Raw genomic sequence first — 50,581 nt, 5'->3', positions numbered from 1 at the left:
TTTGTGTAGCATACAGCGAACATCTGAATCTACACGGAAGGTGTCGTCGGCAGCTTCAAATGTGGATAAGAGACAGGATCCCCATCCCGCGAACTATCCAAAATCAAAGTCCTGGCATTAGTAACAAGCGAATCAAACATCTTGACATCACCAGACTCAATCCAGACATAGCTGCGCCCAGCCCCAGCAGGCGGCCTGGCAACCACAGCCCCGCTCTCGCGCCGAAACTTCAGCACCAGCCCGTCATCCGTCACAGTCGCGCTCGCCAGATGCCCCTGCAAAACCGGTGGCGGAAACACTGTGTACTGATCGAACACAAGTTCATTGCCCTGCAACGCAACCCCTTTCCGCACGAAGGGCGTCAGCGACGCCAACGGTATGTTCAGCGCCCTCAACATCCCCGCCTGCGGCACACCCAACACCTTGACAGACGTCGGCGCATACACCAGGTGCCGCTCATCCCGCGCGACGATCGTTCCGCTCATCGTCGTCGGCAACCATACGCCCGGGAAATGATTCCACAGCTTGATCCCGCCCGTCACCTGCAGCGCGCCGTTCTCCGGCGTCAACGTCAGGTCGTTCAGCGAACGCGGCTCGTAGTCCAGCAGATAATCGTTGAACAACGCCGCCATCGCAGGCCACGGTTCCACCACCTCGCCGCCAATGATGTGAATGTCGTACTGGTCCGGGTCGTCCAGATCGACGGGCTGGCCCGGCTTCTTCGGCACCATCTGCGCATCGAGCGAACGCACGTGAAAACCGATCCGCCCCGAAACGAAGAAATCCACGTTCTGCATATGGATCAGCGGCGCCGGTCCCGATGAGTGTCGTTCGTCCGTGATCGCCGAGCCCGGCGTCAACGCGTTTGCACCGGAAAATGCGGTTCGCGTGCCGACTGGAATCGCCCGCGCTTCCTGCGTACGGAGTTCGGGCGGAACACTCTGCCATTGCGTTCGCGCCGCTGCGAGCGAAGCCTGCTGGGCGCGAATAAAGCTGTCGTTAAAGCGCACGCTCGCGCTGCCGGTCTCCTGCGTGGGGTCGTGCGCTGGGTCGTGCCATCCGCTCGCCAGCTTGTCGAAGGACGGCAGATGCACATCGAGTGCACCGGCTTCGTCGAACGTGAGATAGCCCGCGGCCATCTGCTCGCGGTAGTGGTACAGGTCCAGCACGAACGGCGCGTTGGCATCCAGCGGTGTTATCGCCATATCGATGTTCATCGGCATCGAGCGCATGAACTTCACGTCGCCGCCTTCCACCAGCATGCCGCGCGGCGGCATCGTCGCGGGCCACGCGATGGCCGGCAATGTCTGGTCGTCAAGCGTAAAGCGCACGCCCGCAGCCGATGTGTCGATGTGCGTAATCGTCATGCGTAGCGCCGGCGGCGGTGTCAGTTTCGCAACCTGCATGACCACGTCGTCACCCTCGAGGCGCGCAATCGGTGTATCCACTTTCAGCAGGTCGGCCATCCTCACATGTGCGGCCTGCATCAGTCTGTCGGCGGCGACGCCGGCCACCTCCACGTGGTCCGCGTGGAACACGAGTTCCTTCGGGTTGCGCATCGACAGCGTGCCGTTCAGTACGATCGGCACCCAGCCGTCGCGGTGCATTTCGCCGGTAATGCGCAGCGTGCCGCCGTCCTGCGGCACCACTCGCATGTCCCGCAGCGGCGAGCCTTCATACTGGAACAGATAGCGGTTGAAAATCGCCGTGAGCCTGGCGCTGTCGAGCGTGACATCGCCACGGTGCACGGCGATCACGACGCTGGTCGGATCGTCGAACACGATCGGGGCGCCGGGATGCGTCGGTGTCAGCGTCGCCGCCATGTTGTGGATCATGAAGCCGATGTCGCCGGTCACGCGGAAATCCACGTCGCGCGCAAACATCATCGACCCGTCGATGCCGGAATCGCGCAGCGTCAGCGGCCGCACGCGCTGTTCCGCGAGACCGCCAGCCGTAGGCACGCGTGCGGCAATGCTTTGCTCTTGGGCAAGCTGGCGTTGCTTGGCGAGTTCGAGCGCCGGACGTGCAGCGGCGGCGTTGCCGGAGGCCAGCGTTGAGGAGGTGTTCGCGGCGGAAGCCGCTTTCGCCTCAGGCGGCGCGATGACGGGTGCACCAGACTGCTGTGCCTGCTGTGCCTGCTGCGCCTGCTGCGCCTGCTGCGCTTGCTGCGCTTGCGTCGCGCGCGGCTGCACGGGCAACCCGTCTGTGTCCGTCGCGGCAACGTTGGGGGCAGCGCTGCCCGACCCCGACGTCCTCGCGGCGTCGTTGGCCGACGAGCTCGCATCCGCGCAGGCCGAAACAAGCAACGTCATCGTCACCAACACAGCGCCTGGTCCAAACCGCGTGGACCTCGCTCGCCGCGAACGCCGCCCGGATAACGCGTCCAAGGCGGCGTACCAGCCGCCCCGCCTATCCACGCCCGTCGCCCACGCATCGATTGCCGCGACCGGCCTGACCAGTCGCTGAAACAGGCGTGGCAAGCAGCCCCTTAACATCACGGGCACACTGCACTGGCCCCTGGCTTCAGTCTTTGCTAATCGCATGATGTCTCCTCCCTCCTGAGGCCGCGGCTCGTCTTCGCGAGCGCGGCGCGGGGTCGTATATGGCGTGACGGGAACCGCTTGTAAAGCATTGCGGCCCGCTCGCGCCTATCACCCGATTGTCTGCATTTGAAGCCTCCTTGCCGACAAGATTTCTGGAGGACGCTCACCAAACGATCAAGCGTTTGAATCGCTCGTCCACTTTCCCGCTGGGCCTTGCTCAGACTGGCGCTGCGCGATTTTCAGAATCGGGATTCAAACAGGAATAAAACAGGAAGAAGTGCGCCGGCGACCGCCGCACAGGCATCAAGACCGGGCGTGCGCCTGAAGCAGAGCAGAAATGACACAAAGAAAGCACACAGAGGCGACACAGCGATAGCGGGTAAGCCCTGCAGAAAAAACAGCAAAACGACCTATGCCGCGATGCAATACGCCGAAAGCCGGGGGCGCACGCCACGCTACCCGACGCCCAGCCATTCCTGCATCACGTCGTGCCGTTCATAAAACGCCTCAGGCGAGCCGTCGAATACGATTTCGCCGTGCCCCATTACCGCAATCCGGTTTGCCAGTTGATGGGCGATAGCAAGCCGCTGCTCGATCAGCAGCATCGCCACGCCGCGCTCGCGCAGCAGGTGCAGGCATTGCGCAACCTGGGCGACGACCTGTCCCGCGAGCCCTTCGGCAGGTTCGTCGATCACCAGCAGATCCGGATCACCCAGCAGCGCCCGCGCCAGCGACAGCATCTGCTGTTCGCCCCCGGACAGGGCGCCGGCCCGGGTGCGGCGGCGCTCACGCAGCACCGGAAACAGCGTGTAGGCATCATCGAACGTGAAGTGCGGCGCCCGTCCTCGCGTTTGCGGCGCAAGTCCCAGTTGCAGATTCTCGTCCACGCTCAACGCCGCGAAGATGTCGCGATGCTCGGGCACATAGCCGATTCCAAGGCGGGCAATAGCGAAGGTCGGCAGATCGATCAGCGAGCGGCCCGCGAAACGCAGCGTGCCCTCGGCACGCACCATGCCCATGATCGTGCGCGCCAGCGTCGAGCGCCCGGAACCGTTGCGTCCCGCGAGCGCCACCACCTCCCCTGCTTCCACGCGCAGGTCGACGCCGTGCAGCGCCTTGCTCGCGCCATGCCATGCGCACAACCCCGCGATCTCCAGCAGCGCGCTCATCGGGGCACTCCGTCGCCGAGGTAGGCCGCAAGCACTGCTTCGTCGGCGCGGATCGCGGCGGGCGTCCCGGTCGCGATCACGCGCCCCTGCACCAGCACGGAGATGCGGTCAGCAAGGCTGAAGACCGCGTCCATATCGTGCTCGACCATCAGCAAGGTGCGCCCCGCCGTAGTCTCGCGAATCAGTTCGATCGCACGTGCGGCTTCGGCGCGGTTCATGCCGGCAGTCGGCTCGTCGAGCAGCAAGGTGTGCGCACCGCTCGCCAGCGCAATGCCGAGATCGAGCGCACGCTGCTCCGCGTAGCTGAGCGTGCCGGCCTGCACGGCGCGGCGCGCGCTCAGGCCAACGGCTTCCAGCACCGCATCGGCGCGCGCATCGGCTTCGCGCGAGCCGCTCCAGCGATGCCACCAGCGCGAGCGGTCGCGCTCGGCGATCGACGCCGCGCAGCGCAGGTTGTCGAGCACGCTCAGGCGGGCAAACACGCTGGTCGTCTGGAAGCTGCGCGCCAGCCCGCGCCGGCTGATCGCCGGTGGCGTCATGCGGCTCAAGTCGACTCCATAGAGCTCGATGCGGCCGGCGTCGGCTCGCGCGTTGCCTGCGATCAGATTGAAGAGCGTCGATTTGCCCGCGCCGTTCGGACCGATCAGCGCGTGCCGCTCTCCCGGCTCCACCACCAGATCGACACCGCGCAGAATCTGCGTGGCGCCGTAGCGTTTTTCGACGCCGCGCAGCGAAAGCGCCAAGGTCATCGCGCGTCTCCGTGACGGATGGTCTCGCCGCTCAGGCTCGTCCATGCCTGGCGGGCGCGGCGCGCGGCCAGCCAGCCGAGTCCCGCGAGCAGGCAAAGCGCCGGCAAGAGCCACTTGCCGGTCCGCATCGCATCGATCTGGACTCCTGTTGATTCCATCCACGGCAACCACTGCAAACTCTCGCCATTGTCCGCGCCGAACTGGACCGCATATGCCCACTGCACCGCCAGCACGCCCGCGAGCGTCCACAGCAGGAGCGCAAACGCGCCCAACAGATAAGGCCGCACGCAGCGCCTCCAGCCATGCGCTGCGAGCCGTGCCGCCTGGGCCCGCCCCCAGCCGCTCAGGCCATCAGGCGAGGCAATCACCACGACAATGAAGAACAGCCCCAGATACAGTAACCAGGCGCGCGTCGCGCTGGCGACCACCACGCTGAAGAACGTCAGCACGATGGCTCCCGCCACCGGTCCGAAAAACGATGCGGTGCCGCCGATCACCGTGGCAATCAGCACCGAACCCGAGCGCAGCATGCCGACGCTTTCAGTCGAAACGAGCTCGAGATTGATGAGCCCGAGCGTCCCCGCGACACCCGCAAAAAACGCCGCCAGCACGACGACGCCGTAGCGGATACGCCACGGGTAGCAGCCGATCGCCGCCGCCCGCACCGGGTTGTCGCGCACTGCGTTGGCAAGCCGCATGAACGGCGTGCGCGACAACGCGAATAGCGCCGCACAGGCGAGCAGGCACCAGAGCGCAATCAGGCCATACGCCGCGCGCGCCGGGCCGAAATTCCACGCGGAGAACCACCAACCGCTCGCACGATCGATCGGCACGCCGGCCTCGCCGCCGAACCAGTCGGGCAGAGTCCATGCCGCCGCAGCCACCAGTTCGCCGATGCCGAGCGTGATCATCGCGAATGTGGTTCCGGCGCGCCGCGTCGAGATAGCCCCGAGCAGCACGCCACAGAACGCGCCCCCAAGGCCCCCGACGAGCGGCAGCAACGGCAACGGCACGCCAAACTGGTTGAAGACCCGCGCCGCGATGAGCGCGCCAAGCCCCGCATAGGCGGCGTGGCCGAACGACAGCAGCCCGGTTTCGCCAAGCAGCAGGTTATAGGAGAGCGCGAAGACGATCATGGTTGCGGTCTGCGCCAGATACGCCAGCAGCCAGCTTTGCGACCCGGCGAAGACGGGGATCGCCAGAAATGCAATCAATGCAAGCCAGGGCAGCCGGTTGCGTAAGGCGTGCGGGCGCTGCGCTTTGCCTAGCTCATGCAGATCACGCAGATCATGCATTGCTGTCACGCTGTCCGAAGAGGCCGCGCGGGCGCAGCGCCAGCATCGCGACCAGCAGCAGGTACGGCAACAGGGGCGCGAGTTGCGCCAGCGTGAGACCGTCCCAGGCGGGCGGCAGCGACTGTCCGAAGGTGGATGTGATCTCGCCCAGCGACAGGTCGCTGGCGACCGCGAAGGTTTGCACGCAGCCGACCATCAGCGACGCCACCAGCGCCCCACCCAGCGACCCGAGACCGCCGATCACCACGACCACGAAAACGATCGAGCCGACCGACTCCGCCATCGCCGGCTCAATCACGAAGAGCGGCGCGCCGATCACGCCGGCCAGCGCGGCGAGCGCCGTGCCCACGGCAAATACCGCGGTAAATACACGCGGCACGTTATGCCCGAGCGCCTCGACGGCCTGCGCATGCGTCAACGCCGCTCGCACGATCAGGCCGGCTTTCGATACGCGCAGCACCGCGTACAACACAGCGAGCATGGCGACGGACACCACCATCATGAACGCGCGGTAACGCGGAAACGCCGCGCCATACAACTTGAAGAGCGGCCCGTCGAGCACCGCCGGCACGTTCGCGGTAAGTGCGGGCAGACCCCAGGCGAGCTTGACCGCCTCGCCGATCAGATAGGCGGCGCCGAAGGTCAGCAACAGTTCGGCGAGGTGTCCGTGCGGCCGCACCCGGCGCAACAGCCAGCGCTCCATGGCCGCGCCGGCCAGCCCGACGACTAGCGGCGCGATCACCAGCGCACTCCAGAAACCGGTGCGCGCCGCCACCGAAAAACCGACATACGCCCCGAGCATATAGAAACTGGCGTGCGCGAAGTTCAGCACACCAAGCATGCTGAAAATCAGCGTCAGGCCTGCCGACAGCATGAACAGCAGCAGCCCGTAGCTGACGCCGTTGAGCAGATTGATGACGAATGACTGCACGCGCCTGCCGTCCGTTACTGCGGCTGGACGACGAGCGGTTCGAGCGCGGCCCGCAACGCATCGGGCAGCGCGACGGGCCGGCGCGTCGCGCGGTCGACGTAGACGTGCACGAAATGGCCTTGCGCCGCCGGTTGTGCCTCGCCCTCCTTGAATAGGCCCACCTCATAGCGCACGCTAGTCGAGCCGAGCCGCACCACCCGCAGACCAGCGTCGACCCGCTCCGGAAACACCAGCGGCGCGAAGTAGTTGCACTGCGTTTCGACGACGAGGCCAATGGTCGTACCGTGCTCGAAATCCAGCACGCCGGTGCGGATCAGATACTCGTTCACGACCGTGTCGAAATAGCTGTAGTACACGACGTTGTTCACGTGGCCGTAGACATCGTTGTCCATCCAGCGGGTCGTGATCGGCAGGAAGTGCGCGTAGGCGCTACGCGGCGCGGGTGCGGGTTTGCTCATGCCGTTACTGCCCAGGCCGCTCGACAAACTCGAACGGCAGGCCGCGCCGCCGCATGAACTCACCCAGCGCCTGGCCTGTGCCCGCGCGCCACGGCCGCAGCTTGGCCGGCTCGACCAGCCGGTATTCGAGCAGTTCCGGCGACAAGGCGATCGTGCCGTAAGCCCGCACGTGATACGCGATGATCAGCTCGTTCTTGCGAATGAACTCATAGACGCCAACCAGTTCAACCGTTTCGGTGTGCAGCGAAGTCTCTTCCCGGACTTCGCGCGCAATGCCCTCCTCCGGTGTCTCGCCATTCTCCAGAAAACCGGTGATCAGCGCGAACATGCCTTCGGGCCAGGCGGCGTTGCGCGCCAGCAGAATCTTGCCTTCGTACTCGACAATCGCGGCAACCACCGGCAGCGGATTGTTCCAGTGGACGTAGCCGCAGGTTTCGTCAGGGCAGGCCTGGCGGATACGGCCGCCTTCGTGTTCAGGGTCGCTGCGCTCGACGAGAGGCGTAGCGCAGCGGGGACAGAATCGGTAATCGCTCATGGTGGGCGGGGAATCGTCTCTTGGTGTGTCGTTGTATTGGGATGTGCGGGGTTGCGTGTCATCACGGCTCAGGCCGCGCACAGCTCTCGCACCTGGGCGGCAAAGCGCTCGACTGTCTCGGGCTGGGTGTCCCACGCGCACATCAGCCGGCAACCGCCCGCGCCGATAAATTCGTAGAATTTCCAGCCATGCGAGCGCATCGCCTTGGCCACGTGAGCGGGCAACTGTGCGAACACCGCATTCGACTCGGTCGGGAACATGATGCTGACGCCGGGAATCTCTGCGAGACGCGATTCGAGCAGTTTCGCCATCGCGTTGGCGTGGCGCGCGTTGCGCAGCCATACGTCGCCGTCGAGCAGGCCGAGCCACGGCGCGGAAATGAAGCGCATCTTCGATGCGAGCTGCCCGGCTTGCTTGAGGCGATAGGCGAAGTCGTCCGCCAGCGCGCGGTCGAAGAACACCACCACCTCGCCAACCGGCAAGCCGTTCTTGGTGCCGCCGAAGCACAGCACGTCGACGCCCGCGCGCCAGGTGATCTCGGAAGATGCACGTCGAGTGCAGCCACGGCGTTGGCGAAGCGTGCGCCGTCCATGTGGACTTTCAGGTGGCGGCGCTTCGCAATGGCGGCAATCGCGCGCACTTCTTCGACGCTATAGACAGTGCCCACTTCGGTGGACTGCGTGAGCGTCACAACCTTGGGCTTTGGGTAGTGGATGTCGGCGCGGCGGGTGACGACGGCTTCGATCGCATCGGGTGTCAGCTTGCCGGCGACGCCCGGCGCGGTCAGCAGTTTCGAACCGTTCGAGAAGAACTCCGGGCCGCCGCACTCGTCGGTTTCGATATGGGCCAGCTCGTGGCAGATCACCGAATGGTACGACTGACACAGCGACGCGAGGGCTAGCGAATTGGCCGCGGTGCCGTTGAACACGAAAAAGACTTCGCAGTCGGTCTGGAACAGGTCACGCAAGCGGTCGCAGACCTGCTGGGTCCAGGAGTCGTCGCCATACGCGGGTTCGTGGCCACTGTTGTTGGCGGCGATCAGCGCATTGAGCGCTTCGGGACAGATGCCCGCGTAGTTATCGGACGCGAAATGTTGCATGGCTGGCAAAGCGCCCGGCGACGGGCACTGAAGAAATGACCGGAAAGCGGTCATTTTAGTGCGCTAGCCGATAAATTGTTTTTGCCCGGTGGGATTTAAGGCGGCCGGATCGAGGCGAGCGACGCCAGCGACGCGACCGATGCGATCAACGCTGCCGATGAGCAACCCACGTCAGCCCAAGCGCGCCGAGCAGCAAGGCGCCCGCAGCCAGCCACAGCGCCGGCGAGAACGAACCGGTGTGGACCGCAATTGGCGCGGCCACCAGCGGCCCCACGATCTGCCCCACGCCGTAGGCCGCGGTCGCATAGCCCATCAGCCCGGCCGCGTGATCGCCGCGCAGGCGGCGCGCCTCGCGCATCGCGAACAGGGTGATGGCGGTGAACGGCAGTCCGATCAGCATGCTGCCGAGCGCGAAGCCGCCGGTTGTCGGCCACACGATGCCCAACGCCACACCCGCTGCCTGCAGGACGTAGCAGGCTGCCAGCAGGGTGCGGTTGTCCCAATGATGCGGCAACCGCGCCGCCCCAAGCGCGCCGGCGATCAGCGCGAGGCCGAACATCGGCCAGAACAGGTCCGGCCACGCGGAACCCGGCAGCGCATGGCGCGCGATCACCGGGAGGAAAGTCGCCGTGATGATGTAGCCGAAGCCCGGCACGCCGTACAGCACGACGAGCCAGAAGGCATCGGCGCGGTGCGGGCTGCTCTCGTGGGAAGCCTTTGCAGGAGCGGCAATCGAGGTTGGCTGAGTTGAGCTACCGGTTGCGCGGCCAGTTGCGTTATCGCCGCCTGCAGATACCGCCGCGGACAGTCCTGCGGGCGCGGCGGCAAACGCCCGCCAGACCAGTGCGGACAGCACCGCCGAGGCCAGCGCGAAGCCCAGCCAGCCCGCCGCCGCACCGAGACGCCCCGCGACGCTCACGAACAGCCCGGTCGCGACGATCCCCACACCCGGTCCGGTGTAGATCACCCCGCCCCACTCGTGCGAGCCCAGTTCGGCGAGCCGCCGCAAGCCCCATTGCGAGGCGAACACGAAGGTCCACGCGCTGACCACACCGGCGACGAAACGCACGCTTGCCCAGATCCAGAAGTGGCTGGTCAGGCCCATCGCGAGGGTCAGCAGCACGGTCAGCACCAGCCCCACGCGCACCATCCGCGCCGCTTCAACGCGCAAGGCCGCGCAGCTCACCGCGCCGGCAAAGTAGCCGGCGTAGTTGCACGACGCCAGCCAGCCGCCATGCCGGATGTCGAGCCCGCCGCCGTGCAGCATCAACGGCAGGAGCGGCGTGAACGCGAAGCGGCCGACTCCAAGCACCACCGCCAGCACGATCATGCAGGCAAGCGCCGCCTGGCGCGCGGGATGAGGTCCGGCGGGCGCGGCGAAGGAGCCAGTTGGGGCGAGATTGTTCATACGGCTTTGAGAGAGTCGAATGCGGCGGGAAGCCGGCACGGGCGTGGCGGGCGCGGCATGCGGAGCGGGCGCAGCCATCCTTTCAACTCATCATAGCTTGACGGTTAAATCACGAAAAATGAATAATATAGATACAAAGGATCACGTGGAGAGAATCATGGATCTGGCTGCACTGACGATTTTTCGCGCCGTGGTACGCGAGAACGGCGTCACGCGCGCCGCCGCCAAGCTCAACCGGGTGCAGTCGAACGTCACGACGCGCATCAAGCAGCTCGAAGAGCAGCTCGGCACCGAGCTGTTCATCCGCGACGGCCGCCGGCTGGTGCTCACCCCTGCCGGCGAAACCTTGCTCCCTTACGCCGAACGGCTGCTCGCGCTCGCCGACGAGGCGCGCCATGCGCTGCGCGAAGACCGTCCGAGCGGCCGGCTACGCCTGGGCACCATGGAAAGCGCGGCGGCGAGCCGCCTGCCGGGGTTGCTCGCGCAGTATCACCAGAGTTGGCCCGAGGTCGGGCTCGAACTGGAAACCGGCACGACCGGCCGCCTGATCGAACGGGTGCGGGCGTTCGAAGCGGATGCGGCGCTGATCGCCACCCCACTCGACCCGGACTGGGCTGGCGATCTGTTCGAAGCCGTGCCTGTGTTTCGCGAAGAACTGGTGATGCTGACGCCGCGCGGCCATCGGCCGATTCGCGAGGGGCGCGACATCGCACTGTCGACGCTGATTGCGTTCGAGCGCGGCTGCACGTATCGCGCCTACATCGAGAAGTGGTACATGGAAAACGGCATCCGCCCGGCGCGGGTGCTGGAGCTCGGCTCGTATCACGCGATCGTCGCGTGCGTGGCCGCGGGGGCGGGCGTGGCGGTCGCGCCGCGCTCGGTGCTCGATTTGCAGCACGATATGAACAACATCGCAGTTCACTCGCTCGGCGATGCGGGGATGATCGACACGCTGCTGATCTGGCGGCGCGGGCATTTTTCGTCGGCGCTCAAGGCGCTGCGCGAGACTCTGCTGGCCAACAGCAATTTAACGCCGGCGGTGAGCGGGCGAGCCGAAGCGGGATTGCAGACGGCCTGAAGCTTGATGCGCCGCTGAAGGCGCAACGGCCGCGAGTCGAGCGCGTGTGGCAGTTACCGGCGCCGCCGCGCCGACGCAAATGCAAATGCAAATGCAAATGCAAACGCAAACGCGAGCGGCCGGTCCTGCACCTCGCCGAAAACAAAAGAGCCGCGAGTTTTTACGCTCGCGGCTCTTTTGCTTCCGGCGTCCCGCTACCTGAACGGGACACCACGCATGGCTCGAAACTGTGCGCTTACAGCAGCCCTTCGACCCAGCCCTTCACACCAGCCAGCGCCGCCGGCAGATTGGCGGGTTCGGTGCCGCCGGCCTGAGCCATATCGGGACGGCCGCCGCCCTTGCCGCCTACCTGCTGCGCGACAAAGTTGACCAGTTCGCCAGCCTTCACCTTCTTGCTCGCATCCGGCGTCACGCCGGCAATCAGGCTGACCTTGCCGCCTTCAACCGAAGCCAGCACGATGGCGGCGTTCTTCAGCTTGTCCTTCAGCTTGTCGACCGTTTCGCGCAGCGTCTTCACGTCCGCACCGTCGAGCGTAGCCGCGAGCACATGCACGCCGGCCACTTCGATGGCCTGGCCGGCCAGTTCGTCGCCCTGGCTCGAAGCCAGCTTCGACTTGAGTGCGCCGAGTTCCTTCTCGAGCGCCTTCACCTGGTCCTGCACCTGGACGATGCGCTGCGTCAGCTCCGCCGGCTGTGCCTTCAGGGCCGCAGCGGCCGCGTTGATGCGGCTGTCGAGGTCCTGCACATAGCGCACGGCCGTGTCGCCCGTGATCGCTTCCACGCGGCGGATACCGGCTGCAACGCCGCCTTCCATCACAATCTTGAAGAAGCCGATATCACCGGTGCGGCGCACGTGCGTCCCGCCGCACAGTTCGCGCGAAAAGCCCAGGTCGAGCACGCGCACTTCGTCGCCGTACTTTTCGCCGAACAGCGCCATGGCGCCGCCCTTCACCGCTTCGTCGAACGGCATCACGCGCACGATGCCCGGCGCGTTCGCCAGCACTTCCGCGTTCACGATGGCTTCGACCTGACGGATCTGCTCGTCGGTCATCGGCGCGTTGTGCGCGAAGTCGAAGCGGGTCTTCTCCGGATCGACGAGCGAGCCCTTCTGCTGCACGTGCGAGCCGAGAACTTCACGCAACGCCTTGTGCATCAGGTGGGTAGCCGAGTGGTTGCGCTCGGTGCGGGCACGGCGCACCGCGTCGATTTCCGCCTTCACGACGTCGCCCACTTTCAGCGTGCCCTGTTCGAGCGTGCCGTGATGGCCGACCACGTCCGCCTGCACCTTCAGTGTGTCCGCCACCGCAAAGCGCACGCTCGCGTTGGCGAGCACGCCGGCGTCGCCGACCTGGCCGCCGGATTCCGCATAGAACGGCGTGTGATCGAGCACGACCACGGCCTGCTGGCCATGCGTCGCTTCCTTGACCGAGGCGCCGTCCACATATAGCGCGATCACCTTCGCGTCGTCGAAGACGATTTCTTCGTAGCCGTGGAACGTGGTCTTCGCGCCCGAGTACTCGAGGCCCTGCGCCATCTTGAACTTGCCGGCGGCGCGCGCCTGTTCGCGCTGGCGCGCCATGGCCTCGTCGAACGCGGCTTCGTCGACGGTCACTTCGCGCTCACGGCACACGTCCGCCGTCAGGTCCAGCGGGAACCCGTAGGTGTCGTGCAGCTTGAATGCCAGCTCGCCGTCGAGCGTCTTGCCGCCCTTTGCTTCCAGGTCGGCCAGTGCGCCTTCGAGAATCGACATGCCATGCTCGATGGTCTCGAAGAAGCGCTCTTCTTCCTGACGCAGCACGTCGGTCACGCGTTGTTCCGCATCCTTCAGTTCCGGGTAAGCCTCGCCCATCTGTGCGACCAGATCGGCCACCAGACGGTGAAAGAACGAGCCCTTCTTGCCCAGCTTGTAGCCGTGGCGGATCGCCCGGCGCACGATGCGGCGCAGCACATAGCCGCGGCCCTCGTTGCCCGGAATCACGCCGTCGACGATCAGGAACGAGCAGGCGCGGATGTGGTCGGCAATCACCTTCAGCGAGTTGTTGCCCAGGTCCGTCACACCGGTTTCGCGGCCCGCGGCCTTGATCAGCGCCTGGAACAGGTCGATCTCGTAGTTGCTGTGCACGTGCTGCAGCACGGCGGCAATGCGCTCCAGACCCATGCCGGTATCCACGCACTGCTTGGGCAGCGGCGTCAGGTTGCCCTGCGCGTCGCGGCTGAACTGCATGAACACGAGATTCCAGATCTCGATGTAGCGGTCGCCGTCTTCCTCAGGCGACCCCGGGGGGCCACCCCAGACTTCCGGACCGTGGTCGTAGAAAATTTCCGAGCACGGGCCGCACGGGCCGACATCGGCCATCTGCCAGAAGTTGTCCGAGGCGTAGCGCGCGCCCTTGTTGTCGCCAATGCGGATGATGCGCTCGACCGGCACGCCGACTTCCTTCGCCCAGATGTCGTACGCTTCGTCGTCTTCCTGGTAGACCGTGACCCACAGCTTGTCTTTGGGCAACTGGTAGACGCCCGTCAGCAGTTCCCACGCGTAGTGGATCGCGTCGCGCTTGAAGTAGTCGCCAAACGAGAAGTTGCCGAGCATCTCGAAGAACGTGTGGTGACGTGCGGTGTAGCCGACGTTTTCGAGGTCGTTGTGCTTGCCGCCCGCGCGCACGCTGCGCTGCGCAGTGGTGGCGCGCGCGTACGGACGCGATTCCGCGCCGAGGAACACATCTTTGAACTGCACCATCCCCGAATTGGTGAAGAGCAGCGTCGGGTCGTTGCCGGGCACAAGGCTCGACGAGCGAACGATCGTATGGCCCTTCGATTCGAAGAACTTGAGGAATTTCTCGCGGATTTCGGCGGCTTTCATAGCGTACTGGGGGACGGTCCTGGCTGGATCTGGCGACAGCCGCGGGTGACTTGCGGGATGCGCCAACCGGAGGTTGCTTAAACGACTGATTATACGGGATCGGCGCTCTTGCGAGGCGGCGCGGAACGCCGTGCACACAGGATTAGCCATCCGGCCGGGTTTTCGCTTCATTTGCCGGTTGGCGGACGCGTCATTCGTCCTATGCGGTTCAGCCGAATATGGTCGGGCGCAGGAATCGCTTAAGATTCTGCACATCGGCGCCACCACGGCGTCCGCACCCCGACCCGCGCGCGCCCGAGCCGGCGCACCGGCCTCGCGCCCGGGGCAACAAGGAGACATCGAAAGACTATGGGCGCTCTCAGTCATATCCGCGTGCTGGACCTTACCCGCGTGCTCGCCGGCCCCTGGTGCGCACAGACGCTCGCCGACTTCGGCGCGGACGTCATCAAGATCGAACGCCCGGAGGTCGGCGACGACACGCGCCACTGGGGGCCCCCGTACCTGAAGACACCGGACGGCGCGGATACCCATGAGGCCGCCTACTACCTCGCCGCGAACCGCAACAAACGTTCGGTCACCGTGGATATCGCCACGCCCGAGGGGCAGCGCATCATCCGCGAGCTGGCCGCCCAGAGCGACGTGGTGCTGGAGAACTACAAGGTCGGCCAGTTGCGCAAATACGGCCTCGACTACGCCTCGCTGAAAGAAATCAAGCCGGATCTCGTCTACTGCTCGGTGACCGGCTTCGGCCAGACCGGGCCGTACGCGCAGCGCGCCGGCTACGACTTTATCGTGCAGGGCATCGGCGGCTTCATGAGCATTACCGGCGAACGCGACGGCCTGCCCGGCGGCGGCCCGCAAAAGGCCGGCGTGGCGATCGCGGACCTGATGACCGGCATGTATTCGACCATTGCCGTGCTCACCGCCCTCACGCACCGCGACCGCACGGGCGAAGGCCAGTACATCGACATGGCGCTGCTCGACGTGCAGGTGGCCATGCTGGCGAACATGAACTCGAACTTCCTTGCGAGCGGCCAGCCGCCGGTACGCTGGGGCAACGCCCACCCGAACATCGTGCCCTACCAGACCTTCCAGACCCGCGACGGCTGGATCATCGTCGCGGTCGGCAACGACGGCCAGTTCCGCAAGTTCGTCGAGGCCGGCAGCCGGCCGGAGCTGGCCGACGACGAGCGCTTCGCCACCAATCCGGCGCGGGTGCGCAATCGCGACACGCTGGTGCCGATCCTCGCGGAAATGGTCCGCACGCTCGGCAAGCAGCAGTGGATTGCCGCGCTCGAAGCGGCCGGCGTGCCTTGCGGGCCAATCAACGATCTGGCCGAGGTGTTCGAGAACGAGCAGGTGGTGGCGCGCGGCATGCAGGTGGATCTGCCGCATCCGTCCGGCGGCACCGTCAAGCTGGTGCGCAATCCGATCAATATGACCGGCACGCCGCCACAGGCTCTCGCGCACCCGCCCACCCTCGGCGAGCATACGGACAGCATTCTGCGCGAGGTGCTGGGCTACGACGAGGCGCGCATTGCGGCGCTGCGCGCGCAAGCGGTGATCTGAAGCCCTCGCTCATTCGCCCTGCAGCGCCTGCGCCAGCCAGCGCCGCCCCTCGTCCCAGTCGCCGAGGCCGCTGTCGGCATTGATATGGCCGCGTGCGCCGATGCCGCGCCAGCGGCTGCCCCACGCGGCCGCGCATGCCTGCGAAAACGGCACGCCGCCATACGGATCATCGGTGCTCGCCACCACCACGGCCGGAAACGGCAGCGGCTCGAGCGGCACCGGCGCGAAGCCAATGGCATCCTGCGGAAACTCTTTGCCCGCCGGGTCCGGCACCGCCACCAGCAACGCGCCGGCCACCTTCGCCCGGCTCGCGGCGCTCGCGTACTGCGACGCCCAGAAGGCCACCGTGAGACATCCGAGGCTATGCGCGGCCAGCGCCACCGGCCCATCCGACGCAGCCACCGCCGCCTCCAGCGCCCGGCACCAGGCATCGCGCACCGGATGATCCCAATCCGGCATGCGGACGCGCTCAAACCCCGCGTGCAAGCTTTCCCAGCGCGTTTGCCAATGCCCTTCGCCCGAGTTCATATAACCCGGCAACACCAACACTTTCTGGCTGATCTGCTCGATCATCGCCCCTCCTCCTGGCCATGTGGTTCCCGTTAAACCCGCAATTTACCCCCGCGGACGGCATGCAAGCGTGTGCAAAAGCCCCCAACCGTTGGCTGGAAGCCGCACTCGGTCTGCCGGAAGAGTGGTCGTCAGGTAGAATCGACAGATAAGCGAGCGCACTGCGCGCCCACGACCGACCTTCTCCATCTCGCATGAATACCGAACGCAACGACGCGCCAGCGGCATCCAATTTCATCCGCAACATCATTGACGAAGACAACCGCTCAGGAAAGTGGGGCCAGCGCGTGGAAACGCGCTTCCCGCCCGAACCGAACGGTTATCTGCACATCGGTCACGCCAAGAGCATCTGCCTGAACTTCGGTGTGGCGGGCAGCTACGGCGGCATCTGCCACCTGCGTTTCGACGATACCAATCCGGAAAAGGAAAGCTTCGAGTACGTCGAATCGATTATCGACGCGGTGCAATGGCTCGGCTTCGAGTGGAAGAAGGACGGCAACGAGCACCTCTACTTCGCCAGCGACTATTACGACAAGCTTTATGAGTTCGCCGAACTGCTGATCCAGCGCGGCAAGGCCTACGTGGACAGCCAGTCGGCCGAGGAAATGCGCGCCAATCGCGGCTCGGCTACCGAGGTGGGCACGCCCTCGCCGTTCCGCGAGCGCTCGGTCGCGGAGAACCTCGACCTGTTCCGCCGCATGAAGGCGGGCGAGTTCAAGGAAGGCGAGCACGTCCTGCGCGCGAAGATCGACATGGCGTCGCCGAACTTCAACATGCGCGACCCGGTCATCTACCGGATCCGTTTCGCCCATCACTACCGCACCGGCGACACATGGTGCGTGTACCCGATGTACGACTACACGCACTGCATCTCGGACGCGCTGGAAAACATCACGCATTCGCTGTGCACGCTGGAGTTCGAAGACCACCGGCCGCTCTACGACTGGATCCTGAACGAGCTGGCCGAAGCCGGCATCTTTACCCGCCCGCTGCCGCAGCAAATCGAGTTTTCGCGCCTGAACCTGACGTATGCGATCACCAGCAAGCGCAAGCTGCTGCAGCTCGTCAACGAAGGCCACGTGGACGGCTGGGACGACCCGCGCATGCCGACCATCGTCGGCGTGCGCCGCCGCGGCTTCACGCCGGAAGCGATCCAGTTGTTCTGCGAGCGCATCGGCGTGACCAAGGTCGACTCGTGGATCGACATGAGCGTGTTCGAAGGCGCGCTGCGCGACGATCTCGACGCCAAAGCGCCGCGCACGGCGGCCGTGCTCGACCCGCTCAAGCTGATCATCGACAACTTCCCGGAAGGCGTCACCGAAGAATGCAATGCGCCGGTGCATCCGCATCATCCGGAACACGGCACGCGCCTCTTCCCGATCTCGCGCGAGCTGTGGATCGAGCGTGACGACTACAACGAAACGCCACCCAAGGGCTACTTCCGCCTGTTCCCGGGCAACAAGGTGCGCCTGCGTTACGGCTACGTGATCGAATGCACCGGTGCGGACAAGGACGAGAACGGCAACGTGATCGCCGTCCACTGCAATTACTTCCCGGACAGCAAGTCGGGCACCGAAGGCGCGAACAACTACAAGGTCAAGGGCAACATCCACTGGGTCAGCGCCGTGGGCGCCTGCCCGGCCGAAGTGCGTATTTACGACCGTCTGTTCAAGGAACCGCAGCCGGACGCGGGCGGGCGCGACTACCTCGAAGCGCTCAACCCCGATTCGAAGCGGGTCGTCCAGGCCTACCTGGAACCGGGCGCGCGCGACGCGCTGCCGGAGCAGCGCTATCAGTTCGAGCGGCACGGCTACTTCGTCGCCGATCGCGTCGATTCGAAGCCGGGCAAGCCTGTCTTCAACCGCATCGTGAGTCTGCGCGACAGTTGGGGCAAGCCGGCCTAAGCATGTCGACCGGACACCTCGGGCATTGAGCATGCCTGAGGTGTCCTGCCTGTTCGTTTGCATCGCGGTAAATCGTGTGTGACGGTGTGCGCACCGTTTCCGGAGGAACGATGAGGTTTGCAGCCCGCTATTCGTCATGCAGACGCACGTCACGCAGACGCACTTTGCTGGCCGCGCTGGCCGCTGCGTGCTTCGCGTTCTCCGCGCAAGCTCAGGAGCAGGAATTCACCGGCACGCTCAAGAAGATCCAGGACGACGGCGTAGTCGTGCTCGGCGTGCGCGCAGCATCCACGCCCTTCTCCTACTTCGACGGCCAGGGCACGGTGGGCTATTCGCAGGCCATCGCCCTTGCCATCGTCGAACAGATCAAAAAAACACTCGCGCGACCCGAGCTCAAGGTGCGCGAAGTCACCATCACCTCGTCGAACCGCATCCTGATGCTGCAGAACAACCAGATCGATCTGGAATGCAGCTCGACCGCGCACACGCACGAACGCGAAAGCGAAGCGGCCTTCTCTGACAGCTTCTTCCAGTATTCGGTGCGCATGATCGTGCGTCGCGGCAGCGGCATCGCGGATTTTCCGGATCTGGCCGGCAAAACCGTAGTGACGACCGCGGGCACCACGGACGAGCGCCTGCTGCGGCAGATGAATAGCGAGAAACACCTCAACATGCGCATCGTCAGCGTGCGCGATCATCCAGATGCCTTTTCCGCGCTCAAGGACGGCCGCGCCGCGGCCTTCGTGATGGACGAGCCGATCATGTATGGCCTCAAGGCAGCCGACCCGCACCCCGATGACTTCGTGGTGACGGGTACACCGCTTGCCTACGAGGTCTATGCCTGCATGTTCCGCAAAGGCGACCCGCAGCTGGTCGAGCTGGCGAACGGCGTGATCGAACGGATGCAGACCTCCGGGGAGGCGGAGCGTCTCTATAACGTGTGGTTTACGCAGCCGATTCCGCCCCACGGGATCAATCTGAATTTCCCGCTGTCGGCGGCAATGCGTGCGTTGTTCGCCCATCCGAACGATCACATGCTCGACTGAATCACACCCGGCCACACGGCGCGCCGTATTGCGCGCCCGCCCGACGCGGCTGCGTGCACGCTCACAAGCTGCGATGCAACTCCGCCAGCGACAAGGTCGTCTCGAACAGACGTGTCAGGCTGCGGCTCGCGTAGTGTTCGACGTCCTGTGGCGCGGTCCAGCGGTAAGCGTCCATTTCGGGAATCAGCTTGCCGTCCGAGCGGCGCGGGAACATCGACGCGCAAACGCATTGCGACAAGTCGAGTTCACCCGCATGGGCCCGCGCGGCGAACAGGTGCAGGTCCTTGTCGCGCCGGTACACGAACAGGCCCAGATCCTTCAGACGCCCGGCGGCAATCACAAGGCCGGTCTCTTCGACCATCTCGCGCAACGCCGTGACGTGCGGGGACTCGCCCTCCTCGCCGTGCCCCTTTGGAATATCCCAGTGGGATGTCTCGGTGGCATGCGCAAGCAACACGCGCCCGTCCGGGTCGAGCAGCACGACACCGCAGGACACGACGCGCGCGCTGGCCGCGGCACTCATCGCGCGCCTCGTGTGGCTGCTCAATGCTTCTTCTGGAGTTGCCATGGGCCGCTGGCGTCGCGGCAGAACTGCGGGCGCAGTGACATGGACTGCCCCTTCGCGTTGAGGACCACGGCGACGTCGCGGCAGGTGCGATCGCCGTCCTTCGCCGTGCCCTGCGGCGTGATGCTGGCCTCGATGCGCACTGAATTGCCGGTGCCTTCGTTCACCCAGCTGGCGGACTCGCCGTCCTGTTTGGCGTCGAGCGCGCTGAGTACGGCCGTCTTCACCGAGTCGATGTCGCGCTGCTTCATGTAGCTGATCGGCGTATCGCCGAGGAAGCCGAGATTCGCTGCATAAGCGCCAACGGAGGCCGTCAGCAGCAGTCCGCCCACGGTCGCGTGAAACAGGGCACGGGTTCGCGTCGACATTGAGTATTCTCCTCGGTAGATCGTTCGGGCGATCACAGAGCGGTCGAGGCTCATGATCTGGACCTGAAAAGCATAGCATGAGGTCCTTGCGCGAGTGAGTCAGGACATCGCCAGGGGGTCGTTTTCATGCAGCGGCGCCGGTCCGCTCCGCTAGCCACAACCCGGCGCTTCAGCACATGCCGCCCCTCTCAGGGCGGTTTTCGGACTCGTCCGATAGTCTCAGCAGCGGCGAATTCATAAGATCGGCTGTTCAGCGCGAAACCTCCTCGCGCGCCATACTTCGCTGCTGTCATGGAATTCTCATTCGCTCTCAAGGCATTTTCTATTGTGCTCGCGCTGTTCTGCATCGCACTGGTGCCTTTCTTCATCCGCCGCGACCCGGCGCCGGTGCACAGCATCGTCCAGATCGAGGCGCTGCCCCGGCCGGCATGGCCGAGCCTGCTGACGCGCATGGGCAGCGCCACGCTGGTCGCGTCGTTTGTGCTGCTGGCGGGCGGTTGTTATCTGTTGATCAAAGGCTGATCGACACGCTCTCCCGGGCCGTTCCGCCCTCCCGCCAGCCAACTGTATCTGTTGGCCCTCGCCTCGCCCCTTTAGAATGACGCAGCCCGCCACGACCCGGAGTGTGCATGCTGCAAATACTTGGCAAGATCACGTCGATCAACGTTCGCAAGGTGCTTTGGACTTGCGCCGAATTGCAATTGCCGTTCGAACAGGAAGACTGGGGCGCCGGCTTCAGGTCAACCGCAACTGACGAATTTCTCGCGCTCAATCCCAATGCCACCGTGCCGGTCATCAAGGACGGCGGCTTCGTGCTGTGGGAATCCAACTCGATCATCCGTTATCTGGCCTCGCGCTATGGCGGCGCGCACCTCTATCCAGCCGAGCCGCTCGCGCGAGCGCGCATCGATCAGTGGATCGACTGGCAGATCGCCGAACTGAACCGCGCATGGAGCTACGCGTTCCTGGCGCTCGTGAGGCATTCGCCCGCCCATCAGGATGCCGAAGCGATCGAAGCGTCCTCGGCGAATTGGGCGCGCCACATCGGCATTCTGAACCGGCAGCTCGAAGCCACGGGGGCATTCGTCGCGGGGCCTGAGTTCACGCTTGCCGATATCCCGATTGGCCTGTCGGTCAACCGCTGGTTCAGCACGCCGCTGGCCCATCCATCCTTTCCCGCGGTTTCCGGCTATTTCGAGCGGCTCGCCGCGCGCCCCGGCTTTCTGGCCTATTGCCGCAACGGCACGCCGTAAGCGCGCGGGATGACAGAGCCGGCAGAAGCTGCGCCCCGGGCGTGTGGATTGCTATGCTCCGCAGTTGTATCCTCGAAGTCTTGAGGGAGCGCTCACGCGTCCCGCCAACCGGAATGCCGCCATCATGAAAGTTTCGCTGCCGCCGCACGGGCGGCCCAACCGCGTGTATCCGCCCGTCGCGCCCAGCCTGCATGGCCTCGCGTCGGTGATCACCGGGGTCGTCGTGGTCTGCGGATTGTATTTCGGCCGCGCGGTCCTGATTCCAATCACGCTGTCCGTACTGCTGAGTTTCCTGCTCGCGCCTTTGGTGGCGGCGCTGCGGCGCTTGCGGATGGGCCAGTTGCCGTCCATTTTCATCGCCGTGTTCTTCGCGTTGGCCATCGTGCTGGGCGCCGGTGCGCTGATCGCGGCGCAAATCGTCCAGCTCGCGGCCGATCTGCCGCAATACCAGGTCGCGATTGAACGCAAGATCGAAACCGTGCAGGAAAAAACGGTCGGCCGCGCCGATATCCTGCTCGGCAGGGCCGCGCTCACGCTGCAACGGGTCGCGCCGTCACGCCCAGCGCCGCCGCACAGCTTCAGCAGGGCGAACCGCAACGCGCCGCCGGCGCCGCTGCCGGTCGAGGTCCACGAACCGGCTCTCACTCCGATGCAACTGGCGCAACGGGCGTTTTCACCGGCCGTCGCACCGCTGGAGACGACCTTCATCGTGCTGGTCGTCACCATCTTTATCCTGTTGCAGCGCGAGGATTTGCGCGACCGGCTGATCAGCCTGTTCGGCTCGCGCGATCTGCATCGCACCACCACCGCCATTAACGACGCGGCGAGCCGTCTGAGCCGCTACTTTGTCGCGCAGCTCGGGCTGAACCTGAGCGTGGGAGCCGTGCTGGCGATCGGCCTCGCCGGCATCGGTGTGCCGGGCGCCCTGCTGTTCGGCGTGGTAGCCGCGCTGTTGCGCTTCGTGCCGTATATCGGCATCTGGATCGCCGCGTTGCTGGCCGTGTGTCTGGCCGCCGCCATTCAGCCGCAATGGACCATGGCGGTGTGGACCCTGGTGCTGTTTGTGGTAGTCGATCTGGTGGCGGGCCAGGTGGCCGAGCCGCTCCTGTACGGCCGCCGCTCGGGCCTCTCGCCGCTCGCAGTGGTGGTCGCGGCGATCTTCTGGAGCTGGCTGTGGGGCCCGGTCGGCCTCGTACTGTCCACGCCGCTGACGCTCTGCGTCGTGACGCTGGGCCGCTATGCGGACCGCCTCAACTTTCTCACGATCCTGCTCGGCGACCAGCCGGCGCTCACGCCCGCGCAGACCTTCTATCAGCGGCTGCTGGCAGACGATCCACACGAGGCGATCGTGCAGGCGGACCGCCTGCTCGGCGAGATGTCCGTGCTCGACTACTATGATCACGTCGCCCTCGAAGGGCTGCGGCTCGCGCGTAACGACGCGCTGCGCGGTGTGCTGACCGCGGAACAGCTTGCGCGCTTCAACGAGGCGGTGGTCGACATCATCGAGAATCTCGAAACGGTGGAAGGCGTTCCGGACAGTCTCGCCACGCCGGAGTCCGCCGACGCGGCTCACGCTCACGGCCGTACCGAACCGCATTACGGCGGCACGGCTACGAACGCCGACAGATCGCAAGCCGCGGGCGTGCTCTGCATCTCGGGACGCGGCGCGTTCGACGCGGTAGCCGCGGCAATTGCGGTGCAATTGCTCGGGCGGCAGAAGATTGCCACCGTCGCGACCACCTATGAACAGTTCCGCAACGCCCACAGCGAAGCACGTGAGGCCCATGTGGGGCAGCAAAGCCCGGGCGAGAGCTCGCCGGTCATCTGCATCGTTTCGCTCGACGCGGCCGAATCGCCACCGTATTTGCGCAACCTGTTGCGCCGGATCGACGGCCGGGCGGGCGCGCCGACCGTGATCGTCGGCTTTGGCGCACCGTCGGGAAGCCCCTCTGAGACGGCGACGGGCAGCGTGCGCAACGCTACCACGTTCCGTGGCCTGATCGAGGAATGCCGGGCGGCTACGCAAGTAACCGTGCGTCAGGAGCAGGCCCAAGGCGCGGCTTGAGACCGCCGCCTGAAGCCGGGAGCCACAGCGGCACACGCCTGAGGTCAGCGGGCCTGCTCGCGCCTCGCATGCCGCAGCCTTTACAATCACCTGAGCAACCAGCCAGAACCACATCGAACCACACCGGACAACAAGGCCGAACGCCCATCGAAGCCGCACGACATTCATGCAGCATCTGAAATACCTTAGTGCCTATCCGGCAGCGCTCCAGGACAAGGTTCGCCGGCTGATCGCCGAACAGCAACTGGGCGCGTACCTCGCCGACAAATACCCGCACCGGCATGCGGTGCAGACCGACCGCGCGCTCTACGATTACGTCGCCGAGCTGAAGCGCGAATATGTGCGCAGCGCTCCGTCAATCGACAAGGTTCTCTACGACAGCAAGCTCGATGTGCTGCGGCACGCGCTAGGCTTGCACACGACCATCTCGCGAGTCCAGGGCGGCAGGCTGAAGTCGAAGAAAGAGATTCGCATCGCTTCGCTGTTCAAGGAAGGGGCCCCCGAGTTCCTGCGCATGATCGTCGTGCACGAACTCGCGCATCTGAAAGAGAGCGATCACAACAAGGCGTTTTACCGGCTGTGCGAATTCATGCAGCCCGGCTATCATCAGACCGAGTTCGACTTGCGGCTCTATCTGACGCATCGCGATCTGATCCGTGAGCAGTCCATCTGAATTCCCACCCCAGGAAACGCCATGCCGTCGACGAATCTTCGACTCTATGCCGATGCGCAATACGCAAGCCCTTACGCCATGTCGGTATTCGTGGCCTTGCAGGAAAAGGGTGTGCCCTTCGAGCTTTCGACGGTCGATCTGGGCCGCAACGCGAACCGCGCGCGCGAGTTCGCCGCGCCCTCGCTGACGCAACGCGTGCCGATGCTGGTGCATGACGGCTTCGCGTTGTCGGAGTCATCGGCAATCAGCGAATATCTCGACGAGTTTTTTCCGGGCACGCGCTTGTATCCGGCCGAGCCGCAACGCCGCGCGCGGGCGCGCCAGGTCCAGGCATGGCTGCGCAGCGATCTGATGCCCATCCGCCAGGAACGCTCCACCGAGGTCCTGTTTTACGGGCCATGCAGCAAGCCCCTCTCAGAGGCGGCACACGCCGCGGCCAGCAAGCTGTTCGCCGCCGCCGAAGCGCTGCTCGAACACGGCGAGGCGAATCTGCTCGGCGAGTGGTGCATTGCCGATGTGGACCTGGCGCTCATGCTCAACCGCCTCGTGCTCAATGGCGACGAGGTGCCGCAACGGCTTGCCGGGTATGCACGGCATCAGTGGCAAAGGCCGTCCGTGCAGCGCTGGATCAAGCTCGAGCGGCCACCGCTGTAATGGCTCGCATACGCGCAGAGCTGCTCACCTGGGTCCGTGCGCCTGGAGTCCAGGACACAGGCCGGCCACGCGAGGCGCCGTCCGCGCAATGACCGGCTGGCCCCATCCAGCCGGCCTCCCCGGCATTCAATGCAGATTGCAGAACGCGCCGGTCTGGACATCGATCCACAGCATCTCCCCATTGATCCTGTGGCTATAAACGAGCGCGCGGGACTCGCGCTGGCTGCGCAGAAAACCCAGCACGGCGTGGACGGTATGCTTGCCGCGGTATCGCAGGGACCGCGCCGTATCGCCGCTGCCAATCACAATCACGATCGGGTTGATGCGCACCTTCTGTGCAATCAGATCGAGGGTTGCTGCCGACATATGAGCCTCCGGGTGTGGGATGACTCTCGGGATAACGTCGATGCCATTGCAAGCTTGAGCTTACGGAAGGCACCGTAAGGCAAACACGCTACGCGGCTCACGCCCCGCCATGCGGCGCCGCCGCTTGCCTGGGCCGCCGCTTGCCCGGCTGCGCCGAACACACGCACAGAGGTTTCCCTGGCCTACCTGTTGCGGGTGGTTCCCACGGCACCCTTGCCCTTTACCGTGACACCAGCAACCGGACTTCGCAACGATGCGAGGCGCCGGTTACGCAAAAGAGTGTCAAGGAGACGCAATGAGAAAGTGGAGCCCGTGTTGGCAAGCGCTTATCAATGAGACCGCCCATGACTGATTCGTCCGGATTCCAACCGAAGTCAGCCTGGACCCTGGCCCTGTTGCTCACGGGCCTCGCCACCATCAACTTCCTCGACAAGGTGGTATTCGGCATGGTGGCCGTGCCGTTGATGGCCGAGATGCATCTGTCCGCCGCCCAGTTCGGATTTGTGGCCGGCAGCTTTTTCTGGCTGTTCTCCACTTCGACCATTGTCATTGGCTTTCTCTCGAACCGCGTCCCCACACGGGTCCTGCTGCTTGCGATGAGTGTCTGCTGGGCGGCGGTGCAGGTGCCGCAGGCGCTCGCCACGAATGTGATGGCGCTGCTCGTGTGCCGCGTCATCCTCGGGGCGGCCGAGGGGCCGTCTTTTCCAGTTTCGGTGCACGCGCTCTACAAGTGGTTCCCCAACCACAAACGCAGCCTGCCTGTTGCAATCATCAACCAGGGGGCGGTGCTCGGTCTACTGCTCGCCGGCCTGCTGATTCCGCTAATCACCCACAAGTGGGGCTGGCGGATGAATTTCTTCATACTGGGCGCGGTAGGCACGGTATGGAGCGGGATCTGGCTGTACTTCGGACGCGAAGGCAACCTTGGCGCACAGCAAAGCCGCTACGCTGCGTGCCATGCCGGCGCTGCGAGCGGCTTCCCCACTCGGCCCGAGCGGCTGCCTTACCGCAAGATTCTCACCGACCGCTCCGTGCTGTCCGTGTTCCTGCTGGGTTTCGCGGCCTACTGGATGCTGGGGCAAAACCTCGCCTGGCTGCCCACTTATCTTGAGAAGGGACTCGGCTTCAGCAACATCGACGCCGGCCGCGGGTTCGCGGCGGTGATCGGGGTTGCGGCGCCTGTCAACGTCGGGTTGAGCTGGGTGTCCCAGCGGATGCTCGAACGCGGTGCGTCGACCCGGCAAGCGCGTGCCCAACTGGTATGCGTCACCGTGCTCGTGGGCGGCGCGATGCTGCTGGCGCTGCCGATGCTTCATCTGGCTGCGATCCATAAGGCGGCGCTATTCGCCATCGCCTGCGCGCTGCCCACGCTGTGCTTCACGCTCGCCCCGGCGATGCTTGGCGAAGTCGTGCCGGACGGTCAGCGCGGCGCGATTGTCGGAATTCATACGGCGCTCGCCAGTCTCGGCGCGGCGATCGCACCAACCGTGATGGGCCGCATCGTGCAGGCCAATGGAAGCGGCATAGGCCATGTCTACGAACTCGGATTCGCCACCGGTGCTGTGCTGTTGCTCGTCGCCGCGCTCGTCGGACTACGCTGGCTGCATCCCGAACGCTCACACCGAACCCTGAACCGTCCGGCGGCTGCGGCCGCGGCGTGAGCGATTGCCGGCACGCTCTCGCGTGCCACCCCTATGCAGTTGCCGCGACGACGGTGCGCCGCGCCGGCCGGCGGCCCCCGATACTGGAGACACGACATGCAAGCTGCTGTTACTGCCTTTGACCCCAACCGAACCATGGCTGCGGACACCGAAAGCTGGCCATTCAAGGTGACGCGGTGCACGCCAAGCATCGGCGCGCAGATTAGCGGCATCGATCTGCGCGATCCGCTGGACAACGCTACCTATCTCGCGCTGCGCCGCGCACTCCTGAAGTTCAAGGTGCTCTTCTTTCGCGACCAGGACATCACACCGGCCCAGCATGTCGCGGTGGCGCAGCGCTTCGGCAAGCTGGAGGTGCATCCCACCTTCCCGCATCATCCAGATCATCCCGAGCTGGTGATCCTCGGGCGCAACGACGCCAAACGGGGTCGCGAAAATCTTTACCACTCCGACGTATCGTGGCGCCAGATTCCCTCGATGGGATCGATGCTGCGCTGCGTGCAGTGCCCCGAAGTGGGCGGCGACACGATCTGGATCAATATGGTGGAGGCTTATGCCAATCTGCCCGACGAGATGAAAGCGAGGCTCGAAGGTCTCAAGGCGGTCCACGATTTCCTGCCGCTCTTCGGCATCGTCATTCCGGAAGACCAGCACGATGCGATGCGCGAGAAATTCCCGCCTGCCGTTCATCCGGTTGTGCGCACTCATCCTGAGACGGGCGAAAAGATCCTTTACGTCAATGAGGCATTCACCACGTATCTGGCGAACTACGGGCACAAGACCGTGCAGCAATACCGCATCGGCTTCGACTACAAGCTGGCGGAAATGGAACTGCTGCAATACCTGTTCCGTCAGGCTCAGGCGCCGGAGTACCAGGTGCGGCTGAAATGGGAACCGAACACGATCGCCTTCTGGGATAACCGTTCGTGCCAGCACTACGCTGTACAGGACTACTTCCCGGCCGCGCGCCATATGATGCGCGCCACCGTGATCGGCGATCGTCCGGTCTGAGTCCGCAATCCATACGCGGGGCAAACCCGGGAGGAACACCATGAAAATGCTGAACGCTTTTTATATCAACGGCCAATGGGTCGAACCGTGCTCCGGCAGCACGCTGATGGACAGGATCGATCCCGTCACCGAGACGCCCGCCGGCAAACTGGCCATGGGCACGGCGGCCGATGTAGACCGCGCGGTCGGCGCCGCGCGGGCCGCTTTTCCGGCATGGTCAGAGTCGAGCCGCGAAGAGCGCATCGCGCTGCTCGAACGCGTGATCGAACGATACCGCGCACGGCTCGACGAACTCGCCGAGGCGGTGCGTGACGAGATCGGTGCACCCGTCTCGCTGTGCAAGGCGCTGCAGGCGCCAATCGGGCTGGCGCAACTGCAGGCCTCACTCGAAACCTTGCGCCATTTCGAATTCGAGAGCACGCACGGCAAGAGCTATGTGCGGCGCGAAGCGATCGGTGTAGCCGCTTTGATCACGCCGTGGAACTGGCCGTTGAACCAGATTGCCGCCAAGGTGGCGCCCGCGCTCGCGGCGGGCTGTACGGTGGTGCTCAAGCCATCGGAGATTGCCCCGCTGGACGCTTATATCTTTGCTGAAATCATGCACGAGGCGGGTACCCCAGCCGGCGTGTTCAACATGATCTATGGCGAAGGACAGATCGTCGGCGAAGCGCTCGCCTCGCATCGCGGCGTGGACATGGTGTCGATCACCGGTTCGACGCGCGCCGGCGTGGCCGTGGCCACAGCCGCCGCACCCACCGTCAAGCGGGTCGCTCAGGAACTGGGTGGCAAATCGCCGTTGCTGATTCTCGATGACACCGATCTGCAAGCAGCAGTGGCGAGCGGCGTGGCGCAGTGCATGGCCAACTCGGGGCAGACCTGCGTAGCGCCCACGCGGATGCTGGTGCCAAGGAGTTGCTACGAGGAGGCGGTGGCCATTGCCGCACAGGTTGCCAATGCGGTAGTCGTAGGCGACCCGGCCGATCCGGCGACCAGGATGGGGCCTATCTCCAACCGCAATCAGTATGAGAAGGTACAGCGCATGATCCGCCTCGGCATCGAGGAGGGCGCGCGCGTGGTGGCCGGTGGCCCGGGCCGCCCCGCGGGACTCGAACGTGGTTTCTATGCAAGACCGACGATCTTCGCCGACGTGAGCAACAACATGGCGATTGCCCGTGAGGAAATTTTCGGGCCGGTGCTGGTCATGATCGCGTACGACAGCGAAGAACACGCCATCGCGATCGCTAACGACACCGAATACGGTCTAGCCGGCTATATCGCTTCGAGCAACCCCGAGCGGGCCCGCAGGATAGCGGCACGCTTGCGGGTTGGCTCGGTGCGAATCAATGGCGCGATGCTCGATATCACCGTGCCCTTTGGTGGCTATAAGGCCTCGGGCAATGGGCGGGAGTATGGTGTCGAAGGTCTCGCTGAATTTCTGGAATGCAAATCGGTGACCGGTTGATGCAAGGCGAAGGCCCGCGACGCCCGTCGCGGGCCACCCCGTTCGCAAACCCACCGCCACATGCAAATGAGGCTTTATGCTGTAGCAGCTGGCCTCAGATAGCCTTCACCAGTTCCGGGACGGCGGTAAAGAGATCAGCCTCGAGCCCGTAGTCAGCAATACTGAAGATAGGCGCCTCCGGATCCTTGTTGATTGCCACGATCACCTTGGAATCCTTCATGCCGGCCAGATGTTGAATCGCGCCCGAAATACCGCAGGCGACGTACAGTTGTGGCGCAACGATCTTGCCCGTCTGCCCGACCTGCCAGTCGTTGGGAGCGAAGCCTGCATCCACTGCCGCGCGGCTCGCGCCCAATGCTGCACCGAGCTTGTCGGCGAGCGGAGTGAGCACCTCGGAGAACCTGTCGCTGCTGCCAAGCGCCCGTCCACCGCTGACCACGATCCGGGCGTCGCCGAGCTCGGGCCGCTCGCTCTTCGCAATCACGCGCTCGACGAACGTCGACAAGCCGCTATCCGCAACAGTGGCCACCTTTTCGATGTCCGCCGCCCCGCCCTCGGCCAATGCGCTCTCGAACCCGGTGACACGCACCGTCAGCACTTTCACAGGGTCTTGGCTCCGCACCGTGACGACGGCATTGCCCGCATAGATGGGCCGCTCGAACGTGTCCGCAGCGACGACCCGAACGAGATCCGAGACCTGTGCCACATCCAGCATTGCGGCTACGCGCGGCGCGACGTTCTTGCCCATGCTGGTTGCCGGGAACACGATATGAGTGTACCCCCGTGTGAGCGCCAGTACCTGCGCGGCAAGATTCTCCGCGAGACCATGGGCAAGTTGTGCCGCATCCGCGAGCAGCACGCGCGAGACGCCGGCGACTCGCGCAGCGGCCTGCGCCGCACCGCCGGCGTTGTGCCCGGCGATCAGGACATGCACGTCGCCGCCACATTGCCGTGCCGCGGTGACAGCGGCGAGGGTCGCGCTCCTGATGGAGACATGGTCGTGCTCCGCCACCACCAATGCATGAACAGGTGTAGTCATTGCTGTCTCCTCAGATCACTTTGGCTTCGTTCTTCAGCCTGGCGACGAGTGTCGCCACATCGGGCACTTTCACGCCGCTGTCGCGTCTGGCGGGCTCGGCGGTACCGAGTGTAATGAGGCGCGGCGCGACGTCCACACCCAGTTGTTCGGGCGTGAACGTATCAAGCGGCTTTTTCTTCGCTTTCATGATGTTGGGCAACGTCGCATAGCGCGGCTCGTTCAGGCGCAGATCCGTGGTGACGATTGCGGGTAGTACCAGCCGGATCGTCTCGAGGCCACCGTCAATCTCGCGTGTAACCTCCAGAGTGCCGTCACCGGGTTCGAGCTTGCTGGCGAAGGTTGCCTGCGGGCGACCCACCAGCGCGGCCAGCATCTGCCCAGTCTGGTTGCAGTCGTTGTCGATCGCCTGCTTGCCGAGAATGACGAGTTGCGGCGCTTCCCTGTCCATCAGCGCCTTGAGGAGTTTTGCCACTGCGAGCGGTTGCAGTTCGGCTTCGGTTTGAACCAGGATAGCGCGGTCCGCGCCGATTGCCAGTGCGGCGCGCAACGTCTCCTGACATGCCGCAGTGCCACAGGACACCGCGATCACTTCGCTCGCCGCGCCCTTCTCCTTCAGACGCACCGCTTCCTCAACGGCGATTTCGTCGAACGGGTTAATGCTCATCTTGACGTTCGCGAGATCCATGCCGGTGCCGTCAGACTTGACGCGAACCTTCACGTTAAAGTCAACCACGCGTTTGACCGCAACCATTATCTTCACGTCCTGTCTCCTGTCGTTTTGCCGTGGTTTGGCTGTAGCTGATTTTGTCAGATCCCGCTAGATCGGGTCTGCAGTCGAAGGCAGGTAACCTAGACCACGCTCACGCAGCTTCGCAACGGCTGCCTCGTCAAAGCCCCAGTCCCGCAGCGCGGCCAGGCCGTGCTCGCCACGCTGCGGCGCGGCACTCCGAACTGACGATGGAGTTGCCGAGAAGCGCGGCGCCGGCGCGGGTTGCACGACACCGGACACCTCGACAAAGCTGCCGCGTGCGCGATGATGCGGATGACGAGGCGCTTCGGAAAAACCGAGCACGGGCGCCACGCAGGCGTCGCTGCCTTCGAAAACCGCACACCACTCGTCGCGTGTACGAGTCAGGAAAACGGCAGCAAAGCGTTCGCGAATAACAGGCCAGCCGCTGCGGTCGTGCTGCTTCGGCAAACCCGCACTCGTGAGGCCGAGTTTCTCGAGCAATTCCGCGTAAAAGCGCCCCTCGACCGCGGCCACTGCCATGTATTGACCGTCGCGGGTACGGTAGCTGTCGTACCAGGGTGTACCGCCGTCGAGCAGGTTGCTCTCGCGCTGTTCGCGCCAGTTGCCTGAGGCGAGCAGACCCCACACCACCGCCCCCAGTTGCGCCGCGCCCTCGATCATCGCCGCGTCGACGACCTGGCCGGGTCCACCGCGCTGCACGTTCAGCAAGGCCGCGAGCACGCCTAGCGCGAGGAGCATGCCGCCCCCGCCATAATCGCCGACCAGATTCAACGGTGGCACCGGCGCCGCGCCGGCCCGGCCAATACCGGAAAGGACACCCGACAAGGCCACGTAATTCAGATCGTGCCCGGCACATGCGGCGAGCGGCCCCGTCTGCCCCCAGCCAGTCATACGACCGTAGACGAGGCGAGGGTTGCGTGCGAAGGCGGCCTCCGGTGCGAGGCCAAGCCGCTCCATCGTGCCGGGCCGAAAGCCTTCGATTACGACGTCGGCGCGCGCCATCAACTCCAGCGCGGCTTCAGCTGCTCCAGGATGCTTTAGATCAAGCGTCACGGAGCGCCTTCCACGCCCCGTCACATCCACGCGCTGCCCGTTCGTCTTCGGGCCAAGATCGTCCGCTGCCAGCGGGCGATCGACCCGCATGACGTCAGCGCCCATATCCGCCAGCAACATGGCGCCGAACGGTCCCGGCCCGATTGCTTCGAATTCCAGCACGCGTATGCCGCTCAGAACCCCCATGTCCGACCTCTCCAATGGTTCGGCGCTGGCGCAACGGGCAGCGCGTCGTATTTTCCGGCGCCGCCTTGCGCGAACGCCGTCGCCTTGTATTGAGCCAAAGCCGGCTGGAAAGGAGACCACCCACAGCGGGGGGCAAGTGAGTCAGCGCGCTCGGTTGTCGGGCGCGAGATGCCAACTGATTGACTGCGCCATGACATGGGCGATGCTATCGAGCCTCTCGATCAACCCCTCCCCTGCCTGCTGAACGGCTGGCCTTTGGTCCTCCGTGAGCACCGTCCTGAACTCAGACAGAGCCGAGAGAAGCGGCTCGTATTGCAACGCCAGCGCCGAGCCTGTCATCTTGTGGGTCCAGCGCCGCAGCGCCTCCGTGTTCCCAGCGTCAAGCAGAACACGTAGCTCACCGATTTCACCAGCAACGCTTTCTGTGAAAGCCGTGAGCATGTTATGAAGGGCTTCTTCCGAACCGGCCATGCCTCTGAGCGTCGCCACATCGAGCCGCGGCAATTCGCCAGCAGTGGCGTGGGCCCGCTCTGGCGCATGATCGCGGCGCGGGTCGGCTCCGGCTCCCGCGCCAAGCGCGGCAGCCCTCGTATCAACTGGCAGGCAACCAGGCGCCCACTTCTTCAGGCACGACCCCAACGTTTCCAGTTGCACGGGCTTGCGTAGCCAGTCGTCCATGCCCGCATCAAGTCCGCGGCGATACTCCGCCTCTTGCGTGCCGGCGGTGACTCCGACAATCGGCAAGTGGCCCCGGCCAGCGTCCGTACGTTCGATGCCGCGGATTGCCTGCGCCAGACCGTATCCGTCCATTCCCGGCATATTGAAATCAGTAATCAGGATTGCGTATTGATTTTTTCTGTACGCCGCCAAAGCCTGCATGCCGTCTGCGACTGCGACACATGTACAGCCCAATGCCTGCAACTGCCCCTCGATCAGGGTCCGGTTGATCAAATTGTCTTCGGCTACGAGAACGAGCGCTTGATCGGCCTCTGCCTGCTCAGGTGTGCGCAGCGCTCCGGCGGATTGGCCTTGCACCGCATCGCCGGTGCGGCCATCATGCGCCGGATGGCCCAACGCAGCCCGGCAGGCGAAGCGTAGTGCGCGTACGGAAAGCGGATTGATGCTAACGGACACGTGCTCGTTCCTTAGCTCGTAGCCGGTGGCGATTGGCCGTTCCGTAACGCAAACAGATGGGACGTTGCGCAACAAAGGTGGCCAGAACGCGCCTTCCTCAAGCAGCGCGATGTCGCACGCATTGGCGAGCTCGCGCTCGTTCGCCGGATCTGCCATCAGTGGATGAATACCCAATGCCAGTAGTCCATCGCGCACATCTCGAACCGGCGACGCTTCGGGCATCAGCACGGCCGCACGCACACCCGCGAGGAGACGATCTTCCGGTTCGCGGCTCTCAACCGCCAGGGTCAGGCAAAGAGTCACCGTCGTACCTTGACCCGGTTCGCTGGCCAGCTCGAGCGTGCCGCCCATCCGGGTCGCCAGGGCACGGCAAATCGCAAGGCCCAGTCCCGTTCCGCCAAAACGGCTGGCGGTCGACGTATCGGCCTGGACGAATGGCGAGAAGAGCGTGCGCGCGGCGTCTGCATCGATTCCGATGCCCGTATCGCGGATCGAAATGGCGACGCTCTGGCGATCGCCGAAATCCGCCTCGACACGCGCAGCCAGGGACACCGATCCGCGCTGCGTGAACTTGATCGCGTTACCGACAATGTTGAGCAGTATCTGGCGCAGACGCGCGCCATCTCCCCGCAACCGGGCCGCAACATCCGCCCCAATCGCGCAGCGCAACACGAGCCCCTTGCCGTGTGCCTTGTTGGCCAGAAGCCCCAAGGTCAGATCGCAGACGTCGCGGAGATCGAACGGCTCGTCTTCGATGTGCAGCTTGCCGGCCTGAATCTTTGAATAATCGAGAATATCGTCAAGAATCTGCAGGAGCGCTTTCGCCGAGTCGTGGATCATGCCGACCGTCGCCATCTGCCTGCCATGCAGGTCATCCTGCGCGAGAATCTCTATCAGGCCTAGCACACCGCTCATCGGCGTTCGAATTTCGTGGCTCATCAAGGCAAGAAAACGCTCCTTGGCAAGGCCGGCTGCCTCGGCCTCGTCGCGCGCCGCGGCAAGTTCGTCCCGTCTTCTCCGTTCGTCCGTGACGTCGATCCAGTAGCCATTCCACAGGACACTACCGTCCGTCTCATGGCGCGGCACCGCGTGGACCCGCAGCCAGTGCCCATCCGAATTGCTCAGGCGAAATTCTGCTGCAAGCGGCTGCAGGGTACGCGCGGACTCGGCGATTGCAGAGGTCACCGCATGGACATCATCTTTGCAGATGTACTCATCGATCCGCGTATGTTCCGGTCCGAGCAATGCCAACGTGGCGTCCGGCAACATTCCAAGGTTCCCGCCCAGATAGGGGTAATGCAGTGTCCCGTCTGCAGCCTGATGCATCTGAAAGACAATCGCGGGGAGACTGCGGGTGACCTCGTCGAGCCTGCTTCTCGCCTCCTGTGCCTGCCGCTGCGCCTCGATTGCATCGGTGATATCGATGACGGCGCCAATCACCCCACCGTTGCGGCCCGGCCGCCCTGCGAACGGCTGGTGCCAGTGCAATCCGTTGTGCACGACCCCGTCCGAGCCAGTGAAGTCAATGCGAATCCCGCCGTACTGCGCGTTGCGCTGGCGCAGGCTCCCAGTATCAGGGACCAGAGAGCCTTTGCTCGCTGAGATGCTCAGGCACTCCTGCTGCGTCCTGCCTAGCATCTGCTCCGGAGCAAGGCCGAACAAGCGCCCCATGGCCGCGTTGACGTGAATGTAGCGGTCCTGCTCATCGCCGAGACTGACCGGAAACGGCAGCATATCCAGCAAGCTTGCGTGGAAATCCCGTTCAAGGGCCCGTTCCTGTTCAGCCCGAACCCGGCGACGCCGCTCGCGGCTCAGCATCATCAGCAAACAGGCGATAAGCAGACACAGAGCTAATGGAAAACCGACGCCAGCCGTCATCTCCGTCACTCCATTCGCCGTTGTTCATATTTCGTCGAAGACAGGATAACCGCTTGCCGGCGCGGGTGCATATCAGTGAAGTTTGCGAACGCAAAGGGTGCACGCAAGTCCGCTGCTTTGTTGCGCAATCCGGCACGCCAGGCTTCATTATTTCTCAAACCGATACGGCGTATCGGTAGCACGAAATTTACTGAAATTGACAATCGGGCAACCGACGCCTGGCAGGCCGCGAAAGGTGTGCCCTCGCGACCGCGAACAGCCTTGGTGGTCCATTGCGATTCGCAAGCGCGGCGCGAAAAGATTTTTCTGGTTGCCGGCACATTCTCGAATTTCTTCGATATCCGCGCTCAACTCATTGTCTTAAATTTAAGCCTCGCCGAGATTTGCCGCGAAGCGTCCTTCGGTTTCGACTCGATGGATTCCGGATGCTGATGCGGCACGCTCCCGAACCGGTTCGTGTACCGAATTTACAACTGGTTCGCCGCGCGCCCTGCCATGAGCCGGCGCTCGTTGTTGAGAAGACCGACAAGGTTGGTTCTTCGCTCCAGATGTAACCAATAAGGCACCCACCATGTTCGCTTTACCCCCCCGACACAGCCAATGCTTCGCTGAGGACAGGGCAGGCATCGTATGTCGCAAGGGGAGCCGGGCAGCACTTCTTGCTGTGCCCGCTTTCTTCACCTTGTTCTTTTCGCTGCTTTTCAGTCTTTGGTATCTGGAAAGTGTCAGCGCGTGGCTCGCTTTGGCGGGCGCGACACTCGTCCTTTCGATGTCGGCCGCCACTGCAATGTTCTGGCTCGCCAGCGGTCGCAGCGGCCGCCCCGACCCGAGCCGGAGCCAGCGGCAAACCGCCAGCCCGCCATTGCCGACAGGCGCGGCGGCCGAGGCACGAACCCAACCCGTACCCCTCCGCATGAACGAGATGCGCACCGTCGATTGCAGCGCCTGCCAGCACAGCGACAACCTGTTCAAGGTGGACTGCTTCAAAACGGACTGTGGGGCAAACGGCTTCCTGCGGGAACTCGCCTTGCGCGAGAAGTCAGCCCCCGAGACGGGGGCACCACCGGCGACGCCAGAGCAATAAAACGCGGGATTGCGCCACGGACGGCTCACGCCGCGCACCACGCGCCCTGTAGGCGAGCCCAAAGGTTTGCGCCTACAATATTTGCGTCAAGGCGGTCCGGCCGGTGTCCTGGCCACCGCCACCGGTATGCCGCGTTGTCCTGTCTCGCACGTATATTCGCTCATGGAACTACACGACTGGGACTGGTCCTAAACATGAGAAATTCAGCGCGCAATATCCGGATTGTTATTGCGGACGATCACCCTGTAGTTCTCCTTGCCATTGCGGAAGTCATCGAGGCAGTGCCGGGCTTCAGCATCCACGCCACCGCCCACTCGGGCGCGGAACTTCTCGACATTCTCGCCAAGGATGCCTTTGACCTGATCATCACCGACTTCGTGATGCATCAAAGCGAGGCCGACGAAGACGGCCTGCGCCTCATTCAGCGCCTGAAGCGCTTGCACCCCGGTGTTCCCGTCATCGTATTCACGATGCTGACCAATGGCGGCATTCTCCACCAGATGTGCAGGCTCGGAGTAAGCGGGCTGGTGGGCAAGGACGAAAAGGCGAGCATACTGGGAGAAATCTGTCTGCGCGCGCTAGAAGAGAAGCATATCAGTGACAGGCAGACCATCCTGTCCCCCGGAATCAAGGTACGCCTCGCCAATACCGGCACGACAAGCGCAGATTTCCGGCGCACCCAGCCGCTCTCTCCACGGGAACTCGAAGTTGTCCGCCTCTTCTCCCTTGGCCTGTCGTTGACCGAGATTGCGAAAGGGCTCAACCGATCGGTTCCGACCGTGGCCACCCAAAAGCGCGCCGCCATGCGCAAACTCCACATAGAGACCAATGCGGATTTGCTGCGGTACGCTACCGAGCAAGGATTGTCCTGATGGCTCACAAGCCTCACGCGCCCAACGAACCACCGTTGCAAGTACTGCTGACGCTGGAAACGAATCTGAAGCGCGAACGACGTGTTTTCGCCATGGTCATCGCACTGCTGATTTTCACGGCGGTGTGCGCGGCCGCCGTGACTGCTGTGAGTCTCCTTGCCAGCACGTTGCGGCACGAACAACGCGTGGCGCCTTCGCTCGACACGCATGTCAACGCCGCCTTGGTTCAAAGTCAGAACGTGTTGACAACGGCCCATCTGCTCCTTGAAATGAGCGCTCAAGGTGGGCCACTCGCGTCGTCCTCCTTGCCTCTTGCACCCGTTCCACCCGCTTCGCAGGCATGCAATCCGGCCTATCCGTCGTCGCCCGCGCAGGCGTCACTACGTGCCGTCTGCAACGAAACCGTGCGACTTCTCGCGCGGGCCGGCGACCCGCCGCCCGTCCAGTTCGTGCTCGCCGACGGCAGCGCAGCGTACGGCTATCGGCTTCTTGCGCACTCAAAGGCTGGCGAGGCGCCCATTCCGTCTGACGCAGCTGCCCGCCTCGCGCAAGCCACGCTGGGCCGTATGGCCGCACTCGGGCTAGACCCGCTGGTCGCCGCGAGGACACGCCAGGCAATCTGGCTTCAGCCCCCTCCTGGCATAGGGTTCGATTCGGAGCTCGTGCTCGAAGCTTCGCTTGTCACCAGCAACGGCCAGCCGTACGCAATCGCCTTCACGAGCGTAAGCCCGAACGAGTTGCTGCAGCAGGCTGCAGTCAGTGAACTCGCATCCACACCGGCGCTGCTGGACGAACAAGGCGATCTCGTGGCAGGAGAGCTCTCGCCCGCCGAGGCGTATCGCGTGAATGCGCGTCTCGCCGAAACGCAGGACGGACGCTTTGTGTGGATTCAGGGCTACGGCTGGGGTTTGCGCCTGCCCCCGCTGGTGCTTGGCTTTGGCCACATTATCGTTGCGCTCCCGTTGGACAAGCAGTTGTACATGATGCGCGGCGAGCTGATTCTGATCGCCGCAGCCACGTTATCGCTGATTGTCATGCTGCTGGCCATGTACCGCTACTGGAACCGTCAGTTTCTCACTCGCACCTACGCGCAGGCTTCCCGTGCCGTAGAAGGAGAAATGCTGAACCATTTAATGGTTCACGCGACCCCGGTGGGCTTGTGTATCGTGCGCAGAAAAAGCTTCGACATTGTGGTCGCCAATCAGATCGTACGCGCCATGCTGGGACTTGACGAAAGCGCCACCCAGCTGCCTGCGGCCCTTCGCGCCGAGTTCGCGGCGCTCAACGTCGGTAACGAAGCGCGAGACGGCCAGGAGAGGATCGCCCAATTGCAATTTTCACTGAAACGCGAAGACTCCCCGCCCCTGCATCTCGAGATCACTTGCGCGCCCGCCGTGCTTAACCGCGAAGAGGTGCTGTTTTGCGCAATTGCCGATGTCACCGACCGTCGTGAAGCAGAACGTTTGTTGCGCGAAGCCCAGCAAACCAGCGAAGCATCCGCGAGAGCCAAGGTCGGCTTCTTCGCGTCGATGAGCCATGAGTTGCGCACGCCACTCGCCTCGCTCGTCGGCAATCTCGAACTCGTCGCGTTGGGACCCTTGGCCCCTGAGCAGGAAGCACGCGTTCATGCAATGCAGGTCTCGGCAACGGGCCTGCTGCAAGTGGTCAATGACGTGCTCGATTTCTCGAAGATCGATATTGGCGAAATGCGACTCGACGAGGAATGGCATTCCGTTCCTGAGCTTCTGGTTCGCATTGTTGCCGGCTATGCACCGCTCGCCAACCGGCAGGCGCTGCGGCTTTACCTCGTCATAGAGCCGGGGTGTCCGTCGACCATGCTGTTCGATCCAATCAGGGTCTCGCAGATTCTCAACAATTTGCTCGGCAATGCCTTCAAATTTACGCACTCGGGCAAGATCATCGTACGTGCCCGGTGGAGCGGCTCCCACCTGGAGCTCAGCGTGACCGACTCTGGCGTAGGTATCTCCGATGACCTCAAAAGACGCCTGTTTCAGCCTTTCACACAAGGAGCCGATCACCGGCTGACCGATACCCGTGGCACCGGACTTGGACTTTCGATCTGCCTCAGGCTCTGCACGCTGATGAACGGACGCATCGAAGTAGAAAGCACGCGCGGGGTCGGCACGCGCATTACCGTCACCTTGCCGTTGCGCGCAAGCGAGGGGCTGCATACCTGGGCTATGCCCGGCGCTCATCCGGCCATTCTTTGCAGGGCAAGTGCATACCGCGAATGGCTCACCGGCCTGTTCGATCCGCAGGACAGCACTGCAAGCCTGCTGACAGACATTCGTGAGCCGATCCGCCCCGAGCAATACGATTACCTGCTCGTGACAGACGAATTTTCATCTCAGGAAGTCAGCTCCCTTTGGCCCGGGCACAACCAGAAAATATGGGTCAGGCAAGACGGGCCGCTTCTTCCGGTCATGCGCCAAAACGGCGACATCGAAGTGAGCGTATTCAGCCCCTCCGGGATCAGGTCAGCCATCCAGATGCTCCGCTCCCAACCCGGCCAGATAACGCCCCCTCAGCCAATACGGTCATCGGCGTCGGGCAAAACCTTCGGCCAGCTAAACGTACTCATTGCGGAAGACAATCTGCTCAATCGCGGTTTGTTACGCGATCAGTTGCGCACGCTCGGCGCCGGAGTCGTCGAAGCAGCGCACGGGGAAGAAGCCCTCAGGATGCTGGAAAAAGATCAGGTCGACGTTGTTTTGACAGATATCGACATGCCGGTCATGAATGGCAGTGAATTACTACAGGCCATTCGCGTTTCCTATCCATCAATGCCTGTGTATGCGGTCAGTGCAAGCGCCAGCGCGGAGGATATCGCCAAGGGCCGCGCGCAAGGCTTTACCGACTACCTTAGCAAGCCGGTCCCGCTCGTCACGCTTGCCGGCGTTCTGGACGCCGCTGCAAACCGCGACAATACATCTAACGAGCCGGCGGAGTCCGAGGTCGAAATTCCGTGCTTTCCCGCGTTGCCGGCGAGTTTTGCGCAAATCTTCGTTCAGCAGGCCGATCGTGACCTGGCGGGCTTGCGTGATGTGCTGGAGGCCCGGGACATGGAAGGACTGAGGAAATGGGCGCACGGTGTATCCGGCGGACTGTCTGTGCTGGGCCCCTCCATGCTCTTCGAAGAATGCCAGGAATTGCGTTCGCTGATCGTCGCCTCTCCCGGTTGGTGCGAAGACATTGAAGAACTCGCCCTCTCAATTGGAGACGGTCTGACGAAAATGCGCGAAATGCATGCGCAGTCGATCGAAAGACGCCGCGGCACGGTATAGTCCGTCGAGCGTGGCACAAACCTCATGCGGAATTGCCGGCGCATTGGCGCCGCAAACGCGCGCCTCGGACACCGCGACGAAACCCGGAGATTCCGGCAGTGCAATCCAGCAGAATTGATCGATCGCGGAACGACAACCCGCCATGGATAGCCCGGTCGCTCACGTTAATCAACTGTTAATTTCAGAAAAGAATATCAAATCTATTTGACGAAATGAATTCTCACCACAGAGCCAGGCACATCAGGATATGAAAACGAAACAAACCGGCTCATTATTTTGAATTCGAGAACTCCCACGCCAAATCTTGAATTTTCTTCAGTCGTTTGCTAGCATTCAATCGTGCTAAAGAACGGACATATGGATTAACGTCGCGCTCATTACACCCTGTTTCGTGCCCACCGCACGATTATATGGAGTGTTATATAGCCACGCACCCGGCTGCCCGAACTGCAAAGTCCAAGGAAACATTGCTGCATCAAGATATCACGGAAAGCGATTGCCTTTACGGGTTCCCCAAAGCACCACCGGGGAGTGATGATACAAGCCATGCATTTCATATGGATATCGAATCCATATGGAGAGAGTTTTCTTTATTTTTCTATCAGGACACCCAGAAATCCATCAAATTATGTCCAGCATGGTGTCGGTTATTTTCAATTAAAAATCCAGGCACAAGCCAAAAGCACGAGAATCGAGAATTTTTGACCCGGACGAGGCCATTTGAAAGTCCGGGCAACTGATACGGGAGAGCAGCATCTTGCCCGGCAGGAAGCGCCGTCCCGTCGAATGGTCGCCGCGCAGTACGTCAAGCTAATCACTCACCACACAGGAGATATCTGCCATGGTCGCAAAGATGCATTCTGTTGCTGTGGTCGCACTATTACTGCTGCAAACGGCAGTCTACGCCCAGGACAATGCGGGCGGTCCTCCCCGCAATCCCTTCCTCGCCGCCGACAAGTACGCGATTACGCACTTCGACTCTTCGCAGAGCGACTCCTTCCCCTACGACGTCCCGCGCGGCATGTTTCGTGTCGATCTGCGCAAGGAACCGAGAATTGTGCGCGGCCCGGTCAACATCATGACGCTGGCGTCGACCTCGCCGAATTACATGTGGGCCGCCTCAAGCGAAGGCCTGACCTACGTGGACGTCTCGAACAACGGCTTCCGGGAAGTGGCGCGCATCACCGCGCCGGGTCAGAAAACCATTCCGAACGAGTTACAGGACAAAATACTCGCGCAACGCTTCACGTCCGCCGAGCAGGTGCAGAAGCTGGTTTCGGATGACTATGGCCTGAACTGGACCCGCGCGGTCAACGGCGTCTATGCGGTCGTCGACAAGGACAATCACGTCTTCTACAACACCGCCGATGGTTCGGTAAGCGTGTTCGGTCTGGTTGATGAAAGCAATCCGGCCGCCGGCATCAAGCTCATCAGAACCGTCGATATGAAGCCGACCATTGGCCGGAATCTCCTCGTCGGAACGGGTATCACCTATGACGGAAAGTTCGTGGTCGCATCGAATCAGACCATCAGTGTGTTCGACCGCAGTCTCGAAGGGGAACCACAGACCGTCCATTTCGGCGAAGATGAGCACGTCACCAATTCGTTTGCCATTGATGAGCACAACGGAATTTATATCGCATCCGACAAATACATGCACAAGCTGGTCTGGACCGGCACCCGGCTCTCGGAAGATGAAGCGGACGGTGCATGGAAAGCGCCATACGACTCCGGGCGTCAGCCCCCCACCGTCAAGATCGGCACGGGAACCGGTTCTACGCCTACGCTCATGGGCTTCGGCGACGCCCCAGACAAGCTGGTCGTGATCACCGACGGCGCCGATCACATGAAGCTGGTCGCGTTCTGGCGCGATCAGCTTCCTGCCGGCTGGAAAACTCTGCCCGATGCGAAATCTGAGCGCATAGCGGGCCAGGTTCACGTTACTGCCGGCCTGAATCCATTGCCCGAATTTGTGCAGAGTGAGCAGTCGGTCGTGGTGAATGGCTATGGTGCGTTTGTCGTCAACAACATCGCCCGGAGCGGGGAGAAAGACAAACTGGTAGACGTGCTCGCACTCGGGCCTGTCAATCAGCCCGGCAGCGGATGCCAGCGCTTTGAATGGGACCCTCAGGTCCATCGCTGGCATTCGGTCTGGGCGCGCGGTGACGTCGTTTCCACCAGCATGGTGCCTAGCGTCAGCGCAGCGTCCGGAATCGTGTTTGTGAATGGCTACTACAAGAAAACAGGGTGGGAAGTAACCGGCCTCGACTGGAAAACCGGCAAGACAGTCCAGCGAGTGTCGTTCGGCCACGACAACCTGGGAAACGGGGCGTACGCCATTATCCAGTTCGCTCCCAATGGAGATCTTATCTTTAACAGCGTGGGTGGCCCGGTTCGGGCGGCACTCAGGAACGAGGCAGGATCCTGAGCGCTTGCAGTAGCGATCTGCGGACGGAGGACCGGGTTTCGGCAGCCGTCCTTTCCGGGAAGATGCGACGACGCGGTCAATCGTTTGATGAACATCTACTGACGATCCTCCGGAGCCTGCGTGCAGGAACGAGGCTACACCTTGCAATAGAGGCTGGTTGGCGTAACGACATTCGTTGGGGAGAGCAATGATTGAGCGCGACAGGATTGCAAAGCCACTCGCCGCACTGATGCTAAGCATTGCAAGCGCCGGCGCACTTGCAACGGAAGGCGGGGTCGGCCGCCCCATTACTGGCCAGCAGGTAACGCCATACGGCGGCATTATTCCGCCCACCGACGACTGGATCATCACGCTCGCGACCATCTATTACCAGGGTTCGCTTGGCGCAAGCAAAACCATCCCCGTGGCCGGAACGATCACCGCCGGGCTCAACTACCAGGTCATGTACACAATTGTGAACGCTGTGCACACCTGGGGCATCACCGAGGCCGGCTGGAACTTCGCCTCCTCGTTTGGCGTGCCGCTGCAATACACAAACGCCTCGTCGTTCCACGGTTTGCTTCCATCCGACCACGGCACCCAGTTCGCCGATCTCTTCTTCACGCCTATTGCCGCCGGCTACCATTTTACGAAAACCGATCACATCGCCCTGAGCGTGCAGATATACGCGCCAACCGGCGCCTATAACCCTGACCGCCTCGCCAACGCGGGGCAGAATACGTGGACTTTCACGCCCACGGTTGCCTACACGAAACTGTTGCCGGCAGAGAACATCGAACTTACCGCCAACTACGGCGTCGAGTTTTACACGCCCAATGACAAGACCGGGTATCACAACGCGCCGGTCAGCGTGCTTGATCTGCTCGCGCTCAAACGCTTCAGCAACGGCTGGGGCGTAGGTATCGTCGGCGGGTGGATCCAGCAGCTTGGCAGCGACAGCGGCAACCTGGCCAATCTGCTCGATGGCGCGGAGGGGAATTCGGTGGGGCTGGGTCCTATGGTGACCTGGTCGGGCAAGGCATTCAGCACGCCCGTTTCCGCCACCCTGCGCTGGGTGAATGAGTTCTCCGCGACCAACCGTCCAAAGGGCAACGTGGTACAACTCTCGCTCACCGCGACGTTTCAATGATGCGGGTGGCGCAGCGTGAGAACCCATAACCGCACGTGCCGGCTCAAGCGCGTCGAAGCCTGATGCAGGCCGTCCGCCATGAATAGCCCTCCAGGCCCGATCGTCCCCCCGGAGATTCCCGAGCCGGAGATCAAACCCAGCCGCCGCTGGTTGCCTTCGCTGGTGTGGCTGATTCCGTTGCTCGCCGCATTGATAGGCATTGCGCTCGCCGTCAGGTCGGTCAGTGGCAAAGGGCCGGAAATCACCATCAGTTTCAACACCGCGGAAGGCCTCGAGTCCGGCAAAACGCAGGTCAAGTACAAGGACGTCGACATCGGCTACGTAAAGGCTATCGCCTTATCGGATGACCTCTCGCACGTGGAAATTCATGTCCAGCTAAGCAAGCAGGGCGCGAAGTTTGCCGTCAAGGACACGCGCTTCTGGGTGGTCCGGCCACGCGTAGGCGTGAGCGGCGTAAGCGGCCTCGGCACCCTGCTCTCAGGCGCCTACATTGGGGCGGATGCGGGCCATTCAAAGGAAACGCAAGCTGGCTTCACCGGTCTCGAAACGCCACCCGCGGTGACAGGCGACCAGAAGGGCCACCGCTACACGCTGCATGGCGATTCGCTCGGCTCGGTAGACATCGGCTCGCCTATCTTTTACCGGCGCGTTCAGGTCGGCCAGGTAGTCGGCTTCTCGCTCGACAAGGACGGCACGGGCGTCACGATTCAGGTGTTCGTCAATGCGCCATACGATCAGTACGTCGGCACCAACTCGCGCTGGTGGCATGCAAGCGGTGTCGACCTGCGGCTCGATTCGAGTGGCTTTGTCGTCAATACACAGTCGCTCGCGTCGATCGTGGTCGGCGGTCTCGCGTTCGAGTCGCCGCCCGGCCAACCGGTTGGCGAACAGGCCCAGGAAGGCATGAGCTTCCGCCTGGGCGCCGATCAGGCCGACGCCATGCGCACGCCCGATGGAATCGCCGTGCGCATGGTGATGAACTTCAATCAGTCGCTGCGCGGCTTGTCGGTGGGCGCGCCGATCGACTTCCGCGGCATCGTGCTCGGCCAGGTAACCGACATCGGGGTCGACTACGATCCGCAGACGCATACGTTCACGATGCCAGTGACGGTCGAGGTGTATCCCGACCGGCTGAGAAGACGAATTCACAACGCAGCGGTTCCGCAGCCCCAGACCGAGGCCAGCCACGCGATCCTGCAACGCCTCGTTGCGCGTGGCTTGCGTGGCCAGTTGCGCACCGGCAACCTGCTCACGGGGCAGTTGTACATCGCGCTGGATATCTTCCCGAATGCGGCCCCCGCCTCTCTCGACCTCACGCGCGATCCGGTAGAACTACCAACCATTCCGAACACGCTCGATGCATTGCAGGTTCAGGTGGCCGACATCGCGAGGAAGCTCGATCAGATCCCGTTCGATCAGCTCGGCCAGAACCTCAACAACTCGCTGAAGAACGCAGACAAGCTGTTTGCGCAACTCAATACCGAGGTCCTCCCGCAGGCGCGCGATACGCTGGCAAGCGCACAGCAGACCTTCAGCTCGGCTCAGGCGACACTGCAGCAGGACTCGCCAATGCAATCCGATGTACATGAGGCGTTACAGGAACTCACGCGCACACTACAATCGCTCAATGCATTATCAGACTATCTGGAGCGCCATCCTGAGTCGCTGCTGCGCGGCAAGCCGGGAGACAGGCCTTGAGATCCATCAGGCATTCTCCGCTGCCTACCAGAAGAGCGTTATGACGCTCTCTTCGGAACACGCTTCCTAAAGCGTCGACAAGGTCAACATATTTTTTACCGAAACCACGCCCGGTACGGCTTCAGCAGCATGCGTGGCCAGTTCCATCTGCGACTCCTCCGGCACCGTGCCTTCCAGCGTCACCGCACCGCCGTTGGCCCGCACTGTAATTGCGCTGCTGCGCAGGCCTTTGGTCCGGCTCAACGCACGCACCACATCCCTCTGCAATGCACGATTGGCAGCCTTTGCCGCTTTCGGGCCGGATACGGCGGCGGCCGCCGCCGACGATGTATCGCCTCCCTGCGCGAATGCGCTAAAGGTAACCAGCGCGATAAAGACACTACCAAAAAGCCGGATACACAGACTCGTTTTCATTCGATCATCCACCCATAGTAATTTTTGCCATGAAACGGCTTGCCGGCACCGCGACGCCAGCTTGAACCGCCCAACTGGATCGCGAAACAATGCGCTCTAGAAGCGATGCGTCATCCCGAGCACCGCAAGCACCTGTTTCGAGCCGGCCGTTACACCCGTCACGCCCGGCCAGCTCATGGTGGCGCTGCCGTTGTTCTTGAAGTAGCCCGCGCGCATGTAAAAGCTGGTGCGCTTCGAGATGTTGTGATCGACGCCCACCTGGACACCCGGCGTGTTGTCGTGGACACCACGTACATCACGTTCGATCGCGGCGATCTCCACGGTATCCACAGCCGTTGCCTGAATCGTCGCTCCCAGTTGCATGATGCTGAACGCGTGTACGAACGTCGACAGCGGCACCTTGGTAGCGGGCGTGATCGCGACCACTGCATCAGCCGGTACATCGTTCGGCTTGTTATACGTATAGTTGAACTGGAAGTTCACGATGCCCCAGCGATAAGCGAGTGCGCTCGTGAAATGCTCCGTGGCCACCAGACTGAAGGTCGTCAAAAGGTTCGGCATGGCGGGTACGAGAGGCGCCGTTTCCTTCGCACCATGCTGGAACTGATAGCCAAGGCCCGCGTAGAAGCCATAGCCCGAGTAGTTGGCGGCGAGATCGAGCATATTGCCGCTTGTGACCGGTAGCGGCTGCGTCACCGTGGCGGGCAGTGCATACATCGCGTACACGTGCACGCCCCGCATATCCGGCGAGGTGTAGACGATCGCATTGCTGGTGCGCCCGGAGATGTATTGGGTCGCAAGCGTGGCTTTGTCGGTGATCCCCGCCAGGTCAGCCGCCGCGAGCGGTGACAGGACTTCGTTGCCACGGAACGGATCGCTGAAATACACGGCCCAGAAACTGGGCTGATATTGACGCCCGAAAGTCAGCGCGCCATAGGTATCGTCTTTCAGGCCAACCCAGGACTGGCGGTAGAACAGTGTTGTGGTGTCCGCGAATAACGTGCCGTTGTTGACGTTAAAGCCGCTCTCGACATCGAACACCGCTTTGAGCCCATTCCCCAGATCCTCATTTCCCTTCAGACCAAACTGCGAACCTGTCGAACCACCGCTTCTTTCGGAAAACGAATGATTTCCACCATTATGGAGATATTGGACGAACGTGTCGGCTACGCCGTATAGCGTCACGCTCGACTGTGCAGCGGCCCCGCCAGCGGCAAGAATCAAGCTAGTTCCGCAGATACCCTTACAGATCAACCGCATGCATGTCTCCTGTTTATGTTTTGCTGATCCCACGGACCGCGGTGGCGCAAGTTCGGACAGACGCGGGCCTCGCAACTCGCACTTTGAAATGGTTGCGTTGCATGGCCATATTGCAGGGAGGGGATTGCCGCTCACCTACCCTTACGGAGGGGGGACGGGAATACCCGGACGCTCGCAGCAGGATCGGCGGCAGCGTGCGGCACCGCGTCGAGGGGCTGCACATGCGGTGCGGCGGGGGCCGCGCCTGGCACGAAGGCGCTCGTGCCGTCTGCCTCGTGCGGTCTGACAGGCATTTGCCTGTGCGAGCGCGATAACCGCTGATCGGGAATCGCACTGACTCCGGGAAGGGTATCGTGCCGGTTAAAATGGATCGATCATCACGGACGCTGCCCACGCAGCGCAGCGTCATTGGCGTAAGGCGCAAGTCACCATGCCGCAAAAGATCCTTTCCGTCGACGCAGGCCAGCCGCAGCAGGACGCTCCCGGTAAAGCGGAGTCCAGACTGAACCCGCCGCGCAGCGCAACCCGCATCGTTGCGCGCGAGCGCCTGCTGACCCAGCTACTGGAGGCGCGGCGCAAGCGTTGCATCGTCATGCAGGGGCCGGCTGGCTGCGGCAAGACCTCCACACTCGCAGCATGGCGCGAAGCATTGCTGCCGCTCGGTTTTGAGATAGCGTGGCTGACGCTGGCGCCAGACGACAACGACCTCACGCTCTGTCTTGACCATGTGATCGCCAGTCTCGCGCAGGTGGCGCCGGCAATCTGCCAGGAAGCCGCGCTGCTTGGCGGCCGCGGCACAGACGACGAAGTCGTCGAACGTACGGTAATCGCGCTGGTACGCGGCATTGCCAGCCATGGTGCCGACATCGTGCTGGTACTCGACGATCTGCATCACATCAGCAACGCGCGTTGCCATGAGGCGCTGCAGTGGCTGCTTGACTACGCGCCGGCCAACCTGCACATCGCACTGGTGTCGCGCGCGGCCATGCCGCTGTCGCTCGGCCGGCTGCGTGACCAGGGGCTCGTACTTGAACTCGACATGCGCGATTTGCGTTTTACCGCAGCCGAATCGGAAGCGTTCCTCAAGGCCCAGCTTGGCAGCATCAGCGCACGCGACGCCCGCCAGATGCATGAGATGACCGACGGCTGGGTCGCGGGTCTGCAACTGTTTGCGATGCGCCTGAAACGGCGCAAGCCGGGCGTCGCCGGGAGCACGCCTGCCGAGTCGCTGGCGCACACGCAAATCTACCTGCAGGACGCGCGCGCCTTCGCCGAATATTTTGAGCGCGAGGTGCTGTCACGCCTCTCGCCGTCCGAAGTCGAACTGTTGATCCGCATGGCGACCTGCGCGCGCGTGTGCGCGCCTCTGTGCGTGGCGCTCGTCGGCGATGCGCAGCGGGCCGAAGAAGTGCTGGCGCTACTGGTGCGGCTCGAAAGCGAAAATCTCTTCATTGCGCCCGCCGGGCGTTCCGGCAGCGAAACGTGGTACCGCCTCAATCCCCTGTTCCGCGAGACGCTGCTGGAGCGATTTCGCGCGCGCAGCGAATTGCACCAGCGCGAAGTGCATCACACCGCATGGCTCTGGTTTCGCGATCACGGCCACCCCGATGAGGCGGTGCGCCATGCGCTGCTCGCCGGAGAAGCGGCTGCCGCCGCCGATCTCGTCGAACGCATCGCCCGCACCATGCAGATCCGCGGTGACCTGCGCGAGCTGGTGCGCCTGATCCGCCTGCTGCCCGTCGCCGAAATTCAGGCGCGCATTGCCCTTCGTCTGTGGATGCTGCACCTGCATCTGTACGCCCGCGAATTCGACGCGTGTGCCGCCGGCATTACGCGTCTTGAAGCTGAAACGCCAGATGCGGACAGCGCGTCGCACTATCGCCTCGCCTTGTTAAAGGCGGCGCTTGCCGTGCAGCGGGACGATCCCGATGCCGCGCTGGCGGTGCTGCCGGACTTGCTGCATGCGCCGGATGGAGTGGACGGATACGCCATAGGCAGCCGCAACAACCTGCTTTCGTGGATCTACATGCGGCGCAGCGAGTACGAGCATGCCCGGCGCATTCAGCTCGACGCGCCGGCAATCCTGATGGATGGAGCGCCGCTCGTCGGCACCTCGGGCGGCACACTCAACGGACGCTGCATGACAGGTTTCAGTTACGCGCTGGAGGGAAAATTCGTGCAGGTCGAGCGCATCAGCCGCGACGTGCTGTTCCAGGCCGACCCGCGCGGCAGTGCAGCAGCCGAAGCCGCGTGCTTTGCCGCGGCACTGCTTGGCGAAGTGCTGTACGAATTCAACGATCTGGACGCCGCGCGCAAGCTCCTCGAAGATCGCGTAGACGTGCTGGAGCGCGTCTCCATACCCGACTCCGTGCTGCGTGTGCTCACGGTGCTGTCCTCTGTCCACTGGCTGGCAGGTCACCGGCTCGATGCATTCGCTTACCTGGAACGTCTCGAAGAGTACGCAACCCATCACGGTCTGCAACGGCTCGTCGCCAACAGCCTCGCCGAGCAGGTTCACCGGCACCTGCTCGGCGGCCAGTTCGATGCGGCAGAGGCCTGTCTCGCGCGGCTCGATGCGATGAGCGTTCGCATTCCGGCTACACGGCCCAGCACGCTCGCCGAAGTCGGGATGCTGGCAAAGCACGCGCAGATCGACTGGTGCATCGCGCATGAGGACTTCGAAGGCGCAGCCGCGCGCCTGCCTCCGCTGATCGCGCTTTGCGAGGAGCGCGGCTGGCAGCGGCAGGTCGCTACCCTGCGCATACAGAGCGCGCTGGCCGACCTGCGCCGCGGCCGCGGCGACGCAGCACGCCTGAACGTGCTCGCGGCGCTGCGCAGCGGCCACAAGCTCGGCCTTGTACGCAGCCTGCTCGACGCCGCCCCGGGCGCGCTCGGCCTGATCAACCGGGTGGCGGAAAATGAACCGCCTGATCCGGTGCTCTCCTTTTACGTGAGCCGCCTTCAATCGGCCCAGCAACGCACCGCTGGGGATGCGCTTGCGGCCGCCGGACAGGCTGCGCCGCGCAGCGCTGCGACCGGCGCCGAGGCGCTCAGTGAG

39 protein-coding genes and 1 pseudogene (1 of these 40 only partly in view) are annotated in these 50,581 nt (G+C 63.5%); 20 read left to right on the top strand and 20 right to left on the bottom strand.

What is annotated here, in order from left to right; translation table 11 throughout:
• Positions 1–29: 29 nt before the first annotated feature.
• The 9 genes and pseudogenes from FFS45_RS07085 to FFS45_RS07045 form a co-directional block, all read right to left on the bottom strand.
• The gene (locus FFS45_RS07085) at positions 30–2,312 is read right to left on the bottom strand and encodes a hypothetical protein (RefSeq protein WP_249362690.1); all 2,283 of its coding nucleotides are present in this window, start codon (positions 2,310–2,312) and stop codon (positions 30–32) included.
• A gap of 686 nt (positions 2,313–2,998) precedes the next feature.
• Positions 2,999–3,712, bottom strand: a complete 714-nt coding sequence (locus FFS45_RS07080) for an ABC transporter ATP-binding protein (RefSeq protein WP_137953987.1) — start codon at positions 3,710–3,712, stop codon at positions 2,999–3,001.
• Complete coding sequence (locus FFS45_RS07075; protein ID WP_137953986.1) at positions 3,709–4,461, bottom strand: ABC transporter ATP-binding protein; 753 nt, start codon at positions 4,459–4,461, stop codon at positions 3,709–3,711. Before FFS45_RS07075 ends, FFS45_RS07080 begins: the two co-directional genes overlap by 4 nt.
• Entirely contained in the window at positions 4,458–5,756 is a 1,299-nt protein-coding gene (locus FFS45_RS07070) for a branched-chain amino acid ABC transporter permease (RefSeq protein ID WP_137953985.1), read from the bottom strand. The genes FFS45_RS07075 and FFS45_RS07070 overlap by 4 nt, the downstream gene beginning before the upstream one ends.
• Positions 5,749–6,687 carry a branched-chain amino acid ABC transporter permease gene (locus tag FFS45_RS07065; protein ID WP_137953984.1) on the bottom strand — a complete coding sequence of 313 codons (939 nt, stop codon included), beginning with the start codon at positions 6,685–6,687 and terminating at the stop codon, positions 5,749–5,751. Before FFS45_RS07065 ends, FFS45_RS07070 begins: the two co-directional genes overlap by 8 nt.
• A 14-nt stretch (positions 6,688–6,701) precedes the next feature.
• Positions 6,702–7,145, bottom strand: coding sequence for a thioesterase family protein (locus FFS45_RS07060; protein WP_137953983.1), 444 nt, complete (start codon positions 7,143–7,145; stop codon positions 6,702–6,704).
• Positions 7,146–7,149: 4 nt separating this feature from the next.
• Positions 7,150–7,680: an NUDIX domain-containing protein gene (locus FFS45_RS07055; protein ID WP_137953982.1), complete on the bottom strand. Its 531-nt coding sequence runs from the start codon at positions 7,678–7,680 to the stop codon at positions 7,150–7,152.
• Between the two features lie 68 nt (positions 7,681–7,748).
• Positions 7,749–8,779: pseudogene (locus FFS45_RS07050) on the bottom strand (low specificity L-threonine aldolase).
• Between the two features lie 145 nt (positions 8,780–8,924).
• Positions 8,925–10,187 carry a YbfB/YjiJ family MFS transporter gene (locus FFS45_RS07045; RefSeq protein WP_137953981.1) on the bottom strand — a complete coding sequence of 421 codons (1,263 nt, stop codon included), beginning with the start codon at positions 10,185–10,187 and terminating at the stop codon, positions 8,925–8,927.
• Positions 10,188–10,344: 157 nt separating this feature from the next.
• Between FFS45_RS07045 and FFS45_RS07040 the strand changes: the two genes are divergently transcribed.
• Positions 10,345–11,265, top strand: coding sequence for a LysR family transcriptional regulator (locus tag FFS45_RS07040; protein WP_137953980.1), 921 nt, complete (start codon positions 10,345–10,347; stop codon positions 11,263–11,265).
• 235 nt (positions 11,266–11,500) lie between these two features.
• Here FFS45_RS07040 and alaS read toward each other — a convergent pair whose 3' ends face one another.
• Positions 11,501–14,125 carry an alanine--tRNA ligase gene (gene alaS / locus FFS45_RS07035; RefSeq protein WP_137953979.1) on the bottom strand — a complete coding sequence of 875 codons (2,625 nt, stop codon included), beginning with the start codon at positions 14,123–14,125 and terminating at the stop codon, positions 11,501–11,503.
• Positions 14,126–14,473: 348 nt separating this feature from the next.
• Between alaS and FFS45_RS07030 the strand changes: the two genes are divergently transcribed.
• The gene (locus FFS45_RS07030; RefSeq protein ID WP_137953978.1) at positions 14,474–15,694 is read left to right on the top strand and encodes a CaiB/BaiF CoA-transferase family protein; all 1,221 of its coding nucleotides are present in this window, start codon (positions 14,474–14,476) and stop codon (positions 15,692–15,694) included.
• Between the two features lie 9 nt (positions 15,695–15,703).
• Here the strand turns inward: FFS45_RS07030 and FFS45_RS07025 are convergent, their stop codons facing one another.
• The gene (locus FFS45_RS07025; protein WP_137953977.1) at positions 15,704–16,267 is read right to left on the bottom strand and encodes an alpha/beta hydrolase; all 564 of its coding nucleotides are present in this window, start codon (positions 16,265–16,267) and stop codon (positions 15,704–15,706) included.
• Between the two features lie 191 nt (positions 16,268–16,458).
• On the opposite strand from FFS45_RS07025, the gene FFS45_RS07020 reads away from it, so the two are divergent.
• Both FFS45_RS07020 and FFS45_RS07015 read left to right on the top strand, forming a co-directional pair.
• Entirely contained in the window at positions 16,459–18,168 is a 1,710-nt protein-coding gene (locus FFS45_RS07020; protein ID WP_137953976.1) for a glutamine--tRNA ligase/YqeY domain fusion protein, read from the top strand.
• A 110-nt stretch (positions 18,169–18,278) separates the two neighbouring features.
• The gene (locus FFS45_RS07015; RefSeq protein ID WP_137953975.1) at positions 18,279–19,214 is read left to right on the top strand and encodes a transporter substrate-binding domain-containing protein; all 936 of its coding nucleotides are present in this window, start codon (positions 18,279–18,281) and stop codon (positions 19,212–19,214) included.
• Between the two features lie 61 nt (positions 19,215–19,275).
• On the opposite strand, the gene FFS45_RS07010 is transcribed toward FFS45_RS07015, so the two are convergent.
• Positions 19,276–19,737, bottom strand: a complete 462-nt coding sequence (locus tag FFS45_RS07010; RefSeq protein ID WP_137953974.1) for an NUDIX hydrolase — start codon at positions 19,735–19,737, stop codon at positions 19,276–19,278.
• A 20-nt stretch (positions 19,738–19,757) separates the two neighbouring features.
• Positions 19,758–20,147 carry an RT0821/Lpp0805 family surface protein gene (locus tag FFS45_RS07005; protein WP_137953973.1) on the bottom strand — a complete coding sequence of 130 codons (390 nt, stop codon included), beginning with the start codon at positions 20,145–20,147 and terminating at the stop codon, positions 19,758–19,760.
• 291 nt (positions 20,148–20,438) lie between these two features.
• On the opposite strand from FFS45_RS07005, the gene FFS45_RS07000 reads away from it, so the two are divergent.
• The 5 genes from FFS45_RS07000 (at position 20,439) to yfcF (ending at position 24,792) form a co-directional block, all read left to right on the top strand.
• Positions 20,439–20,669 carry a hypothetical protein gene (locus FFS45_RS07000; protein WP_137953972.1) on the top strand — a complete coding sequence of 77 codons (231 nt, stop codon included), beginning with the start codon at positions 20,439–20,441 and terminating at the stop codon, positions 20,667–20,669.
• Positions 20,670–20,776: 107 nt separating this feature from the next.
• Complete coding sequence (locus tag FFS45_RS06995; protein WP_137953971.1) at positions 20,777–21,400, top strand: glutathione S-transferase; 624 nt, start codon at positions 20,777–20,779, stop codon at positions 21,398–21,400.
• A gap of 124 nt (positions 21,401–21,524) precedes the next feature.
• Positions 21,525–23,465: an AI-2E family transporter gene (locus FFS45_RS06990; RefSeq protein ID WP_137953970.1), complete on the top strand. Its 1,941-nt coding sequence runs from the start codon at positions 21,525–21,527 to the stop codon at positions 23,463–23,465.
• Positions 23,466–23,631: 166 nt separating this feature from the next.
• Positions 23,632–24,138 (top strand): M48 family metallopeptidase, encoded by a 507-nt coding sequence (locus FFS45_RS06985; protein WP_137953969.1) that lies wholly within the window; start codon positions 23,632–23,634, stop codon positions 24,136–24,138.
• A 21-nt stretch (positions 24,139–24,159) separates the two neighbouring features.
• The gene (gene yfcF / locus FFS45_RS06980; RefSeq protein ID WP_137953968.1) at positions 24,160–24,792 is read left to right on the top strand and encodes a glutathione transferase; all 633 of its coding nucleotides are present in this window, start codon (positions 24,160–24,162) and stop codon (positions 24,790–24,792) included.
• A 126-nt stretch (positions 24,793–24,918) separates the two neighbouring features.
• Here yfcF and FFS45_RS06975 read toward each other — a convergent pair whose 3' ends face one another.
• Positions 24,919–25,158: a hypothetical protein gene (locus tag FFS45_RS06975; RefSeq protein WP_137953967.1), complete on the bottom strand. Its 240-nt coding sequence runs from the start codon at positions 25,156–25,158 to the stop codon at positions 24,919–24,921.
• A 344-nt stretch (positions 25,159–25,502) separates the two neighbouring features.
• Between FFS45_RS06975 and FFS45_RS06970 the strand changes: the two genes are divergently transcribed.
• From FFS45_RS06970 to FFS45_RS06960, 3 genes are all read left to right on the top strand, one after another.
• A complete protein-coding gene (locus FFS45_RS06970; protein ID WP_137953966.1) occupies positions 25,503–26,819 on the top strand; it encodes an MFS transporter in 1,317 nt (438 codons plus the stop codon).
• Positions 26,820–26,915: 96 nt separating this feature from the next.
• On the top strand, positions 26,916–27,830 hold the full coding sequence (locus FFS45_RS06965) for a TauD/TfdA family dioxygenase (protein WP_137953965.1): 915 nt from the start codon (positions 26,916–26,918) through the stop codon (positions 27,828–27,830).
• 40 nt (positions 27,831–27,870) lie between these two features.
• On the top strand, positions 27,871–29,292 hold the full coding sequence (locus tag FFS45_RS06960; RefSeq protein WP_137953964.1) for an aldehyde dehydrogenase family protein: 1,422 nt from the start codon (positions 27,871–27,873) through the stop codon (positions 29,290–29,292).
• A gap of 94 nt (positions 29,293–29,386) precedes the next feature.
• Here FFS45_RS06960 and FFS45_RS06955 read toward each other — a convergent pair whose 3' ends face one another.
• From FFS45_RS06955 to FFS45_RS06940, 4 genes are all read right to left on the bottom strand, one after another.
• Complete coding sequence (locus tag FFS45_RS06955; RefSeq protein WP_137953963.1) at positions 29,387–30,331, bottom strand: FAD-binding protein; 945 nt, start codon at positions 30,329–30,331, stop codon at positions 29,387–29,389.
• 10 nt (positions 30,332–30,341) lie between these two features.
• On the bottom strand, positions 30,342–31,091 hold the full coding sequence (locus tag FFS45_RS06950; RefSeq protein ID WP_137953962.1) for an electron transfer flavoprotein subunit beta/FixA family protein: 750 nt from the start codon (positions 31,089–31,091) through the stop codon (positions 30,342–30,344).
• A 57-nt stretch (positions 31,092–31,148) separates the two neighbouring features.
• A complete protein-coding gene (locus FFS45_RS06945; protein WP_137953961.1) occupies positions 31,149–32,321 on the bottom strand; it encodes a CaiB/BaiF CoA-transferase family protein in 1,173 nt (390 codons plus the stop codon).
• 141 nt (positions 32,322–32,462) lie between these two features.
• Positions 32,463–35,333, bottom strand: a complete 2,871-nt coding sequence (locus FFS45_RS06940) for an ATP-binding protein (protein ID WP_137953960.1) — start codon at positions 35,331–35,333, stop codon at positions 32,463–32,465.
• A 75-nt stretch (positions 35,334–35,408) separates the two neighbouring features.
• On the opposite strand from FFS45_RS06940, the gene FFS45_RS06935 reads away from it, so the two are divergent.
• The 7 genes from FFS45_RS06935 to FFS45_RS06905 all read left to right on the top strand — a co-directional run bounded on the left by FFS45_RS06935 (position 35,409) and on the right by FFS45_RS06905 (position 45,849).
• A complete protein-coding gene (locus FFS45_RS06935; protein ID WP_137953959.1) occupies positions 35,409–35,765 on the top strand; it encodes a hypothetical protein in 357 nt (118 codons plus the stop codon).
• Positions 35,766–35,904: 139 nt separating this feature from the next.
• Positions 35,905–36,417, top strand: coding sequence for a hypothetical protein (locus tag FFS45_RS06930; protein WP_137953958.1), 513 nt, complete (start codon positions 35,905–35,907; stop codon positions 36,415–36,417).
• Between the two features lie 194 nt (positions 36,418–36,611).
• Positions 36,612–37,289, top strand: a complete 678-nt coding sequence (locus tag FFS45_RS06925) for a response regulator transcription factor (protein WP_137953957.1) — start codon at positions 36,612–36,614, stop codon at positions 37,287–37,289.
• Positions 37,290–37,474: 185 nt separating this feature from the next.
• Positions 37,475–40,594 carry a hybrid sensor histidine kinase/response regulator gene (locus FFS45_RS06920; protein WP_171029591.1) on the top strand — a complete coding sequence of 1,040 codons (3,120 nt, stop codon included), beginning with the start codon at positions 37,475–37,477 and terminating at the stop codon, positions 40,592–40,594.
• Positions 40,595–41,435: 841 nt separating this feature from the next.
• Positions 41,436–43,022, top strand: a complete 1,587-nt coding sequence (locus FFS45_RS06915) for a hypothetical protein (protein ID WP_137953955.1) — start codon at positions 41,436–41,438, stop codon at positions 43,020–43,022.
• 187 nt (positions 43,023–43,209) lie between these two features.
• A complete protein-coding gene (locus tag FFS45_RS06910) occupies positions 43,210–44,151 on the top strand; it encodes a transporter (RefSeq protein WP_137953954.1) in 942 nt (313 codons plus the stop codon).
• Positions 44,152–44,229: 78 nt separating this feature from the next.
• On the top strand, positions 44,230–45,849 hold the full coding sequence (locus FFS45_RS06905; RefSeq protein ID WP_137953953.1) for an MlaD family protein: 1,620 nt from the start codon (positions 44,230–44,232) through the stop codon (positions 45,847–45,849).
• A gap of 66 nt (positions 45,850–45,915) precedes the next feature.
• On the opposite strand, the gene FFS45_RS06900 is transcribed toward FFS45_RS06905, so the two are convergent.
• Together FFS45_RS06900 and FFS45_RS06895 are read right to left on the bottom strand one after the other, a co-directional pair.
• On the bottom strand, positions 45,916–46,263 hold the full coding sequence (locus tag FFS45_RS06900) for a BON domain-containing protein (RefSeq protein WP_137954007.1): 348 nt from the start codon (positions 46,261–46,263) through the stop codon (positions 45,916–45,918).
• Between the two features lie 96 nt (positions 46,264–46,359).
• Positions 46,360–47,523 carry a porin gene (locus FFS45_RS06895; RefSeq protein ID WP_137953952.1) on the bottom strand — a complete coding sequence of 388 codons (1,164 nt, stop codon included), beginning with the start codon at positions 47,521–47,523 and terminating at the stop codon, positions 46,360–46,362.
• Between the two features lie 430 nt (positions 47,524–47,953).
• On the opposite strand from FFS45_RS06895, the gene FFS45_RS06890 reads away from it, so the two are divergent.
• Positions 47,954–50,581 carry the 5' portion of a LuxR C-terminal-related transcriptional regulator gene (locus FFS45_RS06890; protein WP_137953951.1) on the top strand. The gene runs 213 nt beyond the window's last position, so the window shows 2,628 of its 2,841 coding nt (coding positions 1–2,628); its start codon is at positions 47,954–47,956; its stop codon lies off the right edge, out of view.

This window comes from Burkholderia sp. 4M9327F10, from assembly GCF_005503145.1.
Classification (GTDB): domain Bacteria; phylum Pseudomonadota; class Gammaproteobacteria; order Burkholderiales; family Burkholderiaceae; genus Paraburkholderia.
Note: the sequence above shows the minus strand (reverse complement) of the source record. Positions and strands in the feature narration are given on the sequence as shown.

Excerpts from the sequence above, each read along its gene's own strand:
- FFS45_RS07075 (WP_137953986.1), bottom strand. The coding sequence starts at position 4,461 with ATGACCTTGGCGCTTTCGCTGCGCGGCGTCGAAAAACGCTACGGCGCC.
- FFS45_RS06895 (WP_137953952.1), bottom strand. The coding sequence starts at position 47,523 with ATGCGGTTGATCTGTAAGGGTATCTGCGGAACTAGCTTGATTCTTGCC.
- FFS45_RS06915 (WP_137953955.1), top strand. The coding sequence starts at position 41,436 with ATGGTCGCAAAGATGCATTCTGTTGCTGTGGTCGCACTATTACTGCTG.
- FFS45_RS07005 (WP_137953973.1), bottom strand. The coding sequence starts at position 20,147 with ATGTCGACGCGAACCCGTGCCCTGTTTCACGCGACCGTGGGCGGACTG.
- FFS45_RS07020 (WP_137953976.1), top strand. The coding sequence starts at position 16,459 with ATGAATACCGAACGCAACGACGCGCCAGCGGCATCCAATTTCATCCGC.
- FFS45_RS07000 (WP_137953972.1), top strand. The coding sequence starts at position 20,439 with ATGGAATTCTCATTCGCTCTCAAGGCATTTTCTATTGTGCTCGCGCTG.
- FFS45_RS07070 (WP_137953985.1), bottom strand. The coding sequence starts at position 5,756 with ATGCATGATCTGCGTGATCTGCATGAGCTAGGCAAAGCGCAGCGCCCG.
- FFS45_RS06925 (WP_137953957.1), top strand. The coding sequence starts at position 36,612 with ATGAGAAATTCAGCGCGCAATATCCGGATTGTTATTGCGGACGATCAC.
- FFS45_RS07025 (WP_137953977.1), bottom strand. The coding sequence starts at position 16,267 with ATGATCGAGCAGATCAGCCAGAAAGTGTTGGTGTTGCCGGGTTATATG.
- FFS45_RS06975 (WP_137953967.1), bottom strand. The coding sequence starts at position 25,158 with ATGTCGGCAGCAACCCTCGATCTGATTGCACAGAAGGTGCGCATCAAC.
- FFS45_RS06985 (WP_137953969.1), top strand. The coding sequence starts at position 23,632 with ATGCAGCATCTGAAATACCTTAGTGCCTATCCGGCAGCGCTCCAGGAC.
- alaS (WP_137953979.1), bottom strand. The coding sequence starts at position 14,125 with ATGAAAGCCGCCGAAATCCGCGAGAAATTCCTCAAGTTCTTCGAATCG.
- FFS45_RS07045 (WP_137953981.1), bottom strand. The coding sequence starts at position 10,187 with ATGAACAATCTCGCCCCAACTGGCTCCTTCGCCGCGCCCGCCGGACCT.
- FFS45_RS07040 (WP_137953980.1), top strand. The coding sequence starts at position 10,345 with ATGGATCTGGCTGCACTGACGATTTTTCGCGCCGTGGTACGCGAGAAC.
- FFS45_RS07055 (WP_137953982.1), bottom strand. The coding sequence starts at position 7,680 with ATGAGCGATTACCGATTCTGTCCCCGCTGCGCTACGCCTCTCGTCGAG.
- FFS45_RS07080 (WP_137953987.1), bottom strand. The coding sequence starts at position 3,712 with ATGAGCGCGCTGCTGGAGATCGCGGGGTTGTGCGCATGGCATGGCGCG.
- FFS45_RS06965 (WP_137953965.1), top strand. The coding sequence starts at position 26,916 with ATGCAAGCTGCTGTTACTGCCTTTGACCCCAACCGAACCATGGCTGCG.
- FFS45_RS06905 (WP_137953953.1), top strand. The coding sequence starts at position 44,230 with ATGAATAGCCCTCCAGGCCCGATCGTCCCCCCGGAGATTCCCGAGCCG.
- FFS45_RS06995 (WP_137953971.1), top strand. The coding sequence starts at position 20,777 with ATGCTGCAAATACTTGGCAAGATCACGTCGATCAACGTTCGCAAGGTG.
- FFS45_RS06990 (WP_137953970.1), top strand. The coding sequence starts at position 21,525 with ATGAAAGTTTCGCTGCCGCCGCACGGGCGGCCCAACCGCGTGTATCCG.
- FFS45_RS07060 (WP_137953983.1), bottom strand. The coding sequence starts at position 7,145 with ATGAGCAAACCCGCACCCGCGCCGCGTAGCGCCTACGCGCACTTCCTG.
- FFS45_RS06940 (WP_137953960.1), bottom strand. The coding sequence starts at position 35,333 with ATGACGGCTGGCGTCGGTTTTCCATTAGCTCTGTGTCTGCTTATCGCC.
- FFS45_RS06930 (WP_137953958.1), top strand. The coding sequence starts at position 35,905 with ATGTTCGCTTTACCCCCCCGACACAGCCAATGCTTCGCTGAGGACAGG.
- FFS45_RS06955 (WP_137953963.1), bottom strand. The coding sequence starts at position 30,331 with ATGACTACACCTGTTCATGCATTGGTGGTGGCGGAGCACGACCATGTC.
- FFS45_RS07010 (WP_137953974.1), bottom strand. The coding sequence starts at position 19,737 with ATGAGTGCCGCGGCCAGCGCGCGCGTCGTGTCCTGCGGTGTCGTGCTG.
- FFS45_RS06910 (WP_137953954.1), top strand. The coding sequence starts at position 43,210 with ATGATTGAGCGCGACAGGATTGCAAAGCCACTCGCCGCACTGATGCTA.
- yfcF (WP_137953968.1), top strand. The coding sequence starts at position 24,160 with ATGCCGTCGACGAATCTTCGACTCTATGCCGATGCGCAATACGCAAGC.
- FFS45_RS06970 (WP_137953966.1), top strand. The coding sequence starts at position 25,503 with ATGACTGATTCGTCCGGATTCCAACCGAAGTCAGCCTGGACCCTGGCC.
- FFS45_RS07015 (WP_137953975.1), top strand. The coding sequence starts at position 18,279 with ATGAGGTTTGCAGCCCGCTATTCGTCATGCAGACGCACGTCACGCAGA.
- FFS45_RS06960 (WP_137953964.1), top strand. The coding sequence starts at position 27,871 with ATGAAAATGCTGAACGCTTTTTATATCAACGGCCAATGGGTCGAACCG.
- FFS45_RS07085 (WP_249362690.1), bottom strand. The coding sequence starts at position 2,312 with ATGACGTTGCTTGTTTCGGCCTGCGCGGATGCGAGCTCGTCGGCCAAC.
- FFS45_RS06945 (WP_137953961.1), bottom strand. The coding sequence starts at position 32,321 with ATGGGGGTTCTGAGCGGCATACGCGTGCTGGAATTCGAAGCAATCGGG.
- FFS45_RS06900 (WP_137954007.1), bottom strand. The coding sequence starts at position 46,263 with ATGAAAACGAGTCTGTGTATCCGGCTTTTTGGTAGTGTCTTTATCGCG.
- FFS45_RS07030 (WP_137953978.1), top strand. The coding sequence starts at position 14,474 with ATGGGCGCTCTCAGTCATATCCGCGTGCTGGACCTTACCCGCGTGCTC.